The organism is Sphingopyxis sp. GW821-FHT12C06 (assembly GCF_058807415.1).
In genome coordinates this window covers 115,343-173,013 of the sequence record NZ_JBXAQR010000008.1, presented here as the reverse complement: position 1 = coordinate 173,013, position 57,671 = coordinate 115,343, and the positions used below count along the sequence as shown (strand labels likewise).

At 62.4% G+C, this 57,671-nt stretch carries 50 protein-coding genes (2 of these 50 running past the window's edge); 37 read left to right on the top strand and 13 right to left on the bottom strand.

Annotated features, from left to right (window positions below; genetic code table 11):
* The 8 genes in view from AC1RRJ_RS21440 to AC1RRJ_RS21405 are tightly spaced (at most 1 nt apart) and all read left to right on the top strand, a layout consistent with a single transcriptional unit that may run on beyond the window.
* Positions 1-796: the 3' portion of an acetyl-CoA C-acetyltransferase gene (locus AC1RRJ_RS21440; RefSeq protein WP_493126536.1), read on the top strand. 356 nt of this gene lie to the left of the window's left edge; 796 of the gene's 1,152 nt are visible here — the last part of the coding sequence; the start codon falls outside the window, past its left edge; its stop codon occupies positions 794-796.
* Positions 796-1,704, top strand: coding sequence for an SDR family oxidoreductase (locus tag AC1RRJ_RS21435; protein ID WP_493126534.1), 909 nt, complete (start codon positions 796-798; stop codon positions 1,702-1,704). Before AC1RRJ_RS21440 ends, AC1RRJ_RS21435 begins: the two co-directional genes overlap by 1 nt.
* Positions 1,704-2,759: an acyl-CoA dehydrogenase family protein gene (locus tag AC1RRJ_RS21430; RefSeq protein WP_493126532.1), complete on the top strand. Its 1,056-nt coding sequence runs from the start codon at positions 1,704-1,706 to the stop codon at positions 2,757-2,759. Before AC1RRJ_RS21435 ends, AC1RRJ_RS21430 begins: the two co-directional genes overlap by 1 nt.
* Positions 2,756-3,934, top strand: a complete 1,179-nt coding sequence (locus AC1RRJ_RS21425; RefSeq protein ID WP_493126530.1) for an acyl-CoA dehydrogenase family protein — start codon at positions 2,756-2,758, stop codon at positions 3,932-3,934. The genes AC1RRJ_RS21430 and AC1RRJ_RS21425 overlap by 4 nt, the downstream gene beginning before the upstream one ends.
* Positions 3,931-4,710, top strand: a complete 780-nt coding sequence (locus AC1RRJ_RS21420) for an SDR family oxidoreductase (RefSeq protein WP_493126528.1) — start codon at positions 3,931-3,933, stop codon at positions 4,708-4,710. Before AC1RRJ_RS21425 ends, AC1RRJ_RS21420 begins: the two co-directional genes overlap by 4 nt.
* Positions 4,707-5,168, top strand: a complete 462-nt coding sequence (locus tag AC1RRJ_RS21415) for a MaoC family dehydratase (RefSeq protein ID WP_493126526.1) — start codon at positions 4,707-4,709, stop codon at positions 5,166-5,168. The genes AC1RRJ_RS21420 and AC1RRJ_RS21415 overlap by 4 nt, the downstream gene beginning before the upstream one ends.
* A 1-nt stretch (position 5,169) precedes the next feature.
* On the top strand, positions 5,170-5,547 hold the full coding sequence (locus AC1RRJ_RS21410; RefSeq protein ID WP_493126524.1) for a nuclear transport factor 2 family protein: 378 nt from the start codon (positions 5,170-5,172) through the stop codon (positions 5,545-5,547).
* Between the two features lies 1 nt (position 5,548).
* A complete protein-coding gene (locus tag AC1RRJ_RS21405) occupies positions 5,549-7,078 on the top strand; it encodes a FadD3 family acyl-CoA ligase (protein ID WP_493126522.1) in 1,530 nt (509 codons plus the stop codon).
* A gap of 68 nt (positions 7,079-7,146) precedes the next feature.
* On the opposite strand, the gene AC1RRJ_RS21400 is transcribed toward AC1RRJ_RS21405, so the two are convergent.
* Entirely contained in the window at positions 7,147-7,899 is a 753-nt protein-coding gene (locus AC1RRJ_RS21400) for a glucose 1-dehydrogenase (RefSeq protein WP_493126520.1), read from the bottom strand.
* Positions 7,900-7,986: 87 nt separating this feature from the next.
* Between AC1RRJ_RS21400 and AC1RRJ_RS21395 the strand changes: the two genes are divergently transcribed.
* Positions 7,987-9,045, top strand: a complete 1,059-nt coding sequence (locus tag AC1RRJ_RS21395) for an alkene reductase (RefSeq protein WP_493126518.1) — start codon at positions 7,987-7,989, stop codon at positions 9,043-9,045.
* Positions 9,046-9,099: 54 nt separating this feature from the next.
* A complete protein-coding gene (locus AC1RRJ_RS21390; protein WP_493126516.1) occupies positions 9,100-9,927 on the top strand; it encodes a TauD/TfdA dioxygenase family protein in 828 nt (275 codons plus the stop codon).
* 12 nt (positions 9,928-9,939) lie between these two features.
* On the opposite strand, the gene AC1RRJ_RS21385 is transcribed toward AC1RRJ_RS21390, so the two are convergent.
* From AC1RRJ_RS21385 to paaA, 9 genes are all read right to left on the bottom strand, one after another.
* Complete coding sequence (locus tag AC1RRJ_RS21385; protein WP_493126514.1) at positions 9,940-10,488, bottom strand: pseudouridine synthase; 549 nt, start codon at positions 10,486-10,488, stop codon at positions 9,940-9,942.
* On the bottom strand, positions 10,485-12,098 hold the full coding sequence (locus tag AC1RRJ_RS21380) for an NAD(P)/FAD-dependent oxidoreductase (protein ID WP_493126512.1): 1,614 nt from the start codon (positions 12,096-12,098) through the stop codon (positions 10,485-10,487). Before AC1RRJ_RS21380 ends, AC1RRJ_RS21385 begins: the two co-directional genes overlap by 4 nt.
* 127 nt (positions 12,099-12,225) lie before the next feature.
* Positions 12,226-16,725 (bottom strand): IPT/TIG domain-containing protein, encoded by a 4,500-nt coding sequence (locus tag AC1RRJ_RS21375; protein ID WP_493126510.1) that lies wholly within the window; start codon positions 16,723-16,725, stop codon positions 12,226-12,228.
* A gap of 433 nt (positions 16,726-17,158) precedes the next feature.
* Positions 17,159-17,776, bottom strand: a complete 618-nt coding sequence (locus AC1RRJ_RS21370; RefSeq protein WP_493126508.1) for a TetR/AcrR family transcriptional regulator — start codon at positions 17,774-17,776, stop codon at positions 17,159-17,161.
* 10 nt (positions 17,777-17,786) lie between these two features.
* Positions 17,787-18,866 carry a 2Fe-2S iron-sulfur cluster-binding protein gene (locus tag AC1RRJ_RS21365; RefSeq protein ID WP_493126506.1) on the bottom strand — a complete coding sequence of 360 codons (1,080 nt, stop codon included), beginning with the start codon at positions 18,864-18,866 and terminating at the stop codon, positions 17,787-17,789.
* A gap of 1 nt (position 18,867) precedes the next feature.
* Positions 18,868-19,311, bottom strand: coding sequence for a 1,2-phenylacetyl-CoA epoxidase subunit PaaD (gene paaD, locus AC1RRJ_RS21360; protein WP_493126504.1), 444 nt, complete (start codon positions 19,309-19,311; stop codon positions 18,868-18,870).
* Between the two features lie 2 nt (positions 19,312-19,313).
* Entirely contained in the window at positions 19,314-20,075 is a 762-nt protein-coding gene (gene paaC, locus AC1RRJ_RS21355; protein WP_493126502.1) for a 1,2-phenylacetyl-CoA epoxidase subunit PaaC, read from the bottom strand.
* Entirely contained in the window at positions 20,075-20,362 is a 288-nt protein-coding gene (paaB, locus tag AC1RRJ_RS21350; RefSeq protein ID WP_493126500.1) for a 1,2-phenylacetyl-CoA epoxidase subunit PaaB, read from the bottom strand. Before paaB ends, paaC begins: the two co-directional genes overlap by 1 nt.
* Positions 20,363-20,364: 2 nt before the next feature.
* Positions 20,365-21,351 carry a 1,2-phenylacetyl-CoA epoxidase subunit PaaA gene (gene paaA / locus AC1RRJ_RS21345; RefSeq protein WP_493126498.1) on the bottom strand — a complete coding sequence of 329 codons (987 nt, stop codon included), beginning with the start codon at positions 21,349-21,351 and terminating at the stop codon, positions 20,365-20,367.
* Between the two features lie 125 nt (positions 21,352-21,476).
* On the opposite strand from paaA, the gene paaG reads away from it, so the two are divergent.
* From paaG to tdh, 7 genes are all read left to right on the top strand, one after another.
* Complete coding sequence (gene paaG / locus AC1RRJ_RS21340) at positions 21,477-22,268, top strand: 2-(1,2-epoxy-1,2-dihydrophenyl)acetyl-CoA isomerase PaaG (RefSeq protein WP_493126496.1); 792 nt, start codon at positions 21,477-21,479, stop codon at positions 22,266-22,268.
* Between the two features lie 18 nt (positions 22,269-22,286).
* A complete protein-coding gene (paaZ, locus tag AC1RRJ_RS21335; protein ID WP_493126494.1) occupies positions 22,287-24,293 on the top strand; it encodes a phenylacetic acid degradation bifunctional protein PaaZ in 2,007 nt (668 codons plus the stop codon).
* A 42-nt stretch (positions 24,294-24,335) separates the two neighbouring features.
* Positions 24,336-25,622: a phenylacetate--CoA ligase PaaK gene (gene paaK, locus AC1RRJ_RS21330; protein WP_493126492.1), complete on the top strand. Its 1,287-nt coding sequence runs from the start codon at positions 24,336-24,338 to the stop codon at positions 25,620-25,622.
* The gene (locus AC1RRJ_RS21325; protein WP_493126490.1) at positions 25,619-25,924 is read left to right on the top strand and encodes an EthD family reductase; all 306 of its coding nucleotides are present in this window, start codon (positions 25,619-25,621) and stop codon (positions 25,922-25,924) included. The genes paaK and AC1RRJ_RS21325 overlap by 4 nt, the downstream gene beginning before the upstream one ends.
* 97 nt (positions 25,925-26,021) lie before the next feature.
* Entirely contained in the window at positions 26,022-26,585 is a 564-nt protein-coding gene (locus AC1RRJ_RS21320; protein ID WP_493126488.1) for a helix-turn-helix domain-containing protein, read from the top strand.
* A gap of 72 nt (positions 26,586-26,657) precedes the next feature.
* Complete coding sequence (gene kbl / locus AC1RRJ_RS21315; RefSeq protein WP_493126486.1) at positions 26,658-27,863, top strand: glycine C-acetyltransferase; 1,206 nt, start codon at positions 26,658-26,660, stop codon at positions 27,861-27,863.
* The gene (gene tdh / locus AC1RRJ_RS21310; RefSeq protein WP_493126484.1) at positions 27,860-28,939 is read left to right on the top strand and encodes an L-threonine 3-dehydrogenase; all 1,080 of its coding nucleotides are present in this window, start codon (positions 27,860-27,862) and stop codon (positions 28,937-28,939) included. The genes kbl and tdh overlap by 4 nt, the downstream gene beginning before the upstream one ends.
* A 77-nt stretch (positions 28,940-29,016) precedes the next feature.
* Here tdh and AC1RRJ_RS21305 read toward each other — a convergent pair whose 3' ends face one another.
* A complete protein-coding gene (locus tag AC1RRJ_RS21305; RefSeq protein WP_493126482.1) occupies positions 29,017-29,853 on the bottom strand; it encodes a M55 family metallopeptidase in 837 nt (278 codons plus the stop codon).
* Positions 29,854-30,297: 444 nt separating this feature from the next.
* On the opposite strand from AC1RRJ_RS21305, the gene AC1RRJ_RS21300 reads away from it, so the two are divergent.
* The 15 genes from AC1RRJ_RS21300 (at position 30,298) to AC1RRJ_RS21230 (ending at position 49,399) form a co-directional block, all read left to right on the top strand.
* Positions 30,298-31,857, top strand: a complete 1,560-nt coding sequence (locus tag AC1RRJ_RS21300; protein WP_493126480.1) for an AMP-binding protein — start codon at positions 30,298-30,300, stop codon at positions 31,855-31,857.
* Positions 31,796-32,674, top strand: a complete 879-nt coding sequence (locus AC1RRJ_RS21295; protein ID WP_493126478.1) for an enoyl-CoA hydratase/isomerase family protein — start codon at positions 31,796-31,798, stop codon at positions 32,672-32,674. Before AC1RRJ_RS21300 ends, AC1RRJ_RS21295 begins: the two co-directional genes overlap by 62 nt.
* A 2-nt stretch (positions 32,675-32,676) precedes the next feature.
* Entirely contained in the window at positions 32,677-33,846 is a 1,170-nt protein-coding gene (locus tag AC1RRJ_RS21290) for a DUF819 family protein (protein WP_493126476.1), read from the top strand.
* Between the two features lie 57 nt (positions 33,847-33,903).
* A complete protein-coding gene (locus AC1RRJ_RS21285) occupies positions 33,904-34,248 on the top strand; it encodes a nuclear transport factor 2 family protein (RefSeq protein ID WP_493126474.1) in 345 nt (114 codons plus the stop codon).
* Between the two features lie 8 nt (positions 34,249-34,256).
* Complete coding sequence (locus tag AC1RRJ_RS21280; RefSeq protein ID WP_493126472.1) at positions 34,257-35,390, top strand: C45 family autoproteolytic acyltransferase/hydrolase; 1,134 nt, start codon at positions 34,257-34,259, stop codon at positions 35,388-35,390.
* Positions 35,391-35,455: 65 nt separating this feature from the next.
* Positions 35,456-36,799: an MFS transporter gene (locus AC1RRJ_RS21275; protein ID WP_493126470.1), complete on the top strand. Its 1,344-nt coding sequence runs from the start codon at positions 35,456-35,458 to the stop codon at positions 36,797-36,799.
* Between the two features lie 35 nt (positions 36,800-36,834).
* Complete coding sequence (locus AC1RRJ_RS21270; RefSeq protein ID WP_493126468.1) at positions 36,835-37,920, top strand: Gfo/Idh/MocA family protein; 1,086 nt, start codon at positions 36,835-36,837, stop codon at positions 37,918-37,920.
* A gap of 30 nt (positions 37,921-37,950) precedes the next feature.
* Positions 37,951-38,847 carry a beta-keto acid cleavage family enzyme gene (locus AC1RRJ_RS21265; RefSeq protein WP_493126466.1) on the top strand — a complete coding sequence of 299 codons (897 nt, stop codon included), beginning with the start codon at positions 37,951-37,953 and terminating at the stop codon, positions 38,845-38,847.
* 144 nt (positions 38,848-38,991) lie between these two features.
* Positions 38,992-39,804, top strand: coding sequence for an SDR family oxidoreductase (locus tag AC1RRJ_RS21260; RefSeq protein ID WP_493126464.1), 813 nt, complete (start codon positions 38,992-38,994; stop codon positions 39,802-39,804).
* A gap of 96 nt (positions 39,805-39,900) precedes the next feature.
* Positions 39,901-40,239, top strand: a complete 339-nt coding sequence (locus AC1RRJ_RS21255) for a nuclear transport factor 2 family protein (RefSeq protein WP_493126462.1) — start codon at positions 39,901-39,903, stop codon at positions 40,237-40,239.
* A 21-nt stretch (positions 40,240-40,260) separates the two neighbouring features.
* On the top strand, positions 40,261-41,400 hold the full coding sequence (locus AC1RRJ_RS21250) for an acyl-CoA dehydrogenase family protein (RefSeq protein WP_493126460.1): 1,140 nt from the start codon (positions 40,261-40,263) through the stop codon (positions 41,398-41,400).
* A gap of 188 nt (positions 41,401-41,588) precedes the next feature.
* Positions 41,589-43,766: a TonB-dependent receptor gene (locus AC1RRJ_RS21245; RefSeq protein ID WP_493126458.1), complete on the top strand. Its 2,178-nt coding sequence runs from the start codon at positions 41,589-41,591 to the stop codon at positions 43,764-43,766.
* A gap of 262 nt (positions 43,767-44,028) precedes the next feature.
* Complete coding sequence (locus AC1RRJ_RS21240) at positions 44,029-44,685, top strand: TetR/AcrR family transcriptional regulator (RefSeq protein ID WP_493126456.1); 657 nt, start codon at positions 44,029-44,031, stop codon at positions 44,683-44,685.
* A 552-nt stretch (positions 44,686-45,237) separates the two neighbouring features.
* A complete protein-coding gene (locus AC1RRJ_RS21235; RefSeq protein ID WP_493126454.1) occupies positions 45,238-47,571 on the top strand; it encodes a N,N-dimethylformamidase beta subunit family domain-containing protein in 2,334 nt (777 codons plus the stop codon).
* Positions 47,572-47,578: 7 nt separating this feature from the next.
* Positions 47,579-49,399 (top strand): CocE/NonD family hydrolase, encoded by a 1,821-nt coding sequence (locus tag AC1RRJ_RS21230; RefSeq protein WP_493126452.1) that lies wholly within the window; start codon positions 47,579-47,581, stop codon positions 49,397-49,399.
* Between the two features lie 36 nt (positions 49,400-49,435).
* Here AC1RRJ_RS21230 and AC1RRJ_RS21225 read toward each other — a convergent pair whose 3' ends face one another.
* Positions 49,436-50,698, bottom strand: a complete 1,263-nt coding sequence (locus AC1RRJ_RS21225) for a dihydrolipoamide acetyltransferase family protein (protein WP_493126450.1) — start codon at positions 50,696-50,698, stop codon at positions 49,436-49,438.
* Position 50,699: 1 nt separating this feature from the next.
* Positions 50,700-53,042 carry a transketolase gene (locus AC1RRJ_RS21220; RefSeq protein WP_493126448.1) on the bottom strand — a complete coding sequence of 781 codons (2,343 nt, stop codon included), beginning with the start codon at positions 53,040-53,042 and terminating at the stop codon, positions 50,700-50,702.
* Positions 53,043-53,168: 126 nt separating this feature from the next.
* On the opposite strand from AC1RRJ_RS21220, the gene AC1RRJ_RS21215 reads away from it, so the two are divergent.
* The 5 genes from AC1RRJ_RS21215 to AC1RRJ_RS21195 all read left to right on the top strand — a co-directional run.
* The gene (locus AC1RRJ_RS21215; RefSeq protein WP_493126446.1) at positions 53,169-53,645 is read left to right on the top strand and encodes an Lrp/AsnC family transcriptional regulator; all 477 of its coding nucleotides are present in this window, start codon (positions 53,169-53,171) and stop codon (positions 53,643-53,645) included.
* Positions 53,646-53,781: 136 nt separating this feature from the next.
* Positions 53,782-55,212: an FAD-dependent oxidoreductase gene (locus AC1RRJ_RS21210; protein ID WP_493126444.1), complete on the top strand. Its 1,431-nt coding sequence runs from the start codon at positions 53,782-53,784 to the stop codon at positions 55,210-55,212.
* Positions 55,212-56,021, top strand: a complete 810-nt coding sequence (locus AC1RRJ_RS21205; protein ID WP_493126568.1) for an alpha/beta fold hydrolase — start codon at positions 55,212-55,214, stop codon at positions 56,019-56,021. Before AC1RRJ_RS21210 ends, AC1RRJ_RS21205 begins: the two co-directional genes overlap by 1 nt.
* A 32-nt stretch (positions 56,022-56,053) precedes the next feature.
* On the top strand, positions 56,054-56,644 hold the full coding sequence (locus tag AC1RRJ_RS21200; RefSeq protein ID WP_493126442.1) for a glutathione S-transferase family protein: 591 nt from the start codon (positions 56,054-56,056) through the stop codon (positions 56,642-56,644).
* Positions 56,645-56,910: 266 nt separating this feature from the next.
* On the top strand, positions 56,911-57,671 hold the 5' portion of the coding sequence (locus tag AC1RRJ_RS21195) for a TonB-dependent receptor (RefSeq protein WP_493126440.1). The gene runs 1,546 nt beyond the window's last position; only the first 761 of its 2,307 coding nucleotides appear in the window; it begins with the start codon at positions 56,911-56,913; its stop codon lies off the right edge, out of view.

Here is a 57,671-nt window from a genome sequence, read left to right as displayed (position 1 = left end):
GAACGCGATCCCGATCAGCGCGGCGATGTATGCCGGCGAACCCTATGGCTTCACCAATCCGTTCAACACCTCGCCCGGCTGGATCGCGCGCTATGGCGACGGCCTGCTCAACCAGATCAACTCAGCCGAAATGATCGCCGACAAATGGGGCATCAGCCGCGCCGAGATGGAGGAATTCGCCTTCGCCTCGCACCAGCGCGCGCAGGCCGCGACCGATGCCGGCTGGTTCGCCAATGAAATCGCCCCGCTCGAAGGGCTGGCGCAGGACGAAACGATCCGCCCCGGAACGACGCGCGAAGGATTGGCTGAACTGCGGCTGATCCAGGAGGGCGGCAAGATCACCGCGGGCATCTCGAGCCAGAATTGCGACGGCGCCGCGGCGATGCTGATCGCGTCCGAGGCGGCGGTGAAGGATCATAACCTGACCCCGCGCGCGCGCATCCACCATCTGTCGGTGCGCGCCGACGATCCGGTCTGGATGCTCACCGCGCCGATCCCCGCGACGCAATATGCGCTGGCAAAGGCCGGGATGACCGTCGCCGACATCGACCTGTTCGAATGCAATGAAGCGTTCGCCAGCGTGCCAATGGCGTGGATGAAGGAACTCGGCATCCCGCATGAAAAGGTCAATGTCCACGGCGGCGCGATTGCGCTCGGCCACCCGCTTGGTGCGACCGGCGCGCGGTTGATGACGACGATGCTGAATGCGCTGGAACGCACGGGCGGTCGCTATGGTCTCCAGACCATGTGCGAAGGCGGCGGTCAGGCCAATGTTACGATAATCGAGAGGCTGTAATGACACTTTGCGAAGGACGGACCGTCATCATCACCGGCGCGGCGCGCGGGCTGGGCAGAGCTTATGCGCTGGGCTTCGCGGCCGAGGGCGCCAATGTCGTGGTCAACGATATCGGAACATCGCTTGCGGGTGAGGGACGCGACACGTCGGCGGCCGATGCCGTGGTCGCCGAAATCAACGCGGGTGGCGTCGGTCGGGCGATCGCCAATTATGAAGATGTCACCGACTGGGACGCCGCCAAGCGCATCGTCGATGCCGCGATTGCGGCGTTTGGTGACCTGCATGTCGTGGTGAACAACGCCGGGATCGTCCGCGACCGGATGTTCGTGTCGGCGACGCTCGACGAATGGGATGCGACGATGCACGTCCATCTGCGCGGCCATTTCTGCATCGCGCGCCACGCGGTTGACTATTGGCGCGGGCAGCAGAAACAGGGCCATGCGGTCGATGCACGTATCATCAACACGACGTCGGGCGCTGGCTTGCAGGGTTCGATCGCGCAGGCGGCTTATTCGACAGCGAAGGGCGGCATTGCGTCGCTGACGCTGGTTCAGGCGGCCGAGCTTGGCCGCTATGGCATCACCGCCAATGCGCTGGCGCCCTCGGCGCGCACGCGGATGACCGAACAGGCGTTCGCCGACAAAATGGCGACTGAGGGCGATGCCTTCGACGTCATGGACCCCGCCAATATCGCGCCGACCGTGGTGTGGCTGGGCAGCGCCGAAAGCGCGCATGTCACCGGCTGCGTCTTCGAACTCGAAGGCGGCAAGATCATGCTCGAGGATGGCTGGCGCGAAGGGCCGCAGGTCGATGCGGGCGCGACATGGCAGCCGTCCGACGTCGGCGCTGCGGTCGACGGACTGATCGCCGCGCGCACCGCGCCGCGCAAGGTGTGGGGAACCGCATAATGGATTTCGCGCTGACCGACGAACAGGCGATGATCGCCGACACTGCGCGGCAGTTCTTCGCCGAAAATGCGACGAGCGACCGCACGCGCAGGGCGATGGCCGCTGACGGCGTCGATCGCGACCTGTGGCAGGCTTATTGTCAGGAACTGGGGTTCGGCGGGCTGTCGCTGCCCGAGGAGTTTGGCGGCGCGGCGCTCGGCATGGTCGAATTTGCGACGGTGGCAGAGGCTGCGGGCGCGCAAGTGTCGGCGATCCCGTTGCTGGGGCAGGCGATGGTTGGCAGCGCGATCGCAGCGGGCGGCAGCGATGCGCAGAAAAGCGAATGGCTGCCCCGCATTGCGAGTGGTGAATTGATCGCAGTTGCTGCGGATTGCGCCAATCTGAACGCCGATGGCGACATGCTGTCGGGGCGCTGCGATTTCGTCGCCCACGGCAATATTGCCGGCCTGTTGCTGGTGACGGCTCCGGGCTGCGCGTGGATCATCGAAACCGGAGCCAAGGGCGGCACGGTCGAAGCGCATCTGACGATGGACCAGACGCGGCCCTTGGCCACGATCACACTCGACCGCGCGACCGGAACGCCGCTGCCCGATGCGAGCGCAGCCATTCAGGCGGCGCAGGCGAGCGGCTTGATCTGCCTCGCCGCCGAAGCACTGGGCGGCGCGCAGGCGTGCCTCGACCGCACCGTCGCCTATGCCAAGGAACGCGTCCAGTTCGGCCGCGCGATCGGCAGTTTTCAGGCGTATAAGCACCGCCTCGCCGACATGATGATCGAGATCGAACAGGCGCGCTCGGCGGTCTATTGGGCCGCCTGCACCGTCGATGAGCAAAGCGATGACCGCGCGCTCGCGCTCCACGCCGCGAAGAGCTTTGCCGCCGACACTTATGCGAAATGCGCGGGCGATATGATCCAGCTTCACGGCGGCATCGGTTTCACCTGGGAACATGACGCGCACCTCTTCTTTAAACGCGCTCGCTCGATCCAGACCCTGCTGCAAAACGGCAGCTGGCACCGCGAACAGGTCGCGACGATGATCCTGGGAGAAGCAGCATGAAACTCGGCTTTTCCAAAGCGGAGGAAGATTTCCGCACCGAATGCGCCGAATGGCTGAACGGCCAGATGGCGGGCGAATTTCGCGACATCAGGGGCATCACGACGCTGACCGCCCTGGCCGAACGGCGCAAGGAGTGGGAACAGCAACTCGCAGCCCACAAATGGTCGTGCATCGGCTGGCCCGAAAAATGGGGCGGACGCGGCGCGACGCTGGCGCAGCAGGTGATCTTTGCCGAGGAATATGCCCGCGCCGGGGTGCCGGGCCGCGTCAATCATATCGGCATCGAACTTGCCGGGCCGACGATCCTGACCTTTGGGACCGAGGAGCAGAAGGCGCGCTTCCTGCCCGATATTGCGGCGGGCAAGACGATCTTTTGTCAAGGCTTTTCCGAACCCAATGCCGGGTCCGACCTCGCCAGCGTCCGCACCAAGGCGCGGCTGGAGGGCGACGAATGGGTCGTCAATGGCCAGAAAGTCTGGACCAGCCTCGCGCATATCTCCGACTGGATTTTTGTCATCGCGCGCAGCGAAGAGGGATCGCAGGGCCCCAAGGGCCTGACCTTCCTGATGATGGAGATCGACCAGCCGGGGATCGAAATCCGCCCGATCCAGCAGATCAACGGCGACGCCGAATTCAACGAGACCTTCTTCACCGATGCGCGCTGCCCCGCCGACAGCCTGATCGGCGCGCCCGGCGAGGGGTGGAAGATCGCGATGGGGCTGCTCGCCTTCGAACGCGGCGTGTCGACGCTCGGCCAGCAAATGGGTTTCCGCAACGAACTCGACGACATCATCGCCGCCGCCAAGGCGAATGGCAGCGCCAATGATCCGTTGATCCGCCAGCGGATCGCCAAGGCCGAAATCGGCCTGCACCTCATGCGCTATGGCGCACTTCGGATGCTGTCGAACAGCGATCATAGCAAGGTCGACGGCGCGGCGCTGACCTATAAGATTCAGTGGGCGAGCTGGCGCCGCTCGCTCGGCGAACTGGCGATGGACGTGCTCGGGCAGGCGGGCGAGATTGGCGACGGTCCCGACTATATCTGGGACACGCTGCCCAACCTGTTCCTCTATTCGCGCGCCGACACGATTTACGGCGGCACCAACCAGATCCAGCGCAACATGATTGCCGAGCGCGCGCTCGGCATGCCGCGCGAACCCCGAGGTGTAGCATGAGCCTGCTTCCGCAATATCCGACCCCGCGCGATCTGGTGAAGGGGAAGACCGTCGTCGTCACCGCCGCGGCGGGAACCGGCATCGGCTTTTCGGTCGCCAAGCGCGCCGCCGAAGAGGGCGCGCAGGTCCTGATCAGCGACTTTCACGAACGCCGCCTCGGCGAGGCCGCCGACCGGATCGCCGCCGAAACCGGGCACCGCCCCGCGACGTGCATCTGCGACGTCACCGACCAAGCCCAGGTCGACGCGCTGCGCGATACGGCGATTGCGACGCTTGGCCATGTCGATGTGCTGATCAACAATGCCGGCCTCGGCGGCGAGGTGAGCGTCGTCGATATGAGCGATGACCAATGGCACCGCGTCCTCGACGTCACGCTGAACAGCGTGTTCCGCATGACCCGCGCCTTCCTGCCGCATATGCAGGAACGCAAGGCGGGCGCGATCGTCAACAACGCCTCGGTGCTCGGCTGGCGCGCGCAAAAGGGGCAGGCGCATTATGCCACCGCGAAAGCCGGCGTGATGGCCTTCACCCGCTGTTCGGCGGTCGAGGCCGCCGAATTCGGCGTGCGGATCAACGCCGTCGCCCCCAGCATCGCGATGCACGCCTTTCTGGCCAAGGTGACGACCGACGAACTGCTCGACGAACTCGCGGCGCGCGAAGCCTTCGGGCGCCCCGCCGAGGTGTGGGAGGTCGCTAATGTCATGCTGTTCCTCGCCAGCGATCTCGCGTCGTACATGACCGGCGAAGTCCTGTCGGTGTCGAGCCAGCGCGCATGACCAAAATCTATGACAGCCCGCGCGATCTGATCGGTCAGGAGGGAACCGCGCTCGGCCCGACCGACTGGCTGACAATCGATCAGGAGCGCGTCGACGGCTTTGCCAGGGTGACCGGCGATCACCAATGGATCCATGTCGATATCGAGCGCGCCAAGGCGGGGCCGTTCGGCGGCACGATCGCGCACGGCTATCTGACTATGAGCCTCGTCAATTTCTTCCTGCCCGACCTTGTCGAAGTTCGCGGCTTTGCCCATGCGGTTAATGTCGGCGCCGACCGGCTGCGCTTTCTGGCGCCGGTCCCGGTCGGCGGGCGCATCCGCGGCGTGGGGGAGATCGTCACGGTCGAGGAGGTCAAGGGTGCGGTCCAGTCGGTCGTCCGCGTCACCATCGAGATCGAGGGGCAGGACAAACCCGCCTGTGTCGTCGACACGATCAGCCGTTATTTTCCGGAGAGCTAATATGTCCGTCACCGCCGCCGACAAGATCAAGGCCGTCGAAACCTATATTTCCTCTTATGGTCGCGGCGACCTCGACGGCGTCGTCGGGGTGTTCGCCGAACATGCAACGGCCGAGGATCCGGTCGGATCGTCGCCGCTGGTGGGCAAGCCCGCGATCCGCGATTTCATGGCGGTCGGCATTGCAATGGGCGCGCAATTGGTGCTCGAAGGTCCGATCCGCTGCGCGGGCGATTATGCCGCTTTTCCCTTCGTCGTTACGCTCGACATCGAGGGGCAGGCGACGCGCATCGAGGTGATCGATATTTTCCGCTTCGAGGATGACGGGAAGGTCGTGGAGATGCGGGCCTTCTTTGGTCCCGAAAATATCAAGCCCGCCTGACATGTCCGCCTTGCCGCCGACCATCCCCCACCTCGCGCAATGGGGTGCCGCGCATTTCGGCGATGCCCCGGCGATACTGGATCGCGGCGAACGCTGGAGCTACGCCCGGCTGTGGCAGGAGGTTCGCATTGCGGCCTCGGCACTTTTGACGCGCGGCATCGGCCCCGGCGATCGTATCGCGATCTGGGCGCCGAACGGACGCGAGTGGATCGTCGCCGCGATCGCGGTTCAGGCGACCGGCGCCGCAATCGTCCCGCTCAACACGCGGCTGAAAGCGGCCGAGGCGTCGGATATCTTGCGCCGGACGCACAGCCGCCTGCTGTTCACCGTCGGCGATTTTCTGGGCACCGACTATCCCGCGATGCTTGCGCATGTCGATCTCCCCGATTTGGCCGAGACCATCTGTTTCGACCGAGAGTGGGACGCCTTTGTCGCGACCGGCCGCGCCGATGACCCGCGGATCGACGCAGCGCTTGCTACGCTGTCGCCCGCTACGGTCAGCGACATCATGTTCACCAGCGGCACGACGGGCCAGCCCAAGGGGGTCGTGACAACGCACGGGCGGATCATTCCGATGTTCGCGGGTTGGATCGAGCTCGTCGGGCTCGAACCCGGCGATCCCTATCTGATCATCAATCCCTTCTTTCACAGCTTTGGTTATAAGGCGGGGTGGGTTGCGGCGTTGCTCGCGGGGGCGATGATCGTGCCGATGGCGGTGTTCGATGTCGCCAAGGCGATCGAGCATATCGAGCGCGACCGCATCGCCTTCATCCCCGGCGCGCCGACCATCTATCAGTCGCTGCTCGCCGAACTTGAAGGCCGGAAATTCGATAGTTCGTCGCTCAAAAGCGCGATGACGGGCGCGGCGACGGTGCCGCCGTCGCTGATCCGGCGGATGAAGGACGAACTCGGCTTCGACCGCGTCCTCACCGCCTATGGCATGACCGAATGCACGACGATCACTGCCTGTCAGGCGGGCGATCCGCCCGAACTGGTTGCGCGCAGCTGCGGCAAGGCGATCCCGGGGGTCGAGGTGATCGTCGCCGACGAGCGGGGGCAAGAGGTCGCGCGCGGCGAGACCGGCGAGATTTGCGTTCGCGGCTATGCCGTGATGCTCGGCTATCTCGATGATCCCGCCGCGACGGCGGAGGCGATCGACGCCGACGGCTGGCTGCATACCGGCGATATCGGGACGATGGACGTCGCGGGCTATGTCCAGATCACCGACCGCAAGAAGGACATGTATATCTCGGGCGGCTTCAACTGCTATCCGGCCGAGGTTGAGAAGTTGATGGCCGACCATCCCGATATCGCCAGGGTTGCGGTGATCGGGGTGCCCGACGAGCGGATGGGTGAGGTCGGGCGGGCGTTTGTCGTGCTGCGTCCGCAGCATGTTACGACAGAAGCCGAAATCCTCGGCTGGGCGCGCGCAAACATGGCCAATTACAAGGTCCCGCGCAGCGTGGTCCTGCTCGACGAACTGCCGACCAATGCTTCGGGAAAGATACTGAAGACCGCGCTGCGCGGGTAGGACTGCGCATCACACAAAAGCCGCTCGCCACGAACGGACTTGGGGCTCCGATTGGTATAGCCCCCCAATCAGCTCACTGTCGCGCCGCCGTCGATGACGAGCGGATGGCCGGTGACAAAGCTCGCCTGATCGCTGCACAGCCACAGCACTGCGTTGGCTACTTCCTCGGGCTGGCCCATGCGGCCCATTGGGGTCATCGCTTCCATGACCTTGCGCATCTCGGGGTTGCTGGCGACGCTGTCGGTCATCGGGGTTTCGATCACCCCTGGGCACACTGCGTTGACGCGAATATTGCTGCGCGCCCATTTCAGCGCACCGTGCCGCGTCAGCCCGATCACGCCATGCTTGGTCGCGACATAGCCCGGCTGAACGGCGTTGCCGGTAAAGCCGTTGATCGACGCGGTGTTGACCATCGCACCGCCGCCATTCGCCAGCATCGCCGCCGCCTCTTCGCGCATGCAGTGCATCACGCCGTCGAGGTTGATCGACACCGAGCGGTTCCACACTGCCTCGTCCCACTCGTCGACGGTCATATGGGTGACGCCGGCGTTGTTGTGGCCGAAATCGAGCCGGCCGTAAGTGTCGACCGCGCGCTTGACGAGCGCTTTGACCGCGTCGGCGTCGGCGACGTCACAGGCCTGGAAGATCGCCTTGCCGCCCGCCGTCTCGATCAACCCGACCGTTTCCTCGCCGCCCGCGACATTGACGTCGCTGACCACGACCGACGCGCCCGAGTGCGCAAAGGCGAGGGCGGTGGCGCGCCCGATGCCGCCGCTGGCGCCGGTGATCAGCGCGACTTTTCCGGAAAAATCATAGGTCATGGGCAATTCACTCTCCATTTGCGTAATATTTTGTCCAATGTATAACGCATTCATCGAAAACATATAGCTGAAAAGATGGATTGTCGCATGATCGAGCCGCTTTTTGAACCGCGAACCTTGGGCGCGCTTGCCTTGCCCAACGCGATCGTCATGGCGCCGATGACCCGTGACCGTGCGGGGGCGGGCGATGTGCCGGGCGATCTGATGGTCGAATATTATCGCCAGCGCGCCTCGGCGGGGCTGATCATCACCGAGGGCGTTCAGCCGAGCGCCGATGGCAAGGGCTATTGGCGCACCCCCGGCATCTGGTCGGCCGATCAGGTCGCGGGCTGGCGTCGCGTCGCCGATGCGGTCCATGCTGAGGGCGGCCGGATCGTCATGCAGCTGATGCACTGCGGCCGTGTCTGCGTGGGCGCGAACAAACAGGACGACAGCCGCACGATTGCGCCCTCCGCTATTGCCTGCGCCGATCCGGTTCCGGGCCCCGACGGCGTCCCCGTCGCGACCGAAATGCCTCATGCGCTGACCACCGACGAAGTGCGGCAGGTGGTAGAGGAATATGCCGCCGCCGCCCGTAACGCCCGCGCGGCGGGTCTGGACGGCGTCGAACTCCATTGCGCGAGCGGCTATCTGCCAAACCAGTTCCTCAACCCGAACAGCAACCAACGGGGCGACATCTACGGCGGATCGGCCGACAACCGCATCCGCTTCGCGATCGAAATCCTTGCCGCGATGGCCGATGCCATCGGCGCCGACCGCGTCGGCTTTCGCATCTCACCCCATAACCCGTATAACGACATGGCCGACGAAGATCCGCAGGCGACTTTCATCTCGCTGCTCCGCGCAGCCGACGAGCTGGGGCTCGCCTATGTCCATCTGGTCGACGTTGCCGACACGATCGGCTGGGTGTGCGAGAATTGGTCGGGCAATCTGATTGCCAACAACGGCCTGAAACCCGCCACAGCCGCCGAATTGCTACGCAGTGGGCAGGCACAGGCGGTGTCCTTCGGTCGCTATTTCATCAGCAACCCCGATCTGGTCGAGCGCATCCGCAGCGGCGCCGAACTCGCGCGGGTCGACCGCGATCATATCTACACCGGGGAGGCTCGCGGCTACATCGACTATCCGGCGATAGCGGCGGGCTGAGACCGAATGCCCGGGGCGTGTCATCACCGACGACAAGAGTGAGAGGGAGTGGACATGAAAATTACACCGGCAAACGACGTCGTCGGCGCATTGGTCGATGATGTCGACGTCAAGACCATGGGCGATGCGGAATTTCAGACGCTCCGGCGTGCCTTTTTCGATCATGGCGCGCTGTTTTTTCGCGACCAGTCGTTGACGCCGGAAGATCATATCGCCTTCGCCGGCCGCTGGGGACCGATCAATATCAATCGTTTCTTCGCGCCGGTTGCTGGCTATCCGCAAATCGCGCAAGTGTTGAAGGAAGCCGATCAGACCGCGAATATCGGCGGCGGCTGGCACACCGACCACAGCTATGATCAGGTGCCCGCGATGGGATCGATCCTCTATGCTCTGGAAACTCCGCCGACCGGAGGCGACACGATGTTCGCCGGGATGCAGGCCGCCTATGACGGATTGCCCGACGCGATGAAGCGGCGACTTGCCGGTCTGCGCGCACGCCACGGCAATGCGCATGTTTTCGGGACCAGTTCACCCTATGCTGCCGAGGTCGGGTCGCGTTTCGGCAATGGCGAGGGCGCGGTGCAGGAAGCGATTCATCCGATCGTCCTCGCGCATCCCGAAACCGGTCGCAAAGGCCTGTATGTCAACCCCGCCTTCACGCTGGAGATCGTTGGTCTCTCGGAAAAAGAGGGCGCTGACTTGCTGGCTGAACTCTACGCCCATATTCTGCAGCCGCAATATCACTACAGGTTCCAGTGGAATGATGCGTCACTCGCGATGTGGGACAATCGTTCGACCTGGCATTATGCGATCAACGACTATCACGGACACCGCCGTCATATGCACCGGGTCACTGTCGAGGGCGTCGCCTTGGCTGAGTGAAAGAGGCGCGGTTCACGCCGAGCCGGGCATCCATTGTCCGGGTGGCACGCCGTCGAGCGTCCAGCGACCGATACTCCAGCGGATCAGTCGCAATGTCGGAAGGCCGACGGCGGCGGTCATGCGGCGCACCTGACGGTTGCGGCCTTCGGTGATCGTCAGCCTGATCCAGCAATCGGGTACGCTCTTGCGGACGCGGATCGGCGGGTCGCGCGGCCATAGCTGCGGGTCGGCGATCATCTCGGCCTCTGCGGGGCGCGTCGGTCCGTCCTTCAATTGGACGCCCTTGCGCAGCATCGCCAATGCGGCCTCGCTGGCTTCGCCCTCGACCTGCGCGAGATAGGTTTTGGGCATTTTATATTTGGGGTCGGAGATCCGTGCCTGCAGCCGGCCATCGTCGGTCAGCAGCATCAGCCCCTCGCTGTCGAGGTCGAGCCGTCCCGCCGGATAGACGCCGGGCACGTCGATAAAATCGGACAAGGTCCGCCGCGTCGATCCAGCGGTGCCGCGATCGGTGAACTGGCAGAGCACGTCATAGGGCTTGTTGAACAGGATCAGCGTCATGGCTTCAGACTTTGCGCAACCGCCTCGGCGACCTTGATGCCGTCGACCGCCGCCGACAATATACCCCCGGCATAGCCCGCGCCTTCGCCGGCCGGGAAAAGCCCGCGGGTGTTCAGACTCTGCAAATCGTCGCCGCGCGTAAAGCGCACGGGCGATGACGTGCGCGTCTCGACCCCGGTCATTACCACGTCGGGATGGTCATAGCCCTTGATTTGGCGCCCGAAGACCGGGATCGCCTCGCGCATCGCCTCGACTGCGAAATCGGGCAGGCATGACGCGAGGTCGGTCGGAGTCACGCCGGGGCGATAGGATGGGACGACGCTGCCCAGCGAGGTCGACGGCCGGCCGGCGAGAAAATCGCCGACGCGCTGGGCGGGCGCGCGATAATTTGAGCCGCCCGCGACATAGGCCAGCGATTCCCAATGCCGCTGGAACTCGAGGCCGGCGAGCGGATCGCCGGGGTAATCGCGCGCCGGATCGATCGCGACGACGAAGCCCGAATTGGCGTTGCGCTCGTTGCGCGAATATTGGCTCATGCCGTTGGTGGCGACGCGGCCCTCTTCGGAGGTCGCGGCGACCACGGTGCCGCCCGGGCACATGCAGAAACTATAGACCGTGCGGCCGTTCTTGCAGTGGTGCGAGATATGATATTCGGCGGCGCCCAATATGGGATTGCCTGCGTCGGCGCCGAAGCGCGAGGTGTCGATCCACGACTGCGGATGCTCGATCCGCACACCGATCGAGAAGGGCTTTGCTTCGACATGGACCCCCGCCGCATGCAGCATCGCGAAAGTGTCGCGCGCGCTGTGCCCGACCGCGAGGATGACGCGGTCGGCCTCCAGATATTCACCATTGCTCAGGTGCAGCCCCTGGACGCGGCGCTCGCCCGCGCCGTCGGTTTCGATATCGAGCCCGTCGACCTTGTGCTGCCAGCGATATTCGCCGCCCAGCCCCTCGATCGTCTCGCGCAGGCTTTCGACCATCGTCACCAGCCGGAAGGTACCGATATGCGGATGCGCTTCGGTCAGGATTTCGGGCGGCGCGCCCGCCTTGACGAACTCGGTGAGCACCTTGCGGTCGAGGTGCCGCGGGTCCTTGATCCGGCTGTAGAGCTTGCCGTCCGAGAAAGTTCCCGCGCCGCCCTCGCCGAACTGGACGTTCGATTCGGGGTGGAGCACGCCGCGGCGCCACAAATCCCATGTGTCCTTGGTGCGCTCGCGGACGACCTTGCCGCGGTCGAGGATGATCGGGCGGAAACCCATCTGCGCGAGGATCAGCCCGACGAACAGCCCGCACGGCCCCGCTCCGACGACGACCGGCCGTTTGATCCCCTTCGGCGCCTGCGTGATGAATTTATAGGAAGTGTTCGGGGTCTGCTGGACGTTGCGGTCCTTGCGAAAGCGCGCGAGCACTGCGCCCTCGTCCTTCACATTGACGTCGATCGAATAGATCAGCTTGATGTTGGTCTTGTCGCGCGCATCGTGCGCGCGGCGCGCGACGACATGGCGCACCAGTTCGCGCGGGGAAATGCGCAGCCGCTTGCAGATCGCGGCGGGCAGATCCTCCGGCGCATGGTGCAGCGGCAGCGTGAGTTCGGTCAGGCGAAGCATCGCTCGCCTGTAGCGGGCATTCGTTGGCGCGCCAATCAATCACACCGGCCCGCACCGACAAAAGGGTGACGCCCCCTGATCAACGACGGATCCAGGGGGCGCCTTGAGCGGGACGATATGTCTGCGATCAGAATTTCGTCGATGCGCTGACCTTGGCGGTGCCCAGAACCGAACCGGCGCCGAAGCGACCGCCGACGTCGACACCGAAGGCCCAGCCGCCGTCGATTTCCAGTCCGGTACCGATTTCGATCTGATATTCGTTGCGCAGCCAGTTGTCGTCGCGGATCAGATAGCCATATCCGAGCCCGTCGACGCCGGTGATGTCGGCATAGTCGAGCGCCTGTGCGCCGCTGCGGTTGAGCTCGTGTCGCCACTCGATCCGGCCGCGCGGCGTGAACAGTCCGATGCTGGACGGAACCACGATCACACCCCTCGTACCCAATATGGTCGCAAAGGATTCGGGCTTCCGCTCGGCAAAGGCCAGGTTGAAGATGCCGGCCCCAGTCTCGCCATAGGCTTTGAGTTTGGCCGACATATATTCGCCCCGGGCATAGAGCGACAGGCGCCCGCGATCGCTGCTCTTGTCAAAGCCCGTGGCAAGCGAGCCGAAGAGCATCGATCCGTTGCGGCGTCCCAGCGCGGTGGCGCCCTCGGGGGCGATGCGGCGGGTGTCGAAATCCAGCCCGCCGATCCCGAACACGCCATCGACGAACATCCCGTCGGTGGGTGCGAGGCTGCCATAGACAGCGCCGACCCAATTTTCGGCGTCGAGCCGACCTTCGTTGTTTTCGCCAACCTTGGTCCGGTCAAAGCCATAGCCGCCGCCGATGCCCAGCGTCAGAGCGTTGCTGACCTTGAGGTCGAGCCCGGCGCTCAGTCCCGAGCTCGATACGCGCAGCTTGGAGCGCCGCGTGGTCGCGTCGCGCGTCCCGATTTGAAGCGCACCGCCCGTCCACATTTCGACCGAGCCGCGAACGCGCTCGCCGCCGGGGGCATCGTCCCCGGCCGTCGCCAATTGCGCGAGCACAGGGGAGGCGCCCGGCGACGCATCGGTGGTCTGCACCCCGCGCAGCGCCCGCATATCGACCGTCCTGCCAGGATCGTTACGGCCGCCGGGGCCGCCTTCATCCACGCTGCCATTGGTGGCGTACATCGCCGCGTCGCCGCCCGACACCCGGATGCCGACCTGCTTGCCGCGACTTCCCGCGCCGCCGCCGTGAAGCTGCTCGTTGCGACGCGCAAAATTGTCGAGCTGGGTGCTCGCAAAGCGGCGCGTGGCATCGGCTTGTGCCGCGCTCAGCCCGCGCACTACCGGATCGGCCGAGGGATCGGGGCGTGCCTTGACCATCACTGTTACCGTTGCGGGCTGCGAAGTGCCGAAGATATTGCTCAGCGTATAATGAACCATCGCAGATCCGCTGAACCGGCCGATCGCGCGAAGCTTGAGGCCATAGCTGCGATTGTCGGGGGTTCCGCCTGCGACCAGTTCGGCGGTCAGCGCGTCGACCGGTGTGATCGAGACGATCGCGGCGCCAGTAAACGGTCCTTCTGCCGCGCCGGAGGTAATATCCAGCGTCAGTTCGCGCCCGTTGAGCAACGTTGCACTCAGGCTGGGTGCGACAGGGACAGCGCCGACGACGGTGATTGCCACGCGGGCGGGGGACGATGTGCCGCCAGGGCCCACGGCAACGAAGGTGAAGGCGTCCGCTCCCTGATAGCCCGCGGCGGGGCGATAGGTGGCGATGAAGTTGCTGGCGATCGTGACCGTGCCGTGCGTCGGCTGCGTATCGATGCGGATGTCGGTATAATTGCCGTCGACCAGCGCCGCGAGGTTGATGCCGACCGAGGAGGTGCCCGAGATGGTTGTTCCGGGTACCGAGGTTCCCGGTGCATCGCGTGCCACCGGCGCGGCGGGGGCCGTGATCTGAAGCGTATAGGCGATTGCGGCGCTAAACGGTCCGGTTCCGGTCGAAGCGTCGGTAACAGTGGCGGTGAAGGCGAAGCTGCCGTTCACGGTCGGGGTACCGGAAAGCGTGCCGTTGGTTGCCAGCGTGAGCCCGGAAGGAAGGGTGCCGGCGGTGACCGCGAAGCCATAGGGTGCGGTGCCGCCCGAAGCGACGAGCGTCGCCGAATAGGCGGCATCCTGTTGACCTGCGACGAGGCTTGCGGGGGTGATCGCAAGGACGGGGCTGGCCACGGTGATCGTCACCGTCGCGGGCGCTGAGGCTCCGCCATCGTTGCTCGCGTTGTAGGTGAAGCTGTCCGGTCCGGCATAACCCGGGGTCGGGGTATAGCTGATCGTCAGTCCCGATGCGGTGGCGGTGCCGTGGGCGGGCTGGGTGACCACTGCGACACTTGTCGCGGTGCCGCCGGACAGGTCGAGCGCGATCGCATTGGCTGATGAGCCATAGCCGACATTTGCACTGATCGCGTTGGCGCCGGGCGCCAGCGGTGGCGAAACCGTCAGCGTGTAGCTTTGTGTGGCCTCAAAGGGGCCGGTGCCGCTCGAGCTGTCGGTGACGGTCGCAGCGAAGTGGAAGCTGCCATGGACGGTGGGCGTTCCCTCGATCACGCCAGCCGGAGACAGGGCGAGCCCTGTGGGCAGGGCGCCGGCGGTGACCGCGAAACCATAGGGCGCCGCGCCGCCCGAAGCGGACAATGTCTGGCTATAGGGGGCGTCCATCATCGCTGCGGGCAGGTTCACCGGCGGCAATAGGATCGTCGGCGCGTTGACGGTGATTGTGACGGCGGCCGGTGCGGAGGCTCCACCCGGACCGGTGGCGGTATAAGTGAAGCTGTCCGGTCCGGCATAGCCCGTCGCGGGCGTATAGGTCACGACATTGCCCGATACGTCGGTCGTGCCATGTGTCGGGGACGAGGCGACCGTAACGCTGTTGCTGACGCCTGTGATCGACGCGGACAGGTCAATCGGCGCGGCCGTCTGATAGGCGGTAGTCACGCTTCGCGCCGCGGCGGTGGGCGCCGCAGCATAGGTGAATTGATTGGCGCCGTCGGTGGCGCTGGTTCCGCCCACGGTTCGGACCGTAATGTTAACGATGCCAACACTGCCCGCCGGGCTGGTCGCGGTGATCTGGGTCGCGCCGTTCACGACGAAGGAGGCCGCTGCCGCGCCAAAGCGGACATCGGTGGCGTCCGTGAAATTATTGCCCGTCAGAATGACCGTGGCCCCGCCCGCTATGCTCCCGCTATTGGGGCTGACGGCATCGACCATCGGCGGCGCAATATAGGTGAATTGATTGGCGGCTGCGGCGGCGCTGGCGCCCCCGGGGGTCGTGACGATGACATTGACGACGCCCGCGCTGTGCGTCGGCAAAGATGTCACGACGAGATTGGTATCGTCGACAACGACAAAGCTCGCGGATGCGCCGCCAAAGGAAACATCGATCGCGCCTGTGAAATTGGTGCCGGTCAGGGTCACGGTTCCGCCGCCCAGCGTGCTGCCGCGATTGGCCGTCACATCGGTGACGGTTGGCGGTGCGACATAGGTAAATTGATTGGCGACGCCGGTGGCGCTGGTTCCGCCCACGGTTCGGACCGTGATGTTAACAGCGCCAACGCTGCCAGCCGGACTGGTCGCGGTGATCTGGGTCGCGTTGTTCACCACGAAGGAGGACGTGGCTGCACCAAAGCGGACACTGGTGGCGTTCGTGAAATTGGTGCCCGTCATAACGACCGTGGTTCCGCCCGCTGGACTCCCGCTACCGGGGCTGACGGCATCGACCGTTGGCGGGGCAATATAGGTGAACTGATTGGCCGTTGCAGCGGCGCTGGGGCCGCCGAGGGCGGTCGTTACGATCACATTGACAACACCGGCGCTGTGCGCGGGCAACGATGTCACGGCGATATTGGTCGCGCTGACGAACAGAAAGCTCGCGGATGCACCGCCAAAAGACACATTGGTCACGCCGGTGAAATTGGTGCCGGTCAAGGTCAGTGTTCCGCCGCCCAGCGTGCTGCCGCGATTGGCGGTCACATTCGTAACGGTCGGCGGCGGAGCATAGGTGAATTGCGTGCTGGCGGAGGTCGCGCTGGTCCCGCCTGCGTTTTGGACCGTCACATTGACCGCGCCGGCCGCTCCCCCCGGGCTGGTGGCTGTGATCTGGGTGTCGCTGTTCAAGACAAAGCTGGCGATGGTTGCGCCAAAGAAGACAGTGGTGGCGTCAGTAAAATCGGTACCGGTTAGGATAACTGCTGTGCCTCCCCCCATAGGGCCGCCGTTAGGGCTGACGCTGGTGATGGAGGGTGGGACGATCGGGCCGATATAGGTGAATTGATTGGCCGCAGTGGCGGCGCTGGCCCCTTCTGGGGTCGTGACGATGACATTGACGACACCTGCGCTGTGCGCCGGCAAGCTGAAGACGACGATATTGGTATCGTCGACTACGATAAAGCCCGCGGTTGCGCTGCCGAAGGATACCTCGGTCGCATCGGTGAAACCGGTGCCGGTGAGGGTTACCGTTCCGCCGCCGGCGATGGGGCCATTATTGGCTGTAACATTGGTGACGACAGGGGGCGCCGCGAGCGCTGGCGATGCCCATCCCACGGAAAAGAGCATGCACAGCAGAAAAGCCAAAAACGAGCCACGCGCCCCAACGACCGTCTTCATCGCCAACCCCTTGATTCATGAACATTCATTCATAACGAGCGATTTTTGAAACGCAAAGTGATAAAATGGGCGATGACCATATTTCCGCTTGCGATTTGTCTGTGATCGGGATCTGGGCCTACTAAATCCGCCACATAGCGGCTGTTAAAACAGTAATAGTGGCTGCGTTGATCGCGATATTGTGGGCTGAATGGGGCGCAACATTGCGCCAGCCCTTGAGGACGGTGGATTTGTCGGACGCGATCGATGGCGACGGCTTGATTTAAAGGGTCGCAGCCGCGCCAAGCGCATATGTGGCAGGCTTAAGTCGCGCGCTTATCCTCGCGCCTTATGGCGCGGTCGTCCTTTGCCGAAAGTCTTCTCAGCCGAGCGCACAAAGCCGGCAAAAGGGCTTCATGCTCGCGTGGCGCGGGCGAGAAAATGCAAGGGTTTGTCAGGTTGGCGCGTGGCCCTGATTGGCGGGGGCGTGCTGGCCCAGGAAGATCGCGATGGCCCGGTCCGCCAGCGCATCCACCGACAGCGGGCCCTCGACGTCATACCAGGTGTGGGTCCAGTTGATCATGCCGAAATAGAGCATCGTCGATGCGCGGCGCTCGGCGCGGGTTTCGCCATAATGCGGACCGATGGCCGCCAGCACCTCGCCGACGATGTCCATCAGTTCGCGTTCGACGCGCACGACCTGACGGCGGCGGTCGGCTGGAAGATAGTCCAGGTCATTGACCAGCACCTTGTGCCGGTCAGATGCGCCGACATAGGCGCGCAGAAAGCCGCGCGTCAGTTGCGCCAGCCGGCCGGCCGGATTGTCGGACGGGGCGGCCAGCATCTCATTGGCCATCTGTTGCAGCGCCTCGACATGGTCGATCATGATTTCGAAGAGGATATCCTCTTTCGACCCGAAATAATGATAAAGCAGCGACTTGGATACACCGCTGGCGGCCGCGAGGTCGGAAATGGATGCCCCCAGATAACCGTGGCGGGCATAGAGCGCGGCGGCGCTATCGAGCATCGCCCGACGGCGGTCGGCATAGTCCGGGGCTTGCGGTCGAGCCAATATTTTTCCCTTATGCGTCGTAGTCGAGGACAACCTCCTCCGTCAGCGGAACGGCCTGGCAAGTCAATATATAGCCATTACCGATTTCCTCGGCGGACAGGCCGTAATTGGCGGCCATGCTGACCTCTCCCTTGACCAACCGCGCCCGGCAGGTTGCGCAGACGCCCGCCTTGCAGGCATAGGGGGGCGCAAGGCCAGCAGCGCGGGCATTGTCGAGGATACTGCCGTGCCGGCTGTCGAAAGCGAGGCGGCGGGTGCGGCCGTCCATCGCGATGACCAGCCGCCGGCCCGACGCGGCTTCGCGTTCGCGCTCGATCTTTGCTGCCTTGGCGCCGGTGGGGCGACCGGCGGTGAAGCGCTCGAGCATGATCGCCTCCGCCGCCACGCCGGCTTCGCGCAGCGCGGCTTCGGCGGCATCCATCATGGGAGCCGGGCCGCAGATGAAGGCGGCGTCGATCCGGCCGGGGTCGACCAGTCCGCTGAACAATTCGGTCAGTTTCGCCTGATCGAGCTGGCCGTTGAACAGCGGTGCCTCGGCATCGTCCTCATCCTGCAGGAAATGATGCACTGCGAGCCGGTCCATATAGCGGTTCTTGAGCGCGGCCAGTTCCTCGAGAAATATGATCCCCGTGCTCAGCCGGTTGCCATAGAGAAGCGTGAAGTGGCTGCCCGCCTCCTCGATCAGCGCGGTCTTGATGAGCGCGAGGACCGGCGTGATGCCCGACCCGCCGGCGATTCCCAGATAGGAGCGGCGTCGACTCGTCTCGAATGGCCAGGTGAAGCTGCCGTGCGGTGGCAGTACGTCGATTAATTGCCCCGCCGTCAGCGTTTTATTGGCCCAGGTCGAAAAACGTCCGCCGGCGATCCGTTTGACCGCAACGCGCAATTCGCCGTCGTGCGGACTGACGCAAAGTGAATAGTTGCGCCGCAACTCCTCGCCATCGACGACCGCGCGAAACGTGACATGCTGGCCTGCGCGAAAGCGGAAGGCGGTTTCCAGTTCTGCCGGTACCAAGAAGCGCAGCGACACGGCATCATCGGTTTCACGATGCACCCTGTCGATCATCAGCGAATGAAATGTGTCGGTCATATCAATGGCACTTGAAACGGTCGAAGGGTTCCAGGCAGGCGCGGCATTGCCACTGCGCCTTGCACGGCGTCGATCCGAAACGGCTCACCTCTTCGGTGTCGATGGATTTGCAGCGGGGGCATGCGGCGGCGGCATCCTGCTGTGGCGGGGCAATGCCATAGGCGCGCAGCTTGTTGCGGCCTTCGGGTGAGATCCAGTCGGTGGACCAAGGCGGGGAAAGCGACGTGCGCACCGCCAGCGTGGCATAACCGGCGCCGTCGAGCGCGGCACGAACCGCCTGCTCGATCGCCAGCGTCGCGGGGCAGCCCGAATAGGTGGGGGTGATCGTTACCCCTTCCGGCCCGATGTCGCACACAATGCCGAGGTCGACGATCGACAGGACCGGAATCTCGGGATCGGGTACGCCTTCCAGCACCGCGCGGACGCGATTAACGTCGACGGTCATCGTCACCAACGCGCATCGGGGTAGCGAAGCGGCAGGTGCTGCATCACAGCGAGCAAGTGTCCCAGATGCTCGCTGTGATGCCCGCCGCGCCCGCCAGTGACCGGGCGCGGCAGCGACGGAAGCGGGAGGCCTGCTTCGTCGAGCACTGCTTTCAGTCGCGCGTCGAAGGCGGGACGAAGCGCGGTGCGATCGGCGGCGATGCCCCGTTCGACGAGGGTGGTTTCGAGATCGTCGGTCTGGAACAGTTCATCGACGAAGCGCCAGTGCCAGTCGAGCCCGTCGATCATCCGCGCGCGGCTTTCTTCGGTGCCGTCGCCCAGCCGGACGACCCACTCGCTCGCGAGTTCGAAATGATAGCGCACTTCCTTGACCGCCTTGGCCGCAATCTCGGCGATGCGGCCGTCTACGGATTGCTGCAGCCTGTCGAGCAACCGCTCGTGATGATTGGAATAGAGGAATTGGCGCGCGATCGTGCGCGCGAAATCGCCGTTCGGTTGCTCGACCATCAGGCAGTTTCGATAGGCGAGGGCGTCGCGGTGGAAGGCCAGCTGGTCGGCGTCGCGGCTCAGCGCGTCGGCGCCCCCGGCAAGATCGAGGAACAGGGTGGCCTGCCCGATCAGATCGAGTGCGATATTGGCGAGGCTGAGGTCGACCTCCAGCGTCGGCGCGTGGCCGCACCATTCGGACAGGCGCTGGCCCAGAATGAGCGCATCATCGCCAAGGCGCAGCAGATATTCGAAGCGCGGATTTTCGAGCGCAGGCATCAGATATTCTTCACCGTTTCTGGAATGTCGTAGAAGGTCGGGTGGCGATAGATTTTGGATTCCGCGGGTGCGAACAGTGCCGCTTCCTCTCCTGGATCACTCGCCGCGATGTCGGCCGAACGCGCGGCCCAGATGCTCACCCCCTCCATCCGCCGCGTATAGGTGTCGCGCGCATGGCGCAGCGCCATCGCGGCGTCGGGCGCCTGGACGCTGCCAACATGGCGGTGCGACAGCCCGCCGCGCGCGCGGATGAAAATTTCCCAGAGCGGCCAATTATGTGCGGTCATGGTCAGGCTGCCTTTTGCGCCGCGCGGCGTGCCTCATGGGCGTCTGCGGCATCGCGGACCCAGGCATTGTCGTCCCACGCGCGGCGGCGCGCCTCCATGCGTTCCTTGGCGACAGGGCCTTCGCCGCGGACGACCGCGTAAAATTCCTCCCAGTCGACGGCGCCGAAATCATGTTGGCCGCGCGCTTCGTTCCACGCGAGCGCGGGATCGGGAATCTTCAGGTCCAGAAAGTCGGCCTGCGGTACGGTGACATCGACGAATTTTTGGCGCAGCGTGTCGTTGCTGTCGCGCTTGATCCGCCAGCGCATCGACTGCTCACTGTTGGGTGAATCCGCGTCGGGCGGGCCGAACATCATCAGTGCGGGCCACCACCAGCGGTCGAGCGCATCCTGCGCCATCGCGCGCTGGTCCGCAGTGCCCTGCGCCAGCGTCATCATAATCTCATAGCCTTGGCGCTGGTGAAAACTTTCTTCCTTGCAGACGCGCACCATCGCACGGGCATAGGGGCCATAGCTGGTGCGCTGGAGCGGCACCTGGTTCATGATCGCGGCGCCATCGACCAGCCAGCCGAGCGCGCCGATGTCAGCCCAGGTCAGCGTCGGATAGTTGAAGATGGTGCTGTATTTGGCGCGGCCCGAATGGAGCGCGTCGATCATCTCGCCGCGGCTGGCGCCCAGGGTTTCGGCCGCGCAATAGAGGTAAAGGCCATGACCGCCTTCGTCCTGCACCTTTGCGAGCAGCACGACCTTGCGACGCAGCGACGGCGCGCGGGTGATCCAGTTCCCCTCGGGCAACATGCCGACAACCTCGCTGTGCGCATGTTGCGATATCTGGCGGATCAGCGTGCGGCGATAGGCTTTGGGCATCCAGTCTTTGGGCTCGATGAAGGCGTCGGCTGCGACCCGCGCCTCAAAGGCATCGACCAACTCCTGAGGCTCGCCGGTGACGAGGTCCGGCGTCGCGCTTTTCTGTAGTTCGGTTGTGTACATGGTCCGGCTCCTCGATCGGCGGGTTATCATTAGCCGTCCGATCGGTCAATAAATTATAGTCATGTTCAATAGGCGTTGCAAAATATTATCTGACCGGTCATTCTATTAATAAGGAGGATATCTGGATGGATTATGACTCGATCGGATTCGTTTGCGCTGACGGCTTCGCGCAAATCACCTTGTCGCGCCCCGACCGGCTCAATGCCTTCACCGCAGCGATGCATGAGGAGTTGGCCGACGCGCTGTCGCGGGTCGAGGCCGACCCGGCCATCCGCGCCCTTTTGCTCACCGGCGCGGGGCGCGGTTTCTGCGCTGGACAGGATCTGTCGGATCGCGCCGTGGCGCCGGGGGGCGAGGGGGTTGATCTGGGGGCTTCGGTCGAGCTTTATTATGCCCCGCTGATTCGCCGCCTCGCGGATATGCCGAAGCCGGTCGTCTGCGCGGTCAATGGTGTCGCGGCGGGGGCGGGGGCCAATATCGCCCTCGCGTGCGACATGGTGATCGCAGCGCGGTCGGCGCGCTTCATTCAGTCTTTTGCCCACATCGGCCTCATCCCCGATTCAGGGGGTACCTGGGTGTTGCCGCGATTGATCGGACAGGCGCGCTCGCTCGGTCTCGCGCTCACCGGCGAGCCGCTTTCCGCCGAACAGGCCGAACGTTGGGGGCTGATCTGGAAGGTGGTCGACGATGACGCGTTGATGGCCGAAGCCACCGCGATCGCGGCGCGCTTTGCTGCCGGGCCGACACGCGGCCTCGCCGAAACCAAGCGGCTGATCCGCCAAAGCGCATTGCGCAGCCTTGCCGACGAGCTCGATCTCGAACGCGATGCCATGCGCGAGCTCGGCGCCAGCGCAGATTATCACGAAGGCGTCGCTGCCTTCATGGCGAAACGTCCGCCGGTCTTCACCGGCCGCTGACCACTGAAGGAACGACAGATGACACGAATATTGAGCAGTTATGCAGCGGACAGCTGGCGCGCGACGCAGGGTGAGCTGGTCGATATCCGATCAGCGTTGACCGGTGAAACGGTCGCGCAAAGCGGCAGCGATGGTCTCGATTTTGCGGCGATGCTGGGCCATGCACGCGGCGTTGGCGGTCCGGCGCTGCGCGCGATGAGTTTCCAGCGCCGCGCCACGATGCTGAAGGCGCTCGGCGCCGCGATCATCGAACGCAAGGAAGAGCTGTACGCGCTGTCGGCCGAAACCGGCGCGACACGACAGGATGGCTGGATCGATATCGAGGGCGGGGCAGCGACGCTGCTCGCGCTCGCCTCGCGCGGGCGCAAGGAATTGCCCGACGATGTGATCCTGACCGACGGCGATTTCGAACCGATCGGCAAGCGTGGCACTTTCGCCGGTCAGCATGTTTACACGTCGTTGCAGGGCGCGGCGGTGCATATCAACGCGTTCAACTTCCCGGTCTGGGGCATGCTAGAAAAGCTTGGTCCCGCGCTGCTCGCGGGCGTCCCGGCAATCGTCAAGCCGGCGACGGCCACGGCGCAGGTCGCCGAGGCCGCGTTTCGCATCCTGATCGAGGCGGGCGTGCTTCCCGCGGGCGCGGTGCAACTTGTCGTCGGGTCGGTCAGCGATCTCATCGACCATCTTGGGGGGCAGGACCTCGTCTCCTTCACCGGTTCGGCCGAGACGTCTGCACGGATCCAGGGGCACCCGGTTTTCGCCCGCGAAGGCGTACGCTTTGTTGCCGAGCGCGATAGCCTCAATGCTTCGATCCTCGGTCCCGACGCCGCGCCGGGTACGCCTGAATTTGACCTGTTCGTGGCCGAGGTGGTCAAGGAAATGACGATCAAGGCGGGGCAGAAATGCACCGCGATCCGTCGCGCGATCGTGCCTGCCGCGCATCTCGACGCGGCGGAGGCGGCGCTTGTCGCTGCACTCGCCAAGGTCGTCGTCGGTGATCCGGCGGTTGAGGGTGTGACGATGGGCGCGCTCGCCAGCATGGGCCAGCGCGCCGATGTGCTTGCGAAGGCGCGGCAGCTTGGTGCTACGTCGCGGCTCGTGTTCGGCGTGCTCGATAGCGCCGACAGTGTGGGCGCCTTCGTCGCGCCGATGCTTTTCCGCGCCGACGACGCATGGGCCAGCGCGGCACATGACGTGGAAGCCTTTGGCCCCGTCGCGACGCTGATGCCCTATCGCGATCTTGCCGAAGCCGTCGCGCTCGCCAATCGCGGCAAGGGCGCTCTCGTCCTGTCCTGCTTCACATATGACACTGCGGTCGCGCGCGAACTGGTCACCGGCGCGGGGGCGTTCCATGGGCGCATCCTCTTCGTCGATCGTGACAGCGCGCGCGAATCGACCGGCCATGGCTCGCCGCTACCGATGCTGATCCACGGCGGCCCTGGTCGTGCTGGCGGCGGCGAGGAAATGGGCGGGCTGCGCGGAGTCAAACATTATATGCAGCGCACCGCGTTGCAGGGCTCTCCGCGCATGCTGGCGGCGGTGATCGGCAGCCATTTGCCGGGCGCGCCGCAGCCGACAGGAGAGATTCACCCCTTCCGCCTGCGTTTCGATGCGCTGCGCACCGGTTACACGCTGCACACTGTTGCGCGGACCGTCACGCTGGAGGATATCGAGACGTTCGCCCATTTCACCGGCGACACTTTCTATGCCCATATGGACGAGGAAGCGGCGGCGCGCAGTCCCGTCTTCGGCGGGCGTGTCGCGCATGGATATCTGTTGCTGTCCTTTGCTGCTGGCCTGTTCGTAGCGCCGGAAGAGGGGCCGGTACTCGCCAATTACGGGCTCGAGGGGCTCCGCTTCGTGAAGCCGGTCAGGCCGGGTGAGGCAATCAAGGTCGCGCTGACCGTCAAGACGAAGACGCGGCGCTCGCCCGAGATGGGCGAGGTGCGCTGGGGCGTCGCGATCACCAATCAGGATGATGATCTGGTCGCGACCTACGACCTGCTCACGATGAACGCCGTCTGATACCGGCGTGCCGAGCAGGCCTGAGAACGGGAGGGGAAGGCGATGACGGGCGTCGATTATGGGCCAGCCGATCTTGATGCGCTCAGGGCGTTGCAGCTGGAACGGCTCAAGGAAGCGGTCGTTCACTGCTACGCCCATTCGCCGCATTATCGCGCGGCCTTCGACAATGCGGGCGTATGGCCGGGTGATATTGTTTCGCTGGACGACATCCGACGCTTGCCCTTCACGACCAAGGCCGATCTGCGCGCAAATTATCCCTTCGGCATGTTTGCGGTTCCGCAAGATCAGATTGCGCGCATTCATGCGTCGTCGGGTACCACGGGCCAGCCGACTGTCGTTGGCTATACGGCGGTGGACATCCGGATGTGGAGCGCGTTGATGGCGCGGTCGATCCACGCCGCCGGTGGCCGGCCGGGAATGAAGGTGCATATCGCCTATGGCTATGGCCTGTTCACTGGCGGGCTGGGCGCACATTATGGCGCCGAGGCGCTGGGCTGCACGGTTATCCCCATGTCGGGCGGACAGACCGAAAGACAAGTGCAGCTGATCCGCGACTTCAAACCCGATGTCATCATGGTGACGCCCAGCTATATGCTCGCGATCCTCGACGAGTTTCGCCGACAGGGCCTCGACCCTCGTGCCACGTCGCTGCGCTACGGCATTTTCGGCGCCGAGCCGTGGACCGAGGCGATGCGCACGGAGATTGAGAATGCTTTCGGCATCGAGGCGAGCGACATTTATGGCCTGTCCGAAGTCATGGGGCCGGGCGTCGCGCAGGAATTCGTCGGGGCGGCATCGGGCCCGACGATATGGGAGGATCATTTCTATCCCGAGGTGATCGACCCCGATACAGGTGAAGCGCTTCCCGACGGAGAAGAGGGCGAACTGGTTTTCACCTCGCTGACCAAACAGGCGCTGCCGATCATCCGTTATCGCACCCGCGATCTCACCCGCCTGCTGCCCGGCGATATGGGGCCGATGCGCCGTATGGCGAAGATTGCCGGCCGTTCGGACGACATGTTGATCATCCGCGGGGTCAATATTTTCCCGACTCAGATTGAGGAGCAGGTGCTGAAATGCTCCGGGCTCGCCCCGCATTTCCAGATCGAACTGTCGCGCCCCGGTCGCATGGACGAGATTCTGGTCCGGGTCGAGGCGCGCAACGGCGTCGATGTTGCGGCGCAAGGCGAACTACTCGGCCGTCTGATCAAGGATGTGACGGGCGTTAGCGCGCGTACCGAAATCGTCGCGGCCGGGGTCATCCCGCGCTCAGCGGGAAAAGCCGTCCGCGTCGTGGACAATCGCCCGAAGGAGGGGGCAATCCCATGAAGAAGCTGATTATACTTTATACGGCGCCGGAGGACGAGGCGGCCTTCATGGCGTATTATCGGAACGTCCATTTGCCGCTGGTGGAAAAAGTCCCCGGGCTCATCCGTACCGACCTGACCCGGATCAACCGCACGCTCATGGGCGAGGAAGGCAATTTTCTGCTCGTCGAAATGTGCTTCGCCGACGCCGACAGCTTTAAGGCGGCGATGAAGAGTCCGGAAAATGCCGCGACTGGCGCCGATCTCGCCAATTTTGCGGCGGGGATCGTGACGGTGATGGTGGGCGAGGCTCTGGAAGTCTGACGTTCGACGTGGACGGGCGACATGCGGCGTAAAATGCGCTAGCGGCGGGGCATGCAAATGATGATGCTGCACCCCGTCACCAGCCGGGACATCGCCGATGAGCTCTGATGGATCGCCCCAGATCGGGCCCTTCATTCAAGCGTTTCGCAAGCGCCAGTCGCTGACGCTTGATGATCTTGCGCGCATGTCGGGCGTGTCGCGGTCGATGTTGTCGCAGATCGAGCGGGGGCAGGCAAACCCGACGCTCGCGACGGTCTGGTCGCTGGCGACGGCGCTCAAGGTCGATGTCGCGGAACTGATCGGTGTGACCGCGCGCGAAGCGCGGGACCAGATCGAGGTCGCGAGCGAAGCGTTCACGCCCGAGATTCGTACCGATGATGGTTTGTGTACGCTCCGGATCCTCAGCCCCGCCAACCATGCCGAGACGCTGGAATGGTATGACCTGCGCTTCGAGCCCGGCGGCAGCCTGATATCGCAGCCGCATGCGAAGGGGACGCGCGAGCATCTGACCGTGCTGGAAGGTGCGCTGGAGGTGGAGGCCGGCACACAGAAGGTCTCGATCCCGCAGGGTGCGACGGCGCGTTATCTTGCCGACGTGCCGCACACCATAACCAACCGCGGAAAGCGCCGCGCGCGGGCGTTGCTTGTCGTCGCGAGTTAAATAATTTCCATTATAGTGGACTTTTGGTCCACTATCCTGTATATGCGCGGCTTCCGAAATGGGGAGGCCGTGGTGGCAAGTGATTTTTACGACCGTATCGAAGCGGAACTTTCCGCAATCCGCGAAGGCGGGTTGATGAAGCCCGAACGGGTGCTGACGACGCCTCAGGGAGCCGTCGTGCGTATCGAGGGTGGGGCGCCGTCGATGTTCAACCTGTGCGCGAACAATTATCTGGGGCTCGCTGCCGATCCGCGCGTCGTCGAGGCGTCGATCGCGGCGACGCGCGAATGGGGCGCGGGTCTGGCCTCGGTGCGCTTCATCTGCGGCACGCAGTCGATCCACAAACAGCTCGAATCCGCGATCGCCGCCTATCTTGGCTATGAGGATGCAATCCTGTTCGCCGCGGCCTTCGACGCCAATGGCGGCGTGTTCGAACCGCTGCTGGGCGCGGAGGATGCGATCATATCGGATACGCTCAACCATGCCTCGATCATCGACGGGATACGGCTGACGAAGGCCAGGCGCTATCGCTATGCCACCTCCGACATCGTCGGCCTCGAGCGCGTACTGGCTACTGCCCGGGCAGATGGCGCGCGCACGATCCTGATCGCGACCGACGGCGTCTTTTCGATGGACGGCGCGATCGCGTCGCTCGACGCGCTCGCAGAGCTGGCCGAGCGCTTCGGTGCGCTTCTGCTGGTCGATGATTGTCATGCGACGGGCATCCTCGGTGAGCGCGGACGGGGTTCGGGCGCCTATCGCGGTGTCGCGGACAAGGTCGATATCTTGACCGGCACCTTTGGCAAGGCGCTGGGCGGCGCGATGGGCGGCTTCGTCGCGGGGCGCCGGTCGGTCATCGATCTGCTGCGCCAGCGGGCGCGGCCTTATCTCTTCTCCAACGCACTGCCGCCCGCTATCTGTGGCGCGAGCCTCGCCGCGATCGAGATCGCGAATTCGGATGAGGGTGATGCGTTGCGGGGGCGGCTCGCCTCCAACGCGACGCTGTTCCGCGCGCGCCTTACCGATGCCGGCTTCGATTTGCTGCCGGGCGAACACCCGATCATTCCCGTGATGCTCCACGACGCGGCGAAGGCGCAACGCGCGGCGGCCGAACTGATCGAGGCGGGCGTGCTCGTCGCCGGCTTCTCCTATCCCGTCGTGCCGCTCGGCAAGGCGCGCATCCGCACCCAGATGTCGGCCGCGCTGACATCCGATCAGGTCGAGCATGCCGCCGATATCTTCGTTTCGGTCGGCCGCAAGCTGGAGATTGTCGCATGAACGCCCTTGCAACCGCCCCGCTGACCGGAGTCCCGTGCCACGCGACGACAATGCGGGGGCTCGCCAAACTCGAGCCCCGCGAAGGCATATGGGAGACGCAGGCTCCGGTTCCGACGCCGGGCGCTGGTGAGGTGTTGATCCGCGTCCGGCGCACCGCCATCTGCGGGACCGACCTCCACATCTATAATTGGGATGAGTGGGCGGCGAAGACCATCCCCGTGCCGATGATCGTGGGCCATGAATTTTCGGGCGAGATCGTAGAGATCGGCGAAGGCGTTTCCCGTGCGCTGCATATCGGCCAGCGTGTGTCGGGGGAGGGGCATATCATCGATTTCGACAGCAACGCCGCACGAGCGGGCCGCTTTCACCTCGATCCCGGTACCATCGGTGTCGGGGTCAACCGCCAGGGCGCCTTTGCCGAATATCTGTGCATCCCGGCCTTCAACGTCGTGCCGCTCCCCGACGATGTATCGGACGATGTCGGCGCGCTGCTCGACCCTTTTGGAAATGCCGTGCACACCGCGCAGCAGTTCGACCTGATGGGGGAGAATGTGCTGGTCACCGGCGCCGGGCCGATCGGCATCATGGCGGCTGCGGTCGCGCGGCGCGCGGGCGCGCGCTCGGTCGTCATCACCGATATCAACCCCTATCGGCTCGATCTCGCGGCGCGGCTCGCCGATGTGCGATCGGTGAATACGCAGCAGGAAGATCTGCGCGACGTGATGGCGGCCGAAGGCGTCGAGGACGGCTTTGCCGTGGCACTCGAAATGTCGGGCGCACAGCCCGCGATCCGCCAGGCGGTGGACGCGCTGCGGATGGGCGGCGGGCTTGCGATGCTGGGAATTCCCGGCGGCACGATGGACGTCAGCTGGTCCGACATCATCCTGAAGGCGCTGACCATCCGTGGCGTCTATGGGCGCGAGATGTTCGGCACATGGCAGAAGATGTTCGGGCTGATCCGGGGCGGCCTCGATCTGGCGCCATTGATCACCCATCGGCTGGATGCCGCTGATTTCCAGCAGGGCTTCGACGTGATGCGTTCGGGGCAGGCAGGCAAGGTCATCCTGAACTGGTGAACGGCGCTCCCTGGCCTTTCGATCGCCGGTCCGGGTAGTTTCGCCGCTCAGCCGACAAGGCTGAGCGGCGTTTCTGCTTAGGCGAGCTGGGGGCGATCCTTCGGCTGATAGAACATGCCAAAGGAGATGAACTTCATCACCTCTTCCATGTTGCGAAGCGTTGCTCCGATTGACGCCGGACCCGTGCTTTCGACCCAGGGCAGATAGTTCCACATGTCGGCCTGAATGCGGTTCTTGAATTCGAGCTCCACCCGATATTCTGACGGCAGCGACATGAGCGAAATCGCATCGCGGCGCGCGAAGGCGCGTGCGACGCCTTCCTTGATCAATTTTCGCGCGACGGCGGGCTTCAGCGTGTTGATCGCGGCGAGACCATAGGTTTTCTTCGTGACGACCGTCTCGATGTCGGCATTGAGTTCTTTGACGTGATCGATGTAGCTTTCGTCGCCTGACGAGAAGATCGTCTTGATCCCGAAATGCGCGGCGAGCATCGCGTTGAATCCGGTTTCGGAATTGCTTTCGCCGTTAATCCGGATGTCGCGATAGCAGCCGCCATGATAGGTATGGGACAAGAGTCCCGCCGGCGAAAGACTGCTCGTGTGATGTCCGATAAACACGACCACCTCATACGGACCATCTTCAACCCCCTGCATTTGCAGCAGCGGGCGGGGCCAGGATCGGACGGTGCGCATATAGTCGGGCACTTCGTCGATCAGGATATTCTGGCCGGTCCCGTGGCCGTCGGCGACGACGACTTCCTCGACCCCGGCTTCATGCAGAGCCTCGGCGGCGGCGACGACTTCCCCCGTCATCCATTTGCGTGCGGATTGAAACTCCCAGCCCGCGGGCGTGAGCTGGGGGGAGTTGGTGATGCCCGCCACCCCTTCGATATCGGCGGAAATATATGCTCGCATTTCGCTGCTCCATACTATTGAATGAATGTTCATTCATGATGTATCGTCGAACGGTGCGCTGTTCAAGCGGTTCTTGGAGGAGGTGAAGCCATCGTCGGTTACGTGGCCGCAGAGTAAGGGTGGCGCAGTGCGGCTTTGTCGATCGACGTCGCGGGCCGTTGTTTGCAGATTTGTACCGAAGGTGGTGGGTTTTGAAAGCCGCACATGCGGCATTTCTGCGCTCGGTGTCGTATTTCAGGGGCGCTCGCCATCGCATCCGGCATTTCGACTTTACATCGGAAAGTGTTTGTATTAATGATCATTCATTAGCGAAATAATTCGCATGTTTCTATGGTTTTACCAGAAATGTGAGGCCTGCAAGCCCATTGGGGCGCGGGTGGTTTTGGGGGCGATACGCGGGCAATGTCTCAGAATTCGAAAGCCGCAATAGATACGATAAGGGGCATGCTTCTGCGCGCAGCGGAGCAGTGGCCGGATCGAACGGCGCTGGTCTTCGATGCCTCGGGCGATGAATTTACCTTCGCCGAACTGGAAAGCCAGACCGGCCGGATCATGCGCTTCCTTGCCGGGGAGTTCGGCATTGCGGCGGGCGACAGGGTTGCGTTGATGTTGCCGAATGTCAGTGCTTATCCGTTGTTTTGGTTAGCGCTCGCTAGGATGGGCGCGATCACCGTTCCCCTTAACCCGGCTTATCGGACCGAGGATGCACGGCACCTGCTCTCGCATTCGGGGGCGAGCTTGATCGTTACGACGCGTGAGAAGGTCGATCTTGTCGAGGATATCCGGCAAACGTCGGCTGATCTGAAGAGCGCCCTGTTTTTGAGTTCGGGTGGCAGGGATGATCCCTTTTTCGAAACGATCCTGATTGCTCACGGCGCTCCGCCGGAGCCTGACATCGATGCCGATACCGTGACGAATATCCAATATACGTCAGGCACCACCGGCCTGCCCAAGGGGTGCCTGCTCACGAACCGTTACTGGATGCAGATCGCCGGCGTGATCGTTGCGTCGATGAAGCCGGAACTTGGCGGCGACGACGTCGTCCTGACCGCGCAGCCCTTTTCCTACATCGATCCGCACTGGAACCTGGTTGTCACGCTGTGCAGCGGTGCGAAACTGGTCGTGCTGGAACGGTTCCGCCCCTCCCAATTCTGGGGGAAAATCGCCGAGCATGATGTCAGCTTCTTTTACTGCCTCGGCGCGATGCCGACGCTGCTGTTGAAAATGCCGGTGTCGAAGGAAGAGAAGGCGCATCGGGTGAGACGGGTCGTTTGTTCGGGCATTCCGGCCGACCGGCATGCCGAACTGGAGGCGCGATACGGTGTTCCTTGGGTCGAGGCCTATGGCACGACCGAAACCGGCGCGGACATTAGCGATTGGGCGCTGGAAGATCATGCCAGCCTTGTCGGCACCGGCTGCCTCGGCGAAGTGAGCCAATATCGCACCGCGCGCGTCATTGACGAGGATGGTGCGGATGTCGGTGTCGATGAGGTGGGGCAATTGATCCTGAAGGGCCCCGGCATCATGCTGGGTTATTACCGGAATGAGGCGGCGACTGCGGAGGCGATCCGGGACGGCTGGTATCACACCGGCGACCTTGTTCGCCGGGACGCAAGCGGTCGCTTTTTCTTCAGCTCGCGACAGAAGGACATGATCCGCCGCGGCGGCGAGAATATCTCGGCCGCCGAAGTCGAAGCGGTGCTGCAAATGCACCCCGATGTCGTGATCGCGGCCTGTGTGCCCGTGCCGGACGCGCTGCGCGAGGAAGAGGTGAAAGCCTATATCGTGCTGCGCGAGCCGAACAGCGATCTGCCGTCGAAAGTCGCCGATCTCATCACCTTCTCCAGCGACAGATTGGCCCGGTTCAAAATCCCGAGACATTGGGAGTTCCGGGAGGCCCTGCCGATGACGCCATCGGAGCGGGTCAAAAAGAACGAGCTGCATGCCGATGGCAGGCAGGCGAAAAGTTACGACAGGGTGGCGGGTCAGTGGAGCGAATCCTGACAATCAAGCCAATTCAACGAGAGTATCGATAATGACAAATCCAATTAAGTGGCACGTTGATAGCGGCGTCTGCACCGTCACATTGAACCGGCATCTCAAGAAAAATGCGTTTAATCATTCGATGCTGGACGATCTGGTGTCCGTTCTGCGCCGGGCCAATGAGGACGACAACTGCCGGGTGATCCTGTTGAACGCCAATGGGGATAATTTCTCGGTCGGCGACGACCTGATCGACGCCACCGACGAGATGCCCGACGTGACCCAACTCCGCGCTTTCATGGACTCGCTGCAGGATGTTTCGCGCAACCTGATGTTTAACCGCAAGCCCATCGTGGGCGCCTTTCAGGGCTGGGTGGTCGGTGGCGCGGTGTCGTGGGCGCTGAATTGCGATTTTCCGGTCTGGGGGGCGAGCGCCAAAGCCTATCTGCCCGAAACCAACTACGGGATTTTTGCCAGCGGGGGCCTGTCATTCCTGCTCCCGCATCGCGCCGGCCATCTGCTGGCCATGGAAATGTTTTTCAGCGGCGAGCGGTATAGCGCCGATTTCATGCGTGAAAACGGCCTCGCGCTGCGGGTCGTCGCCGACGAGGATTTGCAGGAAGAAGCGCTGCAACTGGCGAAGCGGCTGGCGACATATTCGCCGGCATCACTGGGCGATTATAAGGAATCGATCGTCAGCACCTATCGCGATCGCCTGGAAAAGGCGATCCAGAACGAGTGTTTTCACAGCATCATCGCCAGCCAGAATCCGGCGGTGAAAGAAAAGCTGCATGAGTTCGTGAACGGCCTGTCGAATATTTCCAAAAAGGCGCTGTAACCATGTCGGTCATGGCGACATTCACGCTCCTGTTGGGTGTCGTGGGGATCCTCCTTTGGCTGGAAGAGCAGAAGCTCGCGGGACGCGTCTTTGAATATGCTCCGCCCATCCTGTTGATCTTCATCACATGCATGATTTTCGGAAACCTTGGGGTCCTGCCGCACAATAGCGAGGCCTATGCGTGGACGAAGAAATATCTGATGCCGTTCGCGATATTCCTGTTCATGATCTCGGTGAATGTCCGGGCGGTCTTCAAGCTGGGTCGGTTGGTGACGATCATGGTCCTTGCCGGAATGTTCAGCGTCACCTTCGGCTTTGTCGCCGCGACCTTCCTCTTCGCCGGCCAGATCGGAACCGAGGCATGGTCGGCGATCATCGCCTCCTATGCCGGCGCGATCGGCGGATCGCAGAATCTTGTCGCAATGGCCGAAGCATTGAATGCGTCGCCGGGCATATTGGGCGCGCTGATCGCGGTGGATTCGATCATTGGCTATAGTTTCCTGGCGCTGCTTATCTATTTTGCCGGACATAAGGCCAAGTTCGACGGCTGGCTCCGCGCCCGCGAGGGAACGCTGGATCTGGTCGAGGAGCTTTCCAGCGTCGCCAGCCACAAGCCCCAACCCATCAGCAGCGGCGGGCTCGCGATGGTCGCCTTCCTCGGCCTCGCGGTGACGCTGGCCTGCCGATATTTGGGCGACACGCTGTCGGCGAATTTCGGTTCGTCCGCGATGGTGGCGCCGATTCTGACGCTCGTCCTTGTTGTCACGACCGGATTGATCATGTCCTTCTCGCCGATGATCAGCCAGTTCAACGAACATGGCACGACCCAGATCGCAAAGATCAGCCTCTACCTGATGATGGCGGTATTGGGGGCAGGCGCCTCGATCGAGCATGTGTGGCAGTATCGCATTTTCCTGATCTACAGCCCGGTGTTGCTGCTGATCAGCCTGATCACGATGCTGCTCATCGGCCGCTATTTGCGGGCGCCGATGGTTTTGGTCATCACCGGTCTTTACGCCAATCTGGGCGGCACAGTGACCAATCCGATCCTCGCGGCCGCTTATGACCGGGGGTTCGTCACCGTCGCGCTGATGATGGCGATCCTGACCCAGATCGTCGGGATGTATGTCCCGCTTCTGCTGGCGCCGATCATCCACGCCATCCTCAGTTAGGCCGTTCGTCCTTCGCGAACCCGAAGGCGAACCGATTTTTCAAAAGGCAGAAACTCCATGGGCGAAACCATCGAAGCGCCGGTCGACCGGCAATTGGACGCTTACAATGATCATGATGTGGATGCGTTCGTCGCACCCTATGCCGACGACATTCGCATCTATAATTTCCCCGACGAGCTGTTGTGCGAGGGCAAGAGCCGTTTGCGCGAAATGTATGAAGGTATTTTTGCGCGGGCGCCCGGAATCCATGCTGAGCTCATCAATCGCATCGTCATCCAGAACAAGGTCATCGATGCGGAGTTTGTGACCCATCGCGCGGGCAAGCCCGATATGCGCGCCGTGGCGATTTACGAGGTTGAGGACCAGCTGATCAGGAAAGTCTTTTTCCTGAAAGAAGGCTGACCCTGACGATGCGCGCGAACGATCTGCGGGTCATCAAGCTGACGGGTTCTCCCCGGAACCGGGGGCGAATCCATGGCGAGGAATTGCGCGCGGCAATTCGCGGGCTGAGCGCGGCGCAGCATGATGCGATCGCACGCGTCTATGGCGTCCCCGCGAAAGACTATCTGGATGCCTTTTGGGCGTATCAGCAATTCTCGGGCGCGATCTCGGCCTTTTGTCCGGCGCTTCTGGACGAGGTGCGCGGGATAGCGGATGGGGCGGGCCTGCCCTTTGAGGCGGCCTTGCTGCTCCAGCTCAGCGACGAGGAATGGGTGTTCGGTCGCACCAAATGGGCGGGCGAATATCGATCGAAATGCACGGCGTTCGGGCTGCACGATGCGGCGGGCGGGACCAGCTATGCCGGGCAGAATATGGACATTCCGCCTTTCCATGAAGGCTATCAGACCCTGTTCCATATTGATTATGAAAGGGACGGGCTGGAAGCGCTGATCTTTGGGTCGGCGGGCGGTTTGGGCTTCATGGGCCTGAACAATGCGCCGCTGGGCATTTGCTGTAACACGCTGATGCAATTGACCTCTGCCAATGACGGCTTGCCGGTCGCCTTCATACTTCGCTGCCTGCTCGAATGTACCTCTGCCGCTCAGGCCGAGGCGCTTCTCCGCACGGTGCGCCATGCGTCGGGGCAGAATTATCTGCTCTCCACCGATCGCGGCGTCGCAACCTTCGAATGCTCCGCCGACGGCGTGGCCATGGTCGCAGAGCCGGATCAACGGGCCTGGGTTTGCCATACCAACCATGTTCTGGCGGCGCTGGTTCCGGGCCGCGGGGACGGCGAATTGCCACCGCAGAAGCTGGACAATTCGGTGGCGCGGCTTGCCTCGATCGCCGGACGGGTCGCGGAGCTGTCCGCCCGGCCTGGTCTGGAAGGTTTCAAGTCGGCGCTGTCGGCGTGCGACGATCCGTTGCACCCCGTATCGCGGAAGCTGTCCGCCGCCAGCGTCAGCGACACCATGTCCTACACTGCGGGCGCCGCCATTTATGAAATGGGTGCGCATGCGCGGCTGCATCTAGCGCCGGGTCCTCCGTGCGAAACCCAATTTCGGATTTTCGATCTCAAGAAGCGATCACCGTCCGGCGGATAGCGATCGTCATGCCGCCGCCGGATTTACGAGGGCCCGACTTTCGCGCCGACCTTGGGGACAAGCTCATGCAGCAGTCACTGAAAACCGAAGTGCAAATGCGGCCGAGACATTTAATTGGATATGGCTTTGGTTCGATCGGCACCGGCGCCTTTACGACCGTCCCCGGACTGTTGCTGCTTTTCTATATGACCAACTATCTGGGCGTTCCGGCGCAGCTGGCGGCGTTCGGGGTGTTCGTTCCCAAGATGTGGGACGTCATCATCGACCCGATTGTCGGCATGCTGTCGGACCGCACCCGCCATAAATGGGGAAGGCGTCCCTATTTGCTGGTCGGTGCCATCATGACCGGCGCCTTCTTCTGTGTCTTGTTCAATGTCCCGAACTATGAATCGGTCGAGGCGCGCTTCTGGCACGTCGTCGCCATCTATATTCTCTGCACCACCGGCTACACGATATTTTCCATCCCCTATATCGCGATGCCTGCGGAGATGACCCAGAGCCCGCAGGAGCGGACGCGGATCGTATCATACCGGATGGTCTTTCTGTTCATCGGCATCGTGCTTTCAGGCGCGCTGTCGCCGATCCTGATCGATGAATTTGGCGGCGGCGTCGCCGGTTATGGCGCGATGTCCTTCATTCTGGGGGCGATTATCGGCATTGCCATGCTGATCTCCTATTTCGGCACGCCCGAAAAGCCGATGGCCGGAATGACGAGTTCTGCGCCCTTGTGGCGGCAGGTCATCGACGGGCCATTTCGGAACATCACCTATCTCAAGATATTCGCGACCTATACGATCCAGTTGACCGGATTTGGCTGTCTGCTGGTCGGGCTGCCCTTTTACACGACTTATGTTCTGGGCGGGGGCGGTCAGCAATTGACCGTGATCTTCCTGCTCCTCAACGGCACCGCGATCGCCTCGATCCCCGTCTGGCTGAAATTGTCGGCGCGGATCGGAAAGGTCAGCGCGTTCAAGCTGAGCGGCCTCATATTGGTCGTGTCGATGGTCAGCTTCTGGCTGGTCTCGCATCCGTCGATGATCCAGCTCGTCTATCTTGCGATTGCCTGCACCGGCGTCGGCTTTGCCGGACAGCAGGTGCTGGGACTGGCGTTGCTTCCCGATCTGGTCGAGCTTGATCCGTCGCGGAGCGAAGCGGGCAATGTGTCGGGCATTTATACCGGCATCTGGCTGGCCGGCGAAAAGACGGGCTTTGCGATATCTGCCTTTGCTGTCGGCGCGATCCTGGGGATTGCAGGGCTGGTGGAGACGCGATCGGGCAGCGTCGCGCAGACGTCGCAGGTCGTCGATGTGATCACATTCTGCACCGCATTGGTCCCGGCCATCTTCATCGCGATCGGGCTCTTCGTGATGCGATCGACCCGAAACAATCTGAAGGCCGCGGCCGTTTAGGGCGCCCCCGTCGGGCATCAGCGAAAGAACAGGATATGACACGGAAATTGCGCGTGGGGATCGTCGGAGCGGGCGGATCGGTGGCCGATGTCCATTTCCATGCCTACCGGGGGCTTCCCTCGATCGAGGTGGTTGCGGGGGCGGAGCTGAACGCCGATGCGTTGGCGCGCGTCGTCGGGAAATGGAACGTGGCGGGCTATACCGATCTGGGGGAGATGCTCGAGAAGGAAGCTCTCGACATCGTCTGCATCTGTGTCCCCGCGCGCTATCACCGTGCGGTCGCCGAACAGGTAGCCGCGCACAAGGTTCACATCCTTGTCGAAAAGCCGCTGGCGACGTCGATCGAGGATGGTCAGGCGATCCTCGATGCATGCGCGCTGCAGGGCGTGAAGCTCTATTATGGCGCGTCCTACCGTAGCCTCACCGCCAATATGAAAGCGCGCGAGATGATCCAGCGCGGCGATCTGGGTGAGGTGTCGATGGCGATGGAGGTCGTCATCGGCGGCAGCGGGCTGGCCAGCTACACCGAATGCGGGCCGCATCACTATGCGCCGGGAACGCCGGGCGGTTGCGGGATGGGCATCATGGATCATGGCATCCATCTGATCGACCTCTTCTCCTGGTTCCTCGGCGCCGGCGTCGATACGGTGTTCGGCCGCGGGAATATCTCGGGCGCGCACCCGGCGTCCGAACATGTGACGATGACTTACAGCAATGGTGCGGTCGCGCATCTGATCGCCAACACGATCAGTTTTCCGACTTTGCTCCCGACCGAGGGTATCGCGCGATGGGGTGGCAGCTGGGATTCGCAAAACAATCTCACGCTGGAACCCGGCTGGTCCGAACATCCCGTGAATTGTCAAATCTATGGCAGCAAGGGGGCGCTGAAAATCTATCCCTATGCCGAGCAGCTGGTGTTTTTCGGCAAGGACGGGTTGATCCCCATCCACCTCGACCACCATCCGATGCCTCAGAATTTTTCGCTGCAGATGCAGTCGTTTGTCGACAGCATTCGGGAAGATCGCGCGCCTGCGGTGACTGGGCAGGACGGGCTGAACGCCCTCAAAATCGTCCTCGCGGCTTATGAAAGCGCGGTCCAGCAGCGGCTCATCCAGCTTTGATCCTGAAGATATGAAGGAAGGACCATGTCCATGAAACAGAAAGTCATTCTGACCTGCGCGGTCGTCGGCGAAAACGACTATAACCGCGCACACCCGAACTTTCCCGTGACGCCGCAGCAGATTGCCGATGCGGCGTGGGAAGCGGAGCAGGCGGGGGCGTCGGCGGTGCATTTGCATGTGCGCAATCCGGGCGATGGTTCGGGGAGCCGCGATCCCGGCCTGTTCCTCGATATGGCGACGCGCGTTCGTGAGAAGGGTGTGACCGCGGTCATGAACATCACCTGCGGCGGGGGCGCCTTCTTCATGCCCGACCCGGATGATGAAAGCCGCGCGGGGCCAGGCAGCGACCTCGCCAGCGCCGAAGAGCGCGTCCGGCATATCGAAATGACGCTGCCGGATGTCTGCTCGATCGATGTGACTACCCAGAACCAGCAGGATGGCGACAAGGAATATGTGTATCTGAACACGCCTTACACGCTGAAGAAGATGGCGAAGACGTTCCAGACATTGGGGGTGAAGCCGGAGATTGAGGTCTTTGCCCCCGGCGACATTCTGCTCGCCCGGCAGATGATCGACGAGGGCTATTTTGATGCGCCGCCCTGTTTCCAGATTGTCATGGGAACGCGGTGGGGGCTGCCCGCCACACCCGAAACCATGATCTACATGCGCGATCTGTTGCCGAAGGATGCGCAATGGGCGGCCTTTGGGATCGCGCGGATGCAGATGCCGATGGTGGCGCAGGCGGTGTTGCTGGGCGGCAATGTGCGCGTCGGGCTGGAAGATAATCTTTATCTGAGCCGGGGAGTGTTCGCCACCAACGGCCAGCTTGTCGAGCGCGCCCGCAGTATCATTGAGAATCTCGGCTGCGAAGTCGCCACGCCCGATGAGGCGCGCGCCATGCTGGGTACCAGGCCCCGGACGGCCTGACGACGGTACGGTAGATTTTGCGCGCAGCTGCGCAATTTTCATTGCATTTTGCTGCCCGTAAAATATATGAATGAATATGCATTAATAAAAACGCGTCCGGCTCCGCATAGGGGAGAAGGGCAGAACCGCGAAGGTGTTTTGGGAATGGAATCGATTTACAGGCAGGATCTCTACGCCGGCAAAACCGTGTTTGTTGCCGGCGGTACGAGCGGCATCAATCTGGAGGTCGCGCTCGGCTTTGCCCGCGCCGGCGCCAGGGTTGCGGTGATGAGCCGCAATCAGGAACGGGTGGATGAGGCTGTTCGGCGGCTGAAGGATCTGGGCCCCGATGCGATGGGTTTTGCCGCCGACGTGCGCGATTTTGACGCGGTAAAAAGCGCTTATGTCGACATCGAAAATGCGTATGGAAAGCTGAACGTCGTCGTTTCCGGGGCCGCAGGAAATTTTGTGGCGCCCGCCGAAAAGCTGTCGGCGAACGGCTTCAGGACGGTCGTCGACATCGACCTCATCGGCACTTTTCACGTCATGCGGGCCGGGTTTGACCATCTCGCGCACGGCGATGCCTCGATCGTCAATGTGTCGGCGCCGCAATCGACATTTCCTTATGCCTTTCAGGCGCATGTCTGCGCCGCAAAGGCGGGCCTCGACATGCTGTCGAAATCGCTGGCGATGGAATGGGGCCGCTACGGCATTCGCGTGAACGCCATTCAGCCCGGCCCGATCGACGGGACCGAGGGCATGGAGCGGCTCAGCCCGACCCCCGAAATCCGCAGCCGGATCGAGGGCATGCTGCCATTGCTGCGCTATGGGCAGAAGCAGGAAATCGTCGATCTGACGCTGTTCCTGTGTTCGCCAGCGGCCCGCTATATCACCGGCGCAATCATTCCGTGCGACGGCGGCCAGGCGCTTGTCGGCGGCGGGGCGATGTCGGCGGGGCTCATTCCGACGCCGAAATGATCCGGCGAACCCGCACGGGCGGGCGACCACTGACATAATCCGAACTGCAAGAGGTGAGACATGAGGCTGGATGTCGAAAAGATAAAGATGGTCGCGATGACCAAGCAATTTCAATATCTGGACGACCTGCTCCGCGAGGATGTTCAGCTGAAAAATCCGGCGGGGTGGAAGCCGATCGAGGGCCGCGACGCGGTGCGCGCAGCGTTGGTTGATGTCCTCTCGATCATCAATCCCATGCACTACGAACGCATCTGGGAAAATGACAAGGAATATGCGCTCGAGTTCGTCGGGAAGGTCGGCGACCTCGATGTGAAAGGGATCGACCTGATGACCATCGACGATGATGGTCAGATCACCTGTATCGAAGTGTTCATCCGCCCGATTGGCGCGCTGATGGCCATTCGCGAAACGCTTTTGGCGAAGCGGGCTTCCTGACTCATTTTTGGCGAGGGTGCCATGTTTCTCGAACGCAAAATCTACGATCAGGATCACGAGATTTTTCGCGACGCGGTGCGTCGCTTTCTCGAGGTCGAAGCTGTCCCCTTTCATCGGCAATGGGAGGCGAATGGCGAAACGCCGCGCTCTTTCTGGCGGAAGGCGGGCGAGCAGGGATTGCTGTGCCCACAGGTTCCCGAAGCCTATGGCGGTGCGGGGGCGGACTATCGCTATTTATGCGTCGTCAACGAGGTTGCGCAATATAGCGGGATAACCGGACCATGCTTTGCCATTCACTCTGACATTGTGGCCGATTATGTGCTGCAATTCGGAACCGAGGAGCAGAAAAAGGCCTGGCTGCCCCGGATGGTGTCGGGCGAAGTCGTCGGTGCGATCGCCATGACCGAGTCCGGCACGGGCAGCGACCTTCGCGCAATCGCAACCACCGCCCGTCGCGACGGTGACCATTATGTCCTCAACGGCGGCAAGATCTTCATCACCAATGGCTGGACTGCGGATTTATTCATCGTCGCGGCGCGGACCGTGGGCGAGGGGGCGTCCGAGGGGATTTCGCTTTTTCTGGTCGAGTTTGGCGTCCCGGGTTTCACCAAGGGGCGGAAGCTCGAGAAGATGGGTATGAAGGCGCAGGACACTGCGGAACTCTTCTTTGGCGATGTGCGGATACCCGCCGCAAACCTGCTCGGGGGTGAGGGGCAGGGGTTTGACCTCATGCAGAGATCGCTCCCGCAGGAGCGGGTGTCGATCGGCGTTATCGCCATGTCGGCGTCGCAGCGGGCGTTTGAATTGACGGTCGATTATGTCAAGGAACGCCGCGCGTTCGGGAAGCGGATTTTCGATTTCCAGAACACGAAATTTGTCCTCGCCGAGTTGAAGACCAGAATTCAGGCGGGGTGGACGTTGCTCGATCAATGCCTCGTGGCGCTGGAAAATGGCACACTGACCCCCGAACAGGCGGCGATGGTGAAGCTTTATGCCTCTGAGCTGCAGGGCGAGGTCGTCGACAAGTGCCTGCAATTCTTCGGCGGCTATGGATATATGGACGAGTATCCGATTTCGCGCATGTACACCGAGGCGCGCGTGCAACGCATTTATGGCGGCACGTCGGAGATTATGAAGCAGGTTATCGGGCGATCGATATGAGCCCTGGGCAGTCGTTGCGTTCGGCATTTCATGCTCGAGCTGACGGGTGCTTCTGGCGTAAATTTATAATGAATGAACATTCATGAATAAATATTGACAGCCGCAAAAGCGGCATGATATTCACGACACAATCGGGGACTGACCCAGGCCCGCTTATGACGGGCCGGGCAATTCAGGGAGGGGAGCAAATGACCAAATTCAGGAAAATTCCGCTTTACATGGGAATGGCCAGCGCCTGCGCGTTCGCGCAATCGGCGCATGCTCAGGAGGCGGGCACCACCAGCGCAGCGGCCTCGGAAGAGATTGTCGTGACCGCGCGCAAAAGGGTTGAGCGCCTTGTCGATGTTCCGATGTCGCTCAACGTCGTTTCGGCGGAAAAGCTGGAAATGATCGGCGCCAGCACGATCGAAAATCTTCAATATTCGGTGGCGAACTTTTCCATTGATGGCGAAGATTCGCGGTCGAGCAATACTGTGGCCATTCGCGGCATCGCCAATCAGGAAGATAATGCCGGGCTTGATGTCGGGTTCGGGCTGAGCGTCGATGGCGTCTATATGGGGCGTATGCTGGCCGTCAGCCAGGATCTGGTCGACATCGATCGTGTCGAAGTATTGCGCGGTCCGCAAGGAACGCTGCAAGGGAAGAACACGATTTCGGGCGTGATCGCCATTGTAACGAAAAAGCCCCCGAGTGAATTCCAGGGCTATGCCAAGGTTGACCTTGGCAATTATGATTATGTCCGCACACGGATCGGCATCGGTGGCCCCATCGTCAAGGGCGTGCTCCATGCGAAGCTCGACGCGTTCCTCGCCGATGGCGACGGGCATGTGAAGAATATCGCGACGGGAGAAACCTATAACACCCCCGATGGATATGGGCTGCGGGGTCAGCTCAACCTGATACCCGGTGAGGGCGTGGATATTCTGCTGGCTGCCGACTGGACGAAAATCAACCGCAAGGACGGGCCCAGCGAATCCTTCGCGTTCGACTGGCGCGCCGCTGGCTTTGCGCCTCCCGTCAGTGCGGGGCCCATTGTTTTTGCTCCCAAGCCCTATGAAGTGAATATCGATGGGCCTTCGGATGAAGACATGGAATCCTATGGCTTCAGCGCGCATGCGACCATCGATGTGGCGGAGAATCTGGCACTGACCTCGATCACCGCCTATCGCGACGCGAAGGCGCTCCGGGTGTTCGATCGCGACTATACAAATCAACCGCTTTTCGGCGACATCAACAATGAGACGCAGAACCAGTTCAGTCAGGAACTGCGCTTGGCTACGACCGGGAACGGCAAGCTGGATGTCACGGCGGGGCTTTTCTACTTTAACCAGAAAGTGAAGGAATCGACCGACATTTTCACGCTGGGTGGCTATGTCGGGATCTTCCCGATCGGGACCGGGCTGCGTCATGCCGCGAGGGTCAAGAGCGAAAGCTACGCCGCTTTCGGCCAGCTCGACTATCGTTTCACCGACAAATTCACCTTCGGCATTGGTGCCCGCTACACCAAGGACGACAAGGAGATGGTGTTTCGCCAAACCGTCCCGCCCGGCTTCCCGTTCGTGGCGCAGAATGTGGCAGGCGATTATTCAAAGGGCGCCTGGTCGTTCAACGCCACGGCCAAATATGCGCTTGCCGAAAATGCGAACGCCTATGCCCTGATTTCGAGGGGGTATAAGGCTGGCGGCTGGAACCTCGGTGAAGTGAATTTCATCGTGACCAATAATGTGATCGATCCGGAATATGTCACCAACTATGAAGTGGGCATCAAGGGTCTGTATTTCGACCAGATGCTGGCTTTGAACCTGGCGGCTTTCTACATGGATTATACCGATCAGCAGGTCCGCGATTGCGGCGATGCCAGCTGCCTGACCGAGGTGATTGCGAACGCTGGTTCTTCGACGATCAAGGGTTTCGAAGCCGAAGGGACGTTCAAGCCCGTGGACTTTCTGGCGATCGATTTTGCGCTCGGCTATTCGGACGCGAAGTTTGACACCTACAAGGTCGGAAACAAGGATTTCTCCGGCAAGCGTCTGACCTATTCGCCGAAATGGAACGCCAGTGCCGGTGCGACATTCACCCAGCAAATCGGCAATTTCGGTGAGTTCATGCTCAACGCGGGCATGACATATCGCGGAAATCAGTTCCAGGATTCGGCGAATTTGCGTGAGAAGCCGAGCTATACTCTGTTCAACGCGCGGACCGGCATTCGTTCGGCTGAAGACGGGTGGGGCGTCTATCTTTGGGTCAAGAACCTGACGAACAAGCGTTATATCACGGCGCCTGCTGTGCTCGACCTGATGGGTACGCGTCATGAGAAATTCGGTACGCCCAGAAAATATGGCGTCAGCCTTGATCTGAGCTTCTGACAAGATCGATCGCGCGCCATCAGGGGGATGGCGCCAGAGGTGGGGCGGGTTTCGGTGGATTGTGAGGGAGCAATTCACCGACCTGCCCGTCCTCGCTGCCTGTGGTCGCAGGTGCGGGGGCTCTCCCATACTCCAGAAGGCGAACGCACCACAGGCCCCGATCGGGCTGCGCCCTTGCAAGGTCGACGCGTTTTGATACGATAAGCGCTGGGGTCCGGTCGCCCCGATGCGGGCCCGGTCAATATTCTGAATTGGAGTTAAATTGGCAACGGTCACGCAAAAAACGGGAGTTACGCGGAAAAAGGGCAGTGGCCCGGCAACCCGCCGTACCATCCTTGAATCGGCCGCGAAGAGCTTCATGGAAAAAGGGTATGACAATACCAGCATGACCGACATCGCGAAGCGCGTGAATATTCAGCCGTCTGCATTCTATAATTATTTCAAGTCGAAAAATGAAATCCTGTTCACTATCCTCGAAGACATCGGGTGGCAGATGATCACGATGTGCAAGGAAGCCTTGGCAAAGGTGGATCCGGAGGATCCGCGGCTTCAGCTTGAGGCATTTATTCGCGCGCACATCGCTTATGAGATCCAGTATTGCAAAATTCTCCCGCTGATCGACTTTCACTCTTTTCGCGCGAACAATGATCGTTCGGGGCTTACGAAGCATCAGCAGAAAATTGTCGTCAATGCCCAGCGCGAGTTGATCCTGATCATCCAGGATATATTGAAACGGGGCGAGCAGGCGGGGGTTTTCGAGTTTGACAATCTGACGACGGCGACTTTCTCGATGCTGGCTCCCATCGAACATCTCATTTACTGGTTCGAGGGTGACAAGGGCAGCATGACCCAAGAGGATGTCACGGAGAACATCCTGACCTTCATCATGAAAGCGCTGGAAAAACGCCCCGGCGCGTGACGGCGTGAAGCGGGGCGTGGGCGATGCCGCCGTCGCTTCTGGCGCCGGGATCGGGATCGGGAAACAACCGCAATTGAAATACGACGCCAAACGGTTGCTTCGGCAGGCCGGTTTTGCGTTGCGCCCGCGCCGCGGGAGCTGATGGCGCGCGCGTTGCGCCCTGCGCTGATAAAGCCCGAGCCTTTGCCTGACCGTTCAGCGAACGATGTCGATTTTAATATGAATGAACATTCATAAATATTGACATCGCCTTGAGCCAACTGCATGATGCCATTCGTATATCGGTGTGCAATCACATTGTTGCTGAGGTTGGGATGGTATCGGATCGAAGTGGGACGCGGCGCGGTCATCCTGCGTTGTTGTCTGCACCATGCATCGCCATCACCCTCTCGTAAAATATGCGGCCGGAACCGGCCCCTGTGTCGATAAATTCTGGGAGTAAGGCTTATGCGCGGTTCGGGAAGTTCAAAATCGGGGGCTGGTTCGGCCGTGTCCTCGGGCGCCTTGTCTCCTTCCCGGCGGACGGTTCTTCAGCTTTTGGCCAGCGCGGCGGTGATCGCCACTCTTCCCGAGGCGCAGGCGCGCATGGTGGATATGAAGCAGCCGAAGAAGACGATCGTCGGCTATGGCCTGCCATGGACCGTGCGCCCCGGCGACACCGCCGATTTCAAGGTGAGCACCTATGCCCCCGGAAAATATAAGGCCGATCTGATCCGCCTGAAATCAGCCGACGAATTTGATCGCGGCAAACGCTTTCTGTTCGAGGAGGTCCCGGCATCGTTCGCGGGCATCTATCCCGGACGCAATCAGGCGATCCACACCGGTTCCTTTGTCGAGATTGGAAAGGCGACGTCGCTCGACGCCCCGGGCAGCTTTACCGTCGTTGCGAGTGTTTTGCCGACGCTGATTCCGGTCGATGGCAAGGGTGGGGCTGGCAGTATCCAGAATCTGGTCGCGCGCTGGGATGACGTAAAAAAGCGCGGTTGGTCGCTGGCGATCGACGAAAGCGGGAGGCTGGCCTTTTATACCGGCGACGGCGCAACGACGGCGAAGGTGGTCGCCGCAGCTCCGCTGGTGATCGACAAATGGTATCAGGTGTCGGCGGCTTACAATGCCGAAACTAATGAGGTGACGCTGCGCTCCGTGCCGGTCGCCGCAACGCCGGGCGAGAAATTCAACCTGAAATCCGAAGAGGTTCGGGGTCCCGTCAAGCCGGTGGCGCAGGGGGGCGCTCTGCGGTTTGCCGCGGCGTCCGGAGCCCCGGGCAATGGCCCGCTGAAACGCGCGGCTGGAGGATTCAATGGCCGGCTGGATACGGTTCGCATCATTCGGGGCGCACTTGACGGAGCCGCCGTTTCCCGCCTGCTGGCGGCGCGCACGCCGCAGGATTATGCTGGCGGCGACATTGCCGGCTTCTGGGATTTCGCCAAGGGAACCGGAACGACCCGGGTCCATGATCTCGGCGCACACGGCCTGCACGGCGTGACCGTCAATTTGCCCTATCGCGCGATGCCGGGGGTCAATTGGAACGAGGCGGCCTATAATTGGCAGGAGCATCCGGCCGAATATGGCGCGATCTATTTCCATGACGACGCGGTTTATGATCTGGAATGGAAGACTGATTTTTCCTTCAAAATCCCCGCGGACCTGAAAAGCGGCGTCTATGCCGTGCGGCTTCGTCTGGGCGATTCCGAGGATTATGTGCCCTTTTATGTGGCGCCGCCCAAGGGCAAGACGAATGCGAAGATTGCGTTCCTTCTGCCGACGACATCCTATTTGGCGTATAGCAATCTGACCGCCGGCTTTAACGCCCGGATTGCGATCCTGGAAAAGGGGCCGGACGGCAAGGAGGTCATGCGACAGGAAGATCCGATCAAAGTCATCGTCGGTGCAAAGGCCAACGCCGATTTCCTGATCGAACGCCCCGAATTTCCCGGCGGTGTCTATGAGTTTCACCGCGACGGCACGCTGATCCAGCACGCGTCCAAACGCTACCCCAATATCACCACCCGCCCGGACGCGGCGACGATCACGCTGAACGCCGATCTCGACATCATCGAATGGCTGGATCACGAAGGCTTTGAATATGATGTGATCACCGACGATCTTCTCCAGACCGAAGGCGTCGCGCTGCTTGAAAATTACACCGCCGTCGTGTCGGGAAATCATCCCGAATATGTCACGCCTGAAATCTGGACGGCGCTGGCCGACTATCAGAATCAGGGCGGGCGGTTCATGTATCTGGGCGGCAACGGCTTTTACTGGGTGACCTCCTGCCATCGCGAAGTTCCCGATGTGATCGAGGTCCGCAAAGTTGAGCAGGGGAATGAATCCTTCTTCCATGCCCATCAGGAATTTGACGGCCACCGCAGCGGATATTGGTGGGATGCGGGCCGCGAGCCGCGCGAGCTGGTCGGGGTGCGCTATTCCAAGCCGATGGCGATGGAAGGCGGGGGACATTATCGCAAGCTGCCCGCCGCCAATGACCCGCGCGCAGCCTTTATCTTTGAGGGGATCGAGGGGGACATCATTGGCGATTTCGGCAAATATGCCGGAGGCGCAGCAGCCGAGGAGGTCGATTCCGCCAGCTTCAAGCGGGGGACGCCGCGGCATGCGCTGATCGTGGCGACGAGCGAGAATATCAAATGGCCCTATGATGCGTCGGGCGAGGGGCTTGTCGACCTGCGCTACCGCCTCAACGTCCGGAGCCCGAAGGCCGATATCGTCTTCTTTGAAACCCCCAAGGGCGGGGCGGTGTTCTCGGTCGGGTCGATGGGCTGGCGCGCCAGCCTCAACCACAATGATTTCAAGAATAATGTGTCGCAGATGACGGGCAATGTCCTCCGCAGATTTGCGGATGACAGGCCGTTCGAGACCGCGAAGTAAAGCGCCGATGATTGCCCGATCTTTTCTTGTCGCGGCGGCGCTGCTCGCATCGACCGCTGCCGTCGCTCAGGTTTCGCCGCCCCGCAATGAGGCGAAATATATCACCATGCCCGACGGGGTGAAGATCGCGGTGGACATCTGGCTGCCCGAGGGCGTGGACGCCCAAAAGAAGATACCGGCGATGATATCCTTCACCCGCTATTGGCGCGCGAAGGATTATGATCCGGCGAAATCGGACCTTCCGATGCTCGCGAAGGTCATGAACCGCTTTGGCTATGCCTATGTCGTCGCCGACGTGCGGGGATCGGGTGCGTCGTTCGGGACGAGAGCCACCGAATTTTCAACGGCCGAGGTCGGCGACTATTATGCGATCATCGACGGTATCGTGAAGCAGCCCTGGTCGAACGGCGATGTCGGCGCGATTGGCGTTTCCTATCTGGGCAACTCCGCCGAACTGTCGGTTCTGTCGGGGCATCCGGCGCTGAAAACCGTGGTGCCGCAATTCACCGATTTCGACTGGTACACGTCGCTGCTGTTTCCGGGCGGGCTGAAGAACCGGATCATGTCCAGCGACTGGGGCGACATGGTCCGGGCGCTGGATCTGAATGATGCCGAAGCGCTTGGCTATCGCAAAGGCGAGAATGGCGCGCCGACAGTGATGGGGGTCAAGCCCGTCGATGGGCCCGATGGCCGGGCGGCGCTGAAAATGGCGATCGAGGAACATCGGGGCAATGCATCGATGACCGCGATCTTCGACGGCGTGGAGTATCGCGACGATCTGAAGGTCGCCAAAGACCTGTCGGATGCGCCCGATCACTCGGTGGCGATTGGTGAATTCTATCAGGCGATTGCCGTGCGCGGGGTTCCGGCTTTTCATTGGGGCAGCTGGATGGACGCCGGGACCGCCGACGGGATATTGATGCGCTTCGCAAAGGATGACGCGCCGAACAAATATATCATCGGGGCGTGGGGACATGGCGCGCGGCACGATGCCGACCCTTATAATCCCAAGGATTTGCCGGTCTCGCCCGCTCTGGACGCGCAATATGAAATGGTCCGGCAGTTCATCGCGCCCTATCTTGAGAATGGCGCGCAGCCGGTGCGAACGCAGAAGGAGCTCGTCTATTATGTGATGGGCTCAAAAAGCTGGAGGACGACCACGGTCTGGCCGCCCGCCGGCACCCGCAGCCAGCGCTATTATTTCAGCCCTGATCGTCGCCTTGGTCCCAAGGCGCCAACCGCGCGCAAGGGGGCGGATGCCTATACCGTTGACTATGAGGCCGGGACGGGGAGCGAAACCCGCTGGACCACGCAATTGGGATATCGCGACGTTTTCTATGGCGACCGGAACGAGGCGGACAAGCGGCTTTTGCTTTACACATCGCCCCCGCTCGAAAAGGACATGGAGATCACCGGATATCCAAAGATCACGCTGCAAATGTCGTCCTCTCATAAGGACGGGGCGGTGATCGTCTATCTCGAGAGCGTGGCGCCCGACGGCCGGGTCACGATGATCACCGAGGGGGCCTTGCGCCTGTCGAGCAGGAAAAGTTCAGGGCCGCGGCCCGGCGGCGTCTCCTTCGGCCCCGGGCATAGCTTCCTGCGCGCCGATGCGCGGGACATGGTGCCGGGCATCACCGACATGGTGTCGCTCGCGCTGCTTCCGACATCGGTGATGGTGCCCAAAGGCCATAGCCTGCGCGTGGCCATTGCGGGACATGACAAGGACAGCTTTTACCGCCTCCCTGCATCCGGCACGCCGGTTCTAAAATTCGAGGCCAATGCCGTGAAGCAATCCTTCCTCGATCTGCCGGTCCTTACGCCCTGATCATGGGCGCGGGGTGCCCAGCCGTGCGCCCCGCGTTCAAACCAGAAGGCGCAGCGGCGTCTCGACCAGCACCCGGAATGCACGCATGAATTCGGCCGCGACCGAGCCGTCGATCGCGCGGTGATCGAAACTGGCGGTCGCGGCCATGACCGTCGCCAGCCTGATTTCGCCATCGACCTTCCACGGCTGTTCGATGCCCGCGGCTGCGCCGAGGATTAGCGCTTGCGGCGGATTGATCACCGGGAACATCTCGTCGATGTCGAACATGCCGAGGTTGGACAGCGAGACGGTGCCGCCTTCATAATCGTCGGGTGTGAGTTTGCCGTTGCGGGCCTTCGCCGCGAGGGCTTTGCTCTGCGTTGCGATCGCCGAGAGTGATAGCGAGCCCACGTCGCGCAGAACCGGCGTGACGAGCCCGCCGTCGATCGCGACCGCCATCGACACGTCGACGCGCTGAAAACGATGGAGAACGTCGCCGCCGAACTGGACATTGGCATCGGGCACTTCCTGAAGCGCCAGTGCCAGCGCCTTGATGAGCATGTCATTGACCGACAATTTCAATCCGCTGGCGGCAAGCGTTGCGTTGAGTGTTCCGCGAAGCGCGAGCAGCCGGTCCAGATTGCAGCGCGCGGTCAGGTAGAAGTGCGGAACGCTCGTCTTGCTCTCGGTCAGGCGGCGCGCGATCGTTTTGCGCATCGAGCTGAGCTTGATCGTCTCCACCGGCACGCCCGTGGGCGGCGGGGCGATTGCCGGAACTGCGGCGGGCGCGACGACGGGAGCGGACGGTGCCGTCAGCAGTGAAGCGATGCCGAGGTCGGCGCGGACGATCCGGCCATTGGGACCGCTTCCCGTCAGCACCGCGAGATCAATGCCCTTTGCGTCGGCGATGCGCGCGGCGAGTGGGCTGACCTTGATCCGGTCGGCGGGCGATGCGCGGCGGGGGGCGATGGCGACCGGGATCGGCGCGGCGATGGGTGCGGGCGGCGGAGGCGCTGGGCTTTCGGCAGGCGCCGCTGCGGGCGCGGCCGCTGCCATCGCCGGTTCAGGCGCGACCTCATCGGTGTCGCTCAGCAGCGCGATGACCGATCCGACGGCGATATCGTCGGTGCCTTCGGCAATCACAAGCTTCGCGATGCGGCCATCGGCAGCGGCCTCATATTCCATCGTCGCCTTATCGGTCTCGATTTCGGCAATCAGGTCGCCCGCCTTGACCAGATCCCCTTCGGCCACCAGCCATTTGGCCAGCGTGCCCTTTTCCATCGTCGGCGAGAGCGCCGGCATCATCAGTTCGATCGCCATGTCAGTTTCCCAGGAAGAGTTCGGCCGCGGCATCGATGATCGCTTCGGCGTCGATCCGGTACAGGTCGTAAAGGTCGGGCGCGTCGCCGGTCTGGCCGAAGCGGTCGGTGCCGAGCGGGCTCACCCGGTTGCCGCTGACACCACCGATCCACGACAGCGCCGCCGGTGAGCCGTCGAGCACCGTGACAAGCCCGGCGCCGGGCGCGAGGGATGCGAGCAGCGTTTCGATATGGCTCGGTTCGGGCGCCTGCCCGGTCCAACGTGCTGCGCGCCGCGCCGACCAGCCGCGATGGAGAAGGTCGGGCGAGGTGATGTTGAGCAGGCCGATGTCGGGCATATCCTCGCTCAATTGCTCCCACGCCGCCAACGCCTCGGGCGCGATGACGCCGGTGAAGACGATTGCCGCCTCGGCGCCCGCGCCCGGGCGCTTCAGCCAATAGCCTCCTTTCAGCGCATCGGCTTGCCACTCGGTGTCGGCCCGCTCGACCTGCGCGATCGACCGGGTCGACAGGCGCAGATAGACCGAGCTGCCGTCGGGCTGCTGCATATGGTCGAAGGCGTGCCGCATCATCAGTGCGACTTCGTCGGCAAAGGCTGGCTCGTAATAGTCGAGGTTCGGCTGCCCCATGCCGATCAGCGGCGTGTTCACCGACTGGTGCGCGCCGCCTTCGCCTGCCAATGTGATCCCCGAAGGCGTGCCGACGAGCAGGAAGCGCGCGTCCTGATAACAGCCATAGTTGAGCGCATCGAGCCCGCGGGAGATAAAGGGATCATAGACTGTGCCTACCGGGAGCAGCCGCGTCCCGAAGTGCGGCGCGGCGAGGCCGAGCGAAGCGAGCAGCAGGAAGAAATTATTTTCTGCGATCCCCAGTTCGATATGCTGGCCCGCGGCATGCTGGGTCCATTTTTGCGCTGAAGGGATCTTCGCCTTCTGGAACATATCGGCCAGCTCTCGCCGCCGAAACAGCCCGCGCTGATTGACGAAGGCGCCAAGATTGGTCGTCTGCGTCACGTCGGGTGCCGTCGTGACGATCCGGTCGGCGAGCGGTTCGCCCGACTTGGCCAGGTCGAGCAGGATGCGGCCGAAGGCGGCCTGGGTCGATTGTTCGGCGCCTTCGGGCGCGGGCAGGGTGGCCGGGACGGCAATGGTCTCGCTGGCGCCCTCGCGCTGCTTGCGCGCGATCGGGCTGGCATCGACGAAGGCCTGCAGCCGCGCTGCGACATTATCGCCAAGTCCGCCCCATTTCTCCCACTCGGTTCCCTCGGCTATGCCAAGACTGTCGCGAAACTGATGAATCTGGGTCGTATTCATCATCCCCGAGTGATTGTCCTTATGACCGGCCAGCGGCAGGCCGCGACCTTTCACCGTATAGGCGATGAACAGCGTCGGTATTTCGTCATCGGCACCCTCGAAGGCGTCGACAATGGACTCGATGCAATGCCCGCCAAGGTTGGTCATCAGCCCCGCGAGCCCATCATCGTCGAAGCTGGCGAGCAATTTCGCGACATAGGGTTTGCTCCCGATGTCGGCAGTCAGTCGTTCACGCCATGCCGCGCCGCCCTGATAGGTCAGCACCGCAAAATCGGCATTGGGGCAATTGTCGATCCACTCCTGCAGCGTCTTGCCGCCGGGGCGCTCGAACGCCTCGCGCTGGAACTTTCCATATTTGAGCGTGATCACGCGCCAGCCGCAGGTCTCGAAAATATCGTCGAAGCGGCGAAACATGCGGTCGGCGGTCGTGTTGTCGAGCGACTGGCGGTTATAGTCGACGATCCACCAGCAGTTGCGCAGATCATGCTTGTAGCCTTCGATCAGGCACTCATAAATATTGCCCTCGTCGAGCTCGGCGTCGCCCATCAGTGCGATCATGCGGCCGGCGGCCTCTTGCTTGAGCCGCCCGTGCGCGATCAGATAATCCTGCACCAGCGAAGTGAAGGCGGTGATCGCGACGCCAAGCCCCACCGACCCCGTCGAGAAATCGACCGGGATCGCGTCCTTTGTGCGCGAGGGATAGCTTTGCACGCCGCCGAGCCCGCGAAACTTCTCCATCCGCCCGCGCGACTGTTCGTCGATCAGATAGTGGATCGCGTGGAGAACCGGCCCCGCATGCGGTTTGACCGCCACCTTGTCCTGCGGACGCAGCGCATGGAAATAGAGCGCCGCCATGATCGCGGTCATCGAAGCGCAACTCGCCTGATGCCCGCCGACCTTCAGCCCGTCGCGCTTGGGCCGGACATTGTTGGCGTTGTGGATCATCCAGGAGGAGAGCCAGAGAAGGCGCGTGTCGAGTGCCTTCAGGGCGTTGATGATATCTTCGCGGTCGTTGGCGAGGGCGACGGTCATGGGCTTGTTCCTGTTTGCGAAGCGTCCTCATAGGGCAGGGTTGCCCGGCATGTCCTTGCTATCCCGGACCGGGATCGGCATAAAATTAGCAGAAGATGCCAATATATATCGCCTCTGGAGAATATTATGACCAAATCATCGATTTCGCGGACGGATCGAAAAATATTGTGCGCACTCCAGGATGATGGCCGGATGACCAACCAGGAGCTTTCGGAGCGCGTGGGTCTTTCTCCGTCACCGTGCCTTCGGCGTCTTCGGGCGTTAGAGGAAAATGGCGTGATCGACCGCTATGTCGCGCTGGTCGATCCGGCGGCACTGGGCTTGAACGTCACGGCGTTCGTCCGGGTTCGCCTCGAACGGCAGGATGATCGGCGGCTCGAAGCCTTCGAACGCACGGTTACGTCGCTTCCCGAAGTGATGGATTGCTATCTGATGACGGGCGATTGCGATTACCAGCTGCGTGTGGTCGTGCCGTCGCTCGATGCGTTCGAGGATTTCCTGCGGCAGAAACTGACGCGGATCGAAGGGGTTTCGCAGCTCACCACCAGCTTCGGCTTACGGCCTGTCGTCAACCGGACCGCTTTGCCTATTGCCGACGCCTGACCGGCCCCAAAGCTCTTCCGCTTTGCGTCAATTGGAACGGCGGCGCTCGGCTGCCGGCTGCTTGACGATTTCATTGTTCCGGATTAGCATTATATGAAACAATGTTCTAAATAATAGAACATCTGTGGAGCGAGGCATGAGCAAGCAAGGGTGGGATGTCGTTGTCGTCGGGGGCGGTTCTTCGGGGCTGCCGGCTGCGATCTTCGCGGCCGAACGCGGCGCGCGCGTGCTGTTGCTCGACGCCGCGCCGCAACTGGGTGGAACCCTTTGGGTCGCGTCCGGACAGATGAGCGCGGCCGGCACCCGTCTGCAGCGCGAAAAAGGCATTGCCGACACTCCCGACGCGCATTTCGAAGATGTGATGCGGATCAGCCGGGGAACCGCCAATCCGGGGCTCGTGCGCCTTGCCGTGGATCATGCCGCCGAGACGTTCGACTGGTTGATGGACCAGGGACTCGCGCCGATGTCTGATCATCCCGTGGCCGGTTTCGGGCACGAGCCCTATCGCGAGAAGCGCTACTATTGGGGCGCGGCGGGCGGGATAAGCGTCAAGGATGTCCTCGTTCCGGTCGTCGAACGCCTTGCGGCGTCGGGTGCGATCACGGTCAGGCTGGAACATGAAGTTGTCGGGCTCGAGGTCGATGGTGACGGCGCGGTAACGGGCGTCACGGCGAAGGATACCACGGGCGCGGAGCATCGTTTTTCCGCCACCAGCGTCGTCCTGACCAGCGGCGGCTATGCGGGCGCGCCCGAATTGTTCGAAGAGCTCAGCGGCTATCCCCAATATCATGCTGCACCCTATCCTTATGCGCGGGGAGCGGGGCTGCGGCTGGGGCAATCGGTTGGCGGCTGGCTGCGCGGTTTCGACAAGGTCTATTGCAACTTCGGCACCTTGTTCGACACTGACAGTTTCCCCGCGCGCATGCTGGCGCGGCCCGAAACTTTTCCCGAGCGGCGCGAGCCGTGGGAAATTTATGTCAACGCCGACGGGCAGCGTTTCATCCGCGAGGATATACCGAGCGTCGATGCACGCGAGATGGCGCTGCTGGGTCAGCCGGGACGGCGTTACTGGATCGTCTTTGATCAGGCGATTCTCGATGCGGCGCCGCCGCTGATTATCGACTGGACGCGCGACGATATGCTCGCGGCGTTTGATCGCGACGGCCCGGCATTCGCCCGCGCCAACACGCTGGAGGCGTTGGCTGGTGTGGCGGGCATCGATGCCGACGGGCTGCGGCGCGCGGTCGACGGGTTCAACTATGGCGTGACGACCGGGCATGACTTTTTCGGACGCATTCATGCGCCCCTGCCGATCGGGGCGGGGCCCTTCTACGCGATCCGGATGCAGGGATGCTCGATATCGAGCGCGGTAGGGCTGGCGGTCGATGATGATCTGCGGGTGATCCGCCAGGACGGGACGCCGATCCCCGGCCTTTATGCCGCTGGCGAGTTGCTGGGCTCTTCGCAGACGATGGGTCAGGCGGCGGCAGGCGGGATGATGGTCACGCCGGCAATGACCTTCGGCCGCCTGCTCGGGCAGCGCGTACTCCCGATCGGTGCACAGTGATGCTGCCCTCGGTCAACATTCTTCCGGGTGAGCGGCGCGGCTATGTCGATGGCCCGTGCGGGCAGGTCCATTATCGCGAACAGGGTCTGGGGCGTCCGATCGTCCTGATCCATCAGGCGCCCTGGTCGTCGATCCAGTATCGTCGCGCGATGCCGTTGCTCGCCGAAAAGGGATTTCGGGTTATCGTGCCCGATCTTCCCGGTCACGGCATGTCGAGCCCGCCCGAAGGTGAGCCCGGCGTCGAACTTTACGCCGCCACAGTGGCTGCGGTGATCGAGGAACTGGACCTCGGGCCGGCGGCAGTCATCGGTCATCATGGCGGGGCGCTGGTCGCGGCGCGGCTGGCGGCGGCTTTCCCGGGCAAGGTGTCGGCGCTCGTGACCGACAATATGCCTTTCTATGATGCGGCGCAGCGGGCCGAGCGTTCGGGCGCGCTGAACGACGTTCAGGACATCAAGCCCGACGGTAGCCATTTGACCGATCGCTGGGCGGTGGTGCGCCGTGTCGCCGACCCCGCATGGACGGATGAGACGATCCATGTCGGCCTCATTGCCTATTTTGCGAATGGTCCTTGGAAGGAGGACGGCCATCGTGCGGCCCCCGCCTATGATCTGGACGCCGACATCGACCACATCACCTGCCCTGCGCTGGTGATATCGAGCAAAGCCGACCGGCTGTTCCCGATGGGGCGCAAGCTCGTGAACCGTCGCCCCGAATGGCAATATGCTGAACTTCCCGGCGGCGCAGGGATGCTGTTCGAACGCACGTCCGAATGGGCGGCGCCGATCCTTGAATTTCTGGCCGCCTGACGGCCGGCTCCACGTCTGCGGAAGGCAATGACATGACGATTACAATCTATGGCAAACCTGGATCGCGGGCGCGTCGCCCGCTGTGGGTGGCGCGCGAGCTCGGGTTGGCGGTGGAGAATGTCGAACTGTCCGCCGAAGAGGCCAAGGCGCCCGCCTATCTGGCCATCAATCCCAACGGGAAGGTGCCGGCGCTGACCGATGGCGAGCTGACGATTTTTGAATCGCTCGCGCAGAGCCTGTATCTGGCGAAGAAATACGGCACCGGAAAACTCTATCCGGTGGCCATCGAGGATGAGGCGCGCGTCTGGCAATGGACATTGTGGGCGGTGGCGGAACTCGAAAAGCCGCTCGTCACCTGCTTGATGGAGCGCGTGATCCGGCCCGAGGATCAGCGGAATGCGGTGGCGGCCGATACCGCGGAACGCGACTTGCAAAAACCCCTCGCTGTCCTCGATGCCGCGCTTGACGGGCGCGAATGGCTGTTCGATGATTTTTCGGTGGCCGACATCAATGTCGCCGCGGTGACGGCGCTCGCGCGGCCGGGGAAGGTGGATCTTTCCGCTTTTTCGAACCTTTCCGGCTGGCTCGATCGCGCGACATCCCGGTCCGCCTATGCCGGGTAAAATGTTGCGGATTTGTCACACCGCCGCTCTCCCGGAAAACGGGCAAAACTAGGGCGTGACTCGATGACACATATGTTATACATCTAGGTCAAATAAAGCATAAGCTGGCTTTCTCGCAGGAGGGCTCGGACCAGTGGTCGGCGCCCCCGGGGATGGTTTGGCTTATGCGTTGATTTGTATGTCAATTATAACAATTTGGATGGTTCCAGGATTGAACGGGATGGCTCTGCACATCGTGCGGGCAAAGGAAGAGGGAAAGCGAATCAATGAAAGCAATTAAATTGGGGCTCGTCGGCGGCTTGAGTCTGCTTGCGGTTGAAGCGTCGCAGACGGCCTATGCGGCAGAAATCGCAGCCGATACTGAAGTTTCGGATCACGCCGAGCCGGGCGAAATCGTCGTCACCGCGCGTAAGCGCGAAGAGCGGCTGCAGGATGTTCCGATCGCCGTTTCGGCAATGACGGCTGACGATATTGCCGAGCGCGGTATTCGCGATCTTTCGGCGGTCGGTGACTTCACGCCGGGTCTCTCGCTCGAGCGCGCCAATCGCTATGGCACCCAGGGTGGTGCAAGCCGCCCGGTGATCCGCGGCATGGGCAATGTTCTGGGCGAGCCCAATGCGCAGGTCTTCGTTGACGGCATTCCCTTTTCGGAATCGATCCTGTCCTTCCCCTTTGATCTCGTCGAGCGCGTGGAAGTGATCAAGGGGCCGCAGGCGGCGCTTTATGGCCGCTCGACCTTTGCCGGTGCGATCAACCTCGTCACCAAAAAAGGTGGCAATACGCCTCAGCATGCGATGACCGCGCGGGTCGCCCAATATGGCGATTACGAGCTGAACCTTTTGTCGCGTGGCCCGATCGTCGAGGACAAGCTCTATTATATGGTGCATGCGCGCCATTATGAGTTTGGCGGTATGTACCGCAACTCGCTCGACGGTCGTAAGGTCGGGAATGAAAAGAGCTTCAACCTCAACGGGTCGTTGGAATTCCGTCCGACGAGCGATTTCACCGCAACGCTGAGCGGCGGTTA

Coding starts and splice junctions, on each gene's coding strand:
- AC1RRJ_RS21435 (WP_493126534.1), top strand. CDS start 796: ATGACACTTTGCGAAGGACGGACCGTCATCATCACCGGCGCGGCGCGC.
- AC1RRJ_RS21430 (WP_493126532.1), top strand. CDS start 1,704: ATGGATTTCGCGCTGACCGACGAACAGGCGATGATCGCCGACACTGCG.
- AC1RRJ_RS21425 (WP_493126530.1), top strand. CDS start 2,756: ATGAAACTCGGCTTTTCCAAAGCGGAGGAAGATTTCCGCACCGAATGC.
- AC1RRJ_RS21420 (WP_493126528.1), top strand. CDS start 3,931: ATGAGCCTGCTTCCGCAATATCCGACCCCGCGCGATCTGGTGAAGGGG.
- AC1RRJ_RS21415 (WP_493126526.1), top strand. CDS start 4,707: ATGACCAAAATCTATGACAGCCCGCGCGATCTGATCGGTCAGGAGGGA.
- AC1RRJ_RS21410 (WP_493126524.1), top strand. CDS start 5,170: ATGTCCGTCACCGCCGCCGACAAGATCAAGGCCGTCGAAACCTATATT.
- AC1RRJ_RS21405 (WP_493126522.1), top strand. CDS start 5,549: ATGTCCGCCTTGCCGCCGACCATCCCCCACCTCGCGCAATGGGGTGCC.
- AC1RRJ_RS21400 (WP_493126520.1), bottom strand. CDS start 7,899: ATGACCTATGATTTTTCCGGAAAAGTCGCGCTGATCACCGGCGCCAGC.
- AC1RRJ_RS21395 (WP_493126518.1), top strand. CDS start 7,987: ATGATCGAGCCGCTTTTTGAACCGCGAACCTTGGGCGCGCTTGCCTTG.
- AC1RRJ_RS21390 (WP_493126516.1), top strand. CDS start 9,100: ATGAAAATTACACCGGCAAACGACGTCGTCGGCGCATTGGTCGATGAT.
- AC1RRJ_RS21385 (WP_493126514.1), bottom strand. CDS start 10,488: ATGACGCTGATCCTGTTCAACAAGCCCTATGACGTGCTCTGCCAGTTC.
- AC1RRJ_RS21380 (WP_493126512.1), bottom strand. CDS start 12,098: ATGCTTCGCCTGACCGAACTCACGCTGCCGCTGCACCATGCGCCGGAG.
- AC1RRJ_RS21375 (WP_493126510.1), bottom strand. CDS start 16,725: ATGAAGACGGTCGTTGGGGCGCGTGGCTCGTTTTTGGCTTTTCTGCTG.
- AC1RRJ_RS21365 (WP_493126506.1), bottom strand. CDS start 18,866: ATGACCGACACATTTCATTCGCTGATGATCGACAGGGTGCATCGTGAA.
- paaD (WP_493126504.1), bottom strand. CDS start 19,311: ATGACCGTCGACGTTAATCGCGTCCGCGCGGTGCTGGAAGGCGTACCC.
- paaC (WP_493126502.1), bottom strand. CDS start 20,075: ATGCCTGCGCTCGAAAATCCGCGCTTCGAATATCTGCTGCGCCTTGGC.
- paaB (WP_493126500.1), bottom strand. CDS start 20,362: ATGACCGCACATAATTGGCCGCTCTGGGAAATTTTCATCCGCGCGCGC.
- paaA (WP_493126498.1), bottom strand. CDS start 21,351: ATGTACACAACCGAACTACAGAAAAGCGCGACGCCGGACCTCGTCACC.
- paaG (WP_493126496.1), top strand. CDS start 21,477: ATGGATTATGACTCGATCGGATTCGTTTGCGCTGACGGCTTCGCGCAA.
- paaZ (WP_493126494.1), top strand. CDS start 22,287: ATGACACGAATATTGAGCAGTTATGCAGCGGACAGCTGGCGCGCGACG.
- paaK (WP_493126492.1), top strand. CDS start 24,336: ATGACGGGCGTCGATTATGGGCCAGCCGATCTTGATGCGCTCAGGGCG.
- AC1RRJ_RS21325 (WP_493126490.1), top strand. CDS start 25,619: ATGAAGAAGCTGATTATACTTTATACGGCGCCGGAGGACGAGGCGGCC.
- AC1RRJ_RS21320 (WP_493126488.1), top strand. CDS start 26,022: ATGAGCTCTGATGGATCGCCCCAGATCGGGCCCTTCATTCAAGCGTTT.
- tdh (WP_493126484.1), top strand. CDS start 27,860: ATGAACGCCCTTGCAACCGCCCCGCTGACCGGAGTCCCGTGCCACGCG.
- AC1RRJ_RS21305 (WP_493126482.1), bottom strand. CDS start 29,853: ATGCGAGCATATATTTCCGCCGATATCGAAGGGGTGGCGGGCATCACC.
- AC1RRJ_RS21300 (WP_493126480.1), top strand. CDS start 30,298: ATGCTTCTGCGCGCAGCGGAGCAGTGGCCGGATCGAACGGCGCTGGTC.
- AC1RRJ_RS21295 (WP_493126478.1), top strand. CDS start 31,796: ATGCCGATGGCAGGCAGGCGAAAAGTTACGACAGGGTGGCGGGTCAGT.
- AC1RRJ_RS21290 (WP_493126476.1), top strand. CDS start 32,677: ATGTCGGTCATGGCGACATTCACGCTCCTGTTGGGTGTCGTGGGGATC.
- AC1RRJ_RS21285 (WP_493126474.1), top strand. CDS start 33,904: ATGGGCGAAACCATCGAAGCGCCGGTCGACCGGCAATTGGACGCTTAC.
- AC1RRJ_RS21280 (WP_493126472.1), top strand. CDS start 34,257: ATGCGCGCGAACGATCTGCGGGTCATCAAGCTGACGGGTTCTCCCCGG.
- AC1RRJ_RS21275 (WP_493126470.1), top strand. CDS start 35,456: ATGCAGCAGTCACTGAAAACCGAAGTGCAAATGCGGCCGAGACATTTA.
- AC1RRJ_RS21270 (WP_493126468.1), top strand. CDS start 36,835: ATGACACGGAAATTGCGCGTGGGGATCGTCGGAGCGGGCGGATCGGTG.
- AC1RRJ_RS21265 (WP_493126466.1), top strand. CDS start 37,951: ATGAAACAGAAAGTCATTCTGACCTGCGCGGTCGTCGGCGAAAACGAC.
- AC1RRJ_RS21260 (WP_493126464.1), top strand. CDS start 38,992: ATGGAATCGATTTACAGGCAGGATCTCTACGCCGGCAAAACCGTGTTT.
- AC1RRJ_RS21255 (WP_493126462.1), top strand. CDS start 39,901: ATGACCAAGCAATTTCAATATCTGGACGACCTGCTCCGCGAGGATGTT.
- AC1RRJ_RS21250 (WP_493126460.1), top strand. CDS start 40,261: ATGTTTCTCGAACGCAAAATCTACGATCAGGATCACGAGATTTTTCGC.
- AC1RRJ_RS21245 (WP_493126458.1), top strand. CDS start 41,589: ATGACCAAATTCAGGAAAATTCCGCTTTACATGGGAATGGCCAGCGCC.
- AC1RRJ_RS21230 (WP_493126452.1), top strand. CDS start 47,579: ATGATTGCCCGATCTTTTCTTGTCGCGGCGGCGCTGCTCGCATCGACC.
- AC1RRJ_RS21225 (WP_493126450.1), bottom strand. CDS start 50,698: ATGGCGATCGAACTGATGATGCCGGCGCTCTCGCCGACGATGGAAAAG.
- AC1RRJ_RS21220 (WP_493126448.1), bottom strand. CDS start 53,042: ATGACCGTCGCCCTCGCCAACGACCGCGAAGATATCATCAACGCCCTG.
- AC1RRJ_RS21215 (WP_493126446.1), top strand. CDS start 53,169: ATGACCAAATCATCGATTTCGCGGACGGATCGAAAAATATTGTGCGCA.
- AC1RRJ_RS21210 (WP_493126444.1), top strand. CDS start 53,782: ATGAGCAAGCAAGGGTGGGATGTCGTTGTCGTCGGGGGCGGTTCTTCG.
- AC1RRJ_RS21205 (WP_493126568.1), top strand. CDS start 55,212: ATGCTGCCCTCGGTCAACATTCTTCCGGGTGAGCGGCGCGGCTATGTC.
- AC1RRJ_RS21200 (WP_493126442.1), top strand. CDS start 56,054: ATGACGATTACAATCTATGGCAAACCTGGATCGCGGGCGCGTCGCCCG.